This window comes from Hymenobacter sp. UYCo722 (assembly GCF_040547115.1).
GTDB lineage: Bacteria > Bacteroidota > Bacteroidia > Cytophagales > Hymenobacteraceae > Hymenobacter.
On the sequence record NZ_JBEPPC010000011.1, the window covers coordinates 1 to 56,575 of the forward strand.

Annotated in this window: 49 protein-coding genes (1 of these 49 cut by a window edge); 22 read left to right on the forward strand and 27 right to left on the reverse strand. The window is 63.5% G+C overall.

Going from position 1 to position 56,575, the window contains the following annotated elements:
• Positions 1-124: 124 nt before the first annotated feature.
• The 3 genes from metX (at position 125) to ABIB44_RS19185 (ending at position 4,427) form a co-directional block, all read left to right on the forward strand.
• On the forward strand, positions 125-1,153 hold the full coding sequence (metX, locus tag ABIB44_RS19175; protein ID WP_354586293.1) for a homoserine O-acetyltransferase MetX: 1,029 nt from the start codon (positions 125-127) through the stop codon (positions 1,151-1,153).
• A 75-nt stretch (positions 1,154-1,228) separates the two neighbouring features.
• Positions 1,229-2,503, forward strand: a complete 1,275-nt coding sequence (locus ABIB44_RS19180; RefSeq protein ID WP_354586294.1) for a homoserine dehydrogenase — start codon at positions 1,229-1,231, stop codon at positions 2,501-2,503.
• A 202-nt stretch (positions 2,504-2,705) separates the two neighbouring features.
• Complete coding sequence (locus ABIB44_RS19185) at positions 2,706-4,427, forward strand: FG-GAP-like repeat-containing protein (RefSeq protein ID WP_354586295.1); 1,722 nt, start codon at positions 2,706-2,708, stop codon at positions 4,425-4,427.
• Positions 4,428-4,507: 80 nt separating this feature from the next.
• On the opposite strand, the gene ABIB44_RS19190 is transcribed toward ABIB44_RS19185, so the two are convergent.
• Together ABIB44_RS19190 and ABIB44_RS19195 are read right to left on the reverse strand one after the other, a co-directional pair.
• Positions 4,508-5,740 (reverse strand): alpha/beta hydrolase fold domain-containing protein, encoded by a 1,233-nt coding sequence (locus tag ABIB44_RS19190; RefSeq protein WP_354586296.1) that lies wholly within the window; start codon positions 5,738-5,740, stop codon positions 4,508-4,510.
• 124 nt (positions 5,741-5,864) lie between these two features.
• Entirely contained in the window at positions 5,865-8,834 is a 2,970-nt protein-coding gene (locus ABIB44_RS19195) for a DUF8693 domain-containing protein (RefSeq protein WP_354586297.1), read from the reverse strand.
• 134 nt (positions 8,835-8,968) lie between these two features.
• Here ABIB44_RS19195 and ABIB44_RS19200 point away from each other — a divergent pair, with 134 nt between their 5' ends.
• Together ABIB44_RS19200 and rfbA are read left to right on the forward strand one after the other, a co-directional pair.
• On the forward strand, positions 8,969-9,871 hold the full coding sequence (locus ABIB44_RS19200; protein ID WP_354586298.1) for a S66 peptidase family protein: 903 nt from the start codon (positions 8,969-8,971) through the stop codon (positions 9,869-9,871).
• An 88-nt stretch (positions 9,872-9,959) separates the two neighbouring features.
• Positions 9,960-10,838 (forward strand): glucose-1-phosphate thymidylyltransferase RfbA, encoded by an 879-nt coding sequence (gene rfbA / locus ABIB44_RS19205; RefSeq protein ID WP_354586299.1) that lies wholly within the window; start codon positions 9,960-9,962, stop codon positions 10,836-10,838.
• A 97-nt stretch (positions 10,839-10,935) separates the two neighbouring features.
• Here rfbA and ABIB44_RS19210 read toward each other — a convergent pair whose 3' ends face one another.
• Positions 10,936-12,594, reverse strand: a complete 1,659-nt coding sequence (locus ABIB44_RS19210) for an NAD(P)/FAD-dependent oxidoreductase (RefSeq protein WP_354586300.1) — start codon at positions 12,592-12,594, stop codon at positions 10,936-10,938.
• Positions 12,595-12,686: 92 nt separating this feature from the next.
• Positions 12,687-14,084, reverse strand: coding sequence for a sensor histidine kinase (locus ABIB44_RS19215; protein WP_354586301.1), 1,398 nt, complete (start codon positions 14,082-14,084; stop codon positions 12,687-12,689).
• Between the two features lie 88 nt (positions 14,085-14,172).
• Between ABIB44_RS19215 and ABIB44_RS19220 the strand changes: the two genes are divergently transcribed.
• The 4 genes from ABIB44_RS19220 (at position 14,173) to ABIB44_RS19235 (ending at position 19,543) form a co-directional block, all read left to right on the forward strand.
• A complete protein-coding gene (locus tag ABIB44_RS19220) occupies positions 14,173-14,880 on the forward strand; it encodes a hypothetical protein (protein ID WP_354586302.1) in 708 nt (235 codons plus the stop codon).
• Between the two features lie 86 nt (positions 14,881-14,966).
• The gene (gene radA / locus ABIB44_RS19225; RefSeq protein WP_354586303.1) at positions 14,967-16,364 is read left to right on the forward strand and encodes a DNA repair protein RadA; all 1,398 of its coding nucleotides are present in this window, start codon (positions 14,967-14,969) and stop codon (positions 16,362-16,364) included.
• Positions 16,365-16,592: 228 nt separating this feature from the next.
• On the forward strand, positions 16,593-18,359 hold the full coding sequence (locus ABIB44_RS19230; RefSeq protein WP_354586304.1) for a TlpA family protein disulfide reductase: 1,767 nt from the start codon (positions 16,593-16,595) through the stop codon (positions 18,357-18,359).
• A 161-nt stretch (positions 18,360-18,520) separates the two neighbouring features.
• A complete protein-coding gene (locus tag ABIB44_RS19235) occupies positions 18,521-19,543 on the forward strand; it encodes an SPASM domain-containing protein (RefSeq protein WP_354586305.1) in 1,023 nt (340 codons plus the stop codon).
• 51 nt (positions 19,544-19,594) lie between these two features.
• On the opposite strand, the gene ABIB44_RS19240 is transcribed toward ABIB44_RS19235, so the two are convergent.
• From ABIB44_RS19240 to ABIB44_RS19275, 8 genes are all read right to left on the reverse strand, one after another.
• Positions 19,595-20,860 (reverse strand): O-antigen ligase family protein, encoded by a 1,266-nt coding sequence (locus tag ABIB44_RS19240; RefSeq protein WP_354586306.1) that lies wholly within the window; start codon positions 20,858-20,860, stop codon positions 19,595-19,597.
• Between the two features lie 13 nt (positions 20,861-20,873).
• A complete protein-coding gene (locus tag ABIB44_RS19245) occupies positions 20,874-21,734 on the reverse strand; it encodes a class I SAM-dependent methyltransferase (protein WP_354586307.1) in 861 nt (286 codons plus the stop codon).
• A 121-nt stretch (positions 21,735-21,855) separates the two neighbouring features.
• On the reverse strand, positions 21,856-22,197 hold the full coding sequence (locus tag ABIB44_RS19250) for a hypothetical protein (protein ID WP_354586308.1): 342 nt from the start codon (positions 22,195-22,197) through the stop codon (positions 21,856-21,858).
• 133 nt (positions 22,198-22,330) lie between these two features.
• Complete coding sequence (locus ABIB44_RS19255; protein WP_354586309.1) at positions 22,331-22,543, reverse strand: hypothetical protein; 213 nt, start codon at positions 22,541-22,543, stop codon at positions 22,331-22,333.
• A gap of 59 nt (positions 22,544-22,602) precedes the next feature.
• Complete coding sequence (locus ABIB44_RS19260; protein WP_354586310.1) at positions 22,603-23,406, reverse strand: inositol monophosphatase family protein; 804 nt, start codon at positions 23,404-23,406, stop codon at positions 22,603-22,605.
• 131 nt (positions 23,407-23,537) lie between these two features.
• Positions 23,538-25,286 carry an apolipoprotein N-acyltransferase gene (lnt, locus tag ABIB44_RS19265; protein WP_354586311.1) on the reverse strand — a complete coding sequence of 583 codons (1,749 nt, stop codon included), beginning with the start codon at positions 25,284-25,286 and terminating at the stop codon, positions 23,538-23,540.
• Positions 25,228-26,001 (reverse strand): 16S rRNA (cytidine(1402)-2'-O)-methyltransferase, encoded by a 774-nt coding sequence (rsmI, locus tag ABIB44_RS19270; RefSeq protein ID WP_354586312.1) that lies wholly within the window; start codon positions 25,999-26,001, stop codon positions 25,228-25,230. Before rsmI ends, lnt begins: the two co-directional genes overlap by 59 nt.
• Positions 26,002-26,075: 74 nt before the next feature.
• Positions 26,076-26,318 carry a 4a-hydroxytetrahydrobiopterin dehydratase gene (locus ABIB44_RS19275; protein WP_354586313.1) on the reverse strand — a complete coding sequence of 81 codons (243 nt, stop codon included), beginning with the start codon at positions 26,316-26,318 and terminating at the stop codon, positions 26,076-26,078.
• Between the two features lie 93 nt (positions 26,319-26,411).
• Here ABIB44_RS19275 and ABIB44_RS19280 point away from each other — a divergent pair, with 93 nt between their 5' ends.
• The 4 genes from ABIB44_RS19280 (at position 26,412) to ABIB44_RS19295 (ending at position 31,052) form a co-directional block, all read left to right on the forward strand.
• Positions 26,412-26,942 carry a hypothetical protein gene (locus ABIB44_RS19280; protein ID WP_354586314.1) on the forward strand — a complete coding sequence of 177 codons (531 nt, stop codon included), beginning with the start codon at positions 26,412-26,414 and terminating at the stop codon, positions 26,940-26,942.
• A gap of 48 nt (positions 26,943-26,990) precedes the next feature.
• On the forward strand, positions 26,991-27,209 hold the full coding sequence (locus tag ABIB44_RS19285) for a hypothetical protein (RefSeq protein ID WP_354586315.1): 219 nt from the start codon (positions 26,991-26,993) through the stop codon (positions 27,207-27,209).
• A gap of 106 nt (positions 27,210-27,315) precedes the next feature.
• Entirely contained in the window at positions 27,316-28,014 is a 699-nt protein-coding gene (locus ABIB44_RS19290; RefSeq protein ID WP_354586316.1) for a metallophosphoesterase family protein, read from the forward strand.
• 509 nt (positions 28,015-28,523) lie between these two features.
• Positions 28,524-31,052 carry an autotransporter outer membrane beta-barrel domain-containing protein gene (locus ABIB44_RS19295; protein WP_354586317.1) on the forward strand — a complete coding sequence of 843 codons (2,529 nt, stop codon included), beginning with the start codon at positions 28,524-28,526 and terminating at the stop codon, positions 31,050-31,052.
• Positions 31,053-31,368: 316 nt separating this feature from the next.
• Here the strand turns inward: ABIB44_RS19295 and ABIB44_RS19300 are convergent, their stop codons facing one another.
• The 4 genes from ABIB44_RS19300 to ABIB44_RS19315 form a co-directional block, all read right to left on the reverse strand.
• Entirely contained in the window at positions 31,369-31,938 is a 570-nt protein-coding gene (locus tag ABIB44_RS19300; protein WP_354586318.1) for a DUF3575 domain-containing protein, read from the reverse strand.
• A gap of 60 nt (positions 31,939-31,998) precedes the next feature.
• Complete coding sequence (locus tag ABIB44_RS19305; RefSeq protein WP_354586319.1) at positions 31,999-32,619, reverse strand: DUF3575 domain-containing protein; 621 nt, start codon at positions 32,617-32,619, stop codon at positions 31,999-32,001.
• Positions 32,620-32,800: 181 nt separating this feature from the next.
• On the reverse strand, positions 32,801-33,880 hold the full coding sequence (gene rlmN, locus ABIB44_RS19310) for a dual-specificity RNA methyltransferase RlmN (RefSeq protein ID WP_354586320.1): 1,080 nt from the start codon (positions 33,878-33,880) through the stop codon (positions 32,801-32,803).
• A gap of 627 nt (positions 33,881-34,507) precedes the next feature.
• Positions 34,508-34,948, reverse strand: coding sequence for a thioesterase family protein (locus ABIB44_RS19315; RefSeq protein WP_354586321.1), 441 nt, complete (start codon positions 34,946-34,948; stop codon positions 34,508-34,510).
• 21 nt (positions 34,949-34,969) lie between these two features.
• Between ABIB44_RS19315 and mnmC2 the strand changes: the two genes are divergently transcribed.
• From mnmC2 to ABIB44_RS19330, 3 genes are all read left to right on the forward strand, one after another.
• Entirely contained in the window at positions 34,970-35,740 is a 771-nt protein-coding gene (mnmC2, locus tag ABIB44_RS19320; protein ID WP_354586322.1) for a tRNA (5-methylaminomethyl-2-thiouridine)(34)-methyltransferase MnmC2, read from the forward strand.
• A gap of 82 nt (positions 35,741-35,822) precedes the next feature.
• Positions 35,823-37,109: a DUF2157 domain-containing protein gene (locus ABIB44_RS19325; protein ID WP_354586323.1), complete on the forward strand. Its 1,287-nt coding sequence runs from the start codon at positions 35,823-35,825 to the stop codon at positions 37,107-37,109.
• Positions 37,110-37,130: 21 nt separating this feature from the next.
• A complete protein-coding gene (locus ABIB44_RS19330) occupies positions 37,131-37,691 on the forward strand; it encodes a GDYXXLXY domain-containing protein (protein ID WP_354586324.1) in 561 nt (186 codons plus the stop codon).
• A gap of 54 nt (positions 37,692-37,745) precedes the next feature.
• Here ABIB44_RS19330 and ABIB44_RS19335 read toward each other — a convergent pair whose 3' ends face one another.
• The 3 genes from ABIB44_RS19335 to ABIB44_RS19345 form a co-directional block, all read right to left on the reverse strand.
• Complete coding sequence (locus tag ABIB44_RS19335; RefSeq protein WP_354586325.1) at positions 37,746-38,582, reverse strand: energy transducer TonB; 837 nt, start codon at positions 38,580-38,582, stop codon at positions 37,746-37,748.
• A 3-nt stretch (positions 38,583-38,585) separates the two neighbouring features.
• The gene (locus ABIB44_RS19340; protein WP_354586326.1) at positions 38,586-39,107 is read right to left on the reverse strand and encodes an ExbD/TolR family protein; all 522 of its coding nucleotides are present in this window, start codon (positions 39,105-39,107) and stop codon (positions 38,586-38,588) included.
• Between the two features lie 137 nt (positions 39,108-39,244).
• Positions 39,245-39,832, reverse strand: coding sequence for a 5-formyltetrahydrofolate cyclo-ligase (locus tag ABIB44_RS19345; RefSeq protein WP_354586327.1), 588 nt, complete (start codon positions 39,830-39,832; stop codon positions 39,245-39,247).
• Between the two features lie 223 nt (positions 39,833-40,055).
• Between ABIB44_RS19345 and ABIB44_RS19350 the strand changes: the two genes are divergently transcribed.
• Entirely contained in the window at positions 40,056-42,923 is a 2,868-nt protein-coding gene (locus tag ABIB44_RS19350; RefSeq protein ID WP_354586328.1) for a PAS domain-containing hybrid sensor histidine kinase/response regulator, read from the forward strand.
• 9 nt (positions 42,924-42,932) lie between these two features.
• Here the strand turns inward: ABIB44_RS19350 and ABIB44_RS19355 are convergent, their stop codons facing one another.
• From ABIB44_RS19355 to pheS, 6 genes are all read right to left on the reverse strand, one after another.
• Complete coding sequence (locus tag ABIB44_RS19355; RefSeq protein ID WP_354586329.1) at positions 42,933-43,796, reverse strand: carboxypeptidase-like regulatory domain-containing protein; 864 nt, start codon at positions 43,794-43,796, stop codon at positions 42,933-42,935.
• Between the two features lie 81 nt (positions 43,797-43,877).
• Entirely contained in the window at positions 43,878-45,473 is a 1,596-nt protein-coding gene (bshC, locus tag ABIB44_RS19360) for a bacillithiol biosynthesis cysteine-adding enzyme BshC (protein ID WP_354586330.1), read from the reverse strand.
• Positions 45,474-45,565: 92 nt separating this feature from the next.
• Positions 45,566-46,384: a 2OG-Fe(II) oxygenase family protein gene (locus ABIB44_RS19365; RefSeq protein ID WP_354586331.1), complete on the reverse strand. Its 819-nt coding sequence runs from the start codon at positions 46,382-46,384 to the stop codon at positions 45,566-45,568.
• Positions 46,385-46,491: 107 nt separating this feature from the next.
• On the reverse strand, positions 46,492-47,805 hold the full coding sequence (gene rimO / locus ABIB44_RS19370; RefSeq protein WP_354586332.1) for a 30S ribosomal protein S12 methylthiotransferase RimO: 1,314 nt from the start codon (positions 47,803-47,805) through the stop codon (positions 46,492-46,494).
• 58 nt (positions 47,806-47,863) lie between these two features.
• Complete coding sequence (locus tag ABIB44_RS19375) at positions 47,864-48,487, reverse strand: Uma2 family endonuclease (protein WP_354586333.1); 624 nt, start codon at positions 48,485-48,487, stop codon at positions 47,864-47,866.
• Between the two features lie 45 nt (positions 48,488-48,532).
• Entirely contained in the window at positions 48,533-49,639 is a 1,107-nt protein-coding gene (gene pheS, locus ABIB44_RS19380; RefSeq protein WP_354586389.1) for a phenylalanine--tRNA ligase subunit alpha, read from the reverse strand.
• A gap of 106 nt (positions 49,640-49,745) precedes the next feature.
• Between pheS and ABIB44_RS19385 the strand changes: the two genes are divergently transcribed.
• The 4 genes from ABIB44_RS19385 to ABIB44_RS19400 all read left to right on the forward strand — a co-directional run bounded on the left by ABIB44_RS19385 (position 49,746) and on the right by ABIB44_RS19400 (position 52,065).
• Positions 49,746-50,369 carry a hypothetical protein gene (locus ABIB44_RS19385; protein WP_354586334.1) on the forward strand — a complete coding sequence of 208 codons (624 nt, stop codon included), beginning with the start codon at positions 49,746-49,748 and terminating at the stop codon, positions 50,367-50,369.
• Positions 50,370-50,602: 233 nt separating this feature from the next.
• Positions 50,603-50,953, forward strand: a complete 351-nt coding sequence (locus tag ABIB44_RS19390) for a hypothetical protein (protein WP_354586335.1) — start codon at positions 50,603-50,605, stop codon at positions 50,951-50,953.
• A 146-nt stretch (positions 50,954-51,099) separates the two neighbouring features.
• Positions 51,100-51,522 (forward strand): hypothetical protein, encoded by a 423-nt coding sequence (locus ABIB44_RS19395; RefSeq protein WP_354586336.1) that lies wholly within the window; start codon positions 51,100-51,102, stop codon positions 51,520-51,522.
• 165 nt (positions 51,523-51,687) lie between these two features.
• On the forward strand, positions 51,688-52,065 hold the full coding sequence (locus tag ABIB44_RS19400) for a hypothetical protein (RefSeq protein WP_354586337.1): 378 nt from the start codon (positions 51,688-51,690) through the stop codon (positions 52,063-52,065).
• A 106-nt stretch (positions 52,066-52,171) separates the two neighbouring features.
• Here ABIB44_RS19400 and ABIB44_RS19405 read toward each other — a convergent pair whose 3' ends face one another.
• Both ABIB44_RS19405 and ABIB44_RS19410 read right to left on the reverse strand, forming a co-directional pair.
• Complete coding sequence (locus ABIB44_RS19405) at positions 52,172-53,431, reverse strand: M16 family metallopeptidase (protein WP_354586338.1); 1,260 nt, start codon at positions 53,429-53,431, stop codon at positions 52,172-52,174.
• A gap of 92 nt (positions 53,432-53,523) precedes the next feature.
• Complete coding sequence (locus ABIB44_RS19410) at positions 53,524-56,166, reverse strand: TonB-dependent receptor plug domain-containing protein (protein ID WP_354586339.1); 2,643 nt, start codon at positions 56,164-56,166, stop codon at positions 53,524-53,526.
• 171 nt (positions 56,167-56,337) lie between these two features.
• Here ABIB44_RS19410 and ABIB44_RS19415 point away from each other — a divergent pair, with 171 nt between their 5' ends.
• Positions 56,338-56,575, forward strand: the 5' end (the start) of a protein-coding gene (locus ABIB44_RS19415) for a Riean_0653 family protein (RefSeq protein WP_354586340.1). 335 nt of this gene lie beyond the right edge of the window; 238 of the gene's 573 nt are visible here — the first part of the coding sequence; it begins with the start codon at positions 56,338-56,340; the stop codon falls past the right edge of the window.

Below are 56,575 nucleotides of genomic sequence, written 5' to 3' on the forward strand. Positions count from 1 at the left end.
TCTCCCCTCCCGCGCGGGGGGGCGCCCCCCCCCCCCGCCCCCCCCCGCCCCCCCCCCCCCCCCCCCCCCCCCCCCCCCCCCCCCCCCCCCCCCCACCTCCGCGAGAAACAACGACAGAACAAGTATGAAAGACCATCTTTTTCACCTCCCCGAACTGGCCTTGGAAAGTGGCGAAACCCTGGCCGGGGCGCACGTAGCCTACCAGACCTGGGGCCAGCTCAACGAAGACCGCGACAACGTGGTGTGGGTGTGCCACGCCCTCACGGCCAACGCCGACGTGCTGGCCTGGTGGCCGGGCCTGGTGGGCCCGGGCTGCTACTACGACCCCGCCGAGTGGTTTATCGTGTGTGCCAACGTGCTGGGCTCGTGCTACGGCAGCACGGGGCCGCTCGATGCCGACCCGGCTACCGGGCAGGCCCGCTTCCAGCATTTCCCGCTGCTCACTATTCGCGACCTGGTGACGGCCCATGAGGCGCTGCGCGAGGAGCTGGGAATCATGGACATCAACACGCTGATTGGCGGTTCGCTGGGCGGGCAGCAGGCGCTGGAGTGGGCCGTGCTGCGGCCCGATTTGTTCGACCACCTGATTGTGATTGCCACCAACGCCCGGCACTCGGCCTGGGGCATTGCCTTCAACGAAGCCCAGCGGCTGGCCATCGAGGCCGACCCGACTTACGCTGACGGCCAGCCCGGTGGGGGCGACGACGGCCTGCGCGCCGCCCGCGCCATTGCCCTGCTCAGCTACCGCAGCTACGCGGCCTACGCCGAAACCCAGACCGACCCCACCGACGATGAACTGCTGCGCGAGTACCGCGCCAGCACTTACCAGCGCTACCAGGGCAATAAGCTGGTGTCGCGCTTCGATGCCTACAGCTACGTTTCCTTGAGCCGCAGCATGGACTCGCATAATCTCGGCCGCAACCGGGGTGGAGTGCCAGCGGCGCTGGCCCGCATCGGGGCGCGCACGCTGGTGCTGGGCATTACTTCCGACGTGCTGTTCCCGCTGAACGAGCAGCGCGAGCTGGCGGCGCACATTCCCGGGGCGATGTACGCCGAGCTGGACTCGCGCTACGGACACGACGGATTTTTGCTGGAAACGGCCGCCATTACGCACTTTCTGGAGCGGTTCTACGCGCCCACGTTCGTGCATTAAATCAACTGATAATTAATAGAACGTCATGCTTCGGCTGCGCTCAGCATGACGTTCTGCTTCACGATAACGAACCGAATGGATTCTGACAAACACCCCCTGCGCATCGGCCTCATTGGCTTTGGCTGCGTGGGACAGGGCTTTTACGACATCCTGCAGCAGCAGCCCCACTTGGGTTTGGTTACCGCGCGCATTGCGGTGAAAAACCCGGTCAAGCCCCGTTCGCTGCCCGCCGAGCACTTCACTTACCACGCCGACGAACTGCTGGCCGACCCCGGGCTCGACGTACTGGTCGAAGTTATCGACGACGCGGCCGAGGCGTTCCGGCTGGTGAGCACGGCCCTGCGCCAGGGTCGGCGCGTGGTAACGGCCAACAAGGCCATGCTGGCCCGCCATCTGCCCGAGCTGGTGCAGCTGGAGCAGCAGCACGGCGGCACGCTGCTGTATGAAGCGGCCGTGTGCGGCAGCATCCCGGTCATCCGGACGCTCGATGCCTACTTCAGCCACGAGCCGCTGCGGGCGGTGCGGGGCATCTTCAACGGCTCGTCCAACTACGTGCTCACGCGCATGAGCGAGGAGGGCTCGGACTATGGCCCGGCGCTGGCCGAGGCTCAGGCCAGGGGCTTCGCCGAAACCGACCCTTCGCTCGACATGGGCGCATTCGACCCGCGCTCGAAGGCGGTGATACTGGCAGCCCACGCCTATGGCATTTTCCTGAACCCCAACGAAGTGCTGAACCTGGGTATTGAGGCCGTGAGCGCCGCCGATATGGCCTACGCGGCGGCGCGGGGCCAGAAAATTAAAGTGGTGGCCAGCCTGCAGCGCCTGGCTGATGGCCACGTGACGGCGCTGGTCACGCCGCAGTTGCTGGGGCCGGAGTCGCCGCTGTTCACCGTCGAGCACGAGTTCAACGGGGTGTTGATTGAGGGCGAGTACGCCGGCCCGCAGTTCCTGCGTGGGCGTGGCGCGGGCGGGCACCCCACCGGCTCGGCGGTGCTGGCCGACGTGCTGGCGTTGCGGCGCGGCCTGCGCTACGGCTACGCCAAACGCGCCACCGCGCCCGCCGTGCCGCCCACCGCCGAGCTGACCCTGGACGTGTACCTGCGCCACGCCGATGCCGGCACCCTACGCGAGGTGCTGGCGTGGCTGGAACTACCCACCGAAGCGCAGGACTCCGACGATGCGGGCAGCTACGCCACCGGCACGGTGCCGCTGCCGCGCCTGCTGCAATGGCGCGATGAATTACGGGCCAACAACGTGTTTGTGGCCCGGCGCGGGGAGGTGCGGGCAGGGGAGGTGGCGGGGGCCACTGATTACCACCACTACCCGGTTGCTGAAGTGGTTAATATGTAGCGGCACGACCCTTCGCGTCTTGGCGTAGGTGTCGTTCGCATTCCGTTAGGCGGTCGTGCAACGCGGAGAAGCGAGCGGGCGCTCCGCTACAGGTGGTGCCGGCGGCGGCGGCCAGGCGTTGGCCGGGGTGTAGCTTTATTGCTATCTCGCCCGCTGCCGGTGAGGTGGAGTCCCCTGCTCCGCTCTTTTCATTGTTGCTTCTATGTTGAATCGTTACTTATTGCCCATTGGGGCAGCCAGTGGGTTGCTGCTGCTGGCCCCGGGCGGCCCGGCCCGGGGCCAGGCTCCCAGCCTCACCAGCTTCACGCCCGCCGCCAATGCCCGCGCCGTGCCCCGCACTGCCCGCGTAGCGGCCACCTTCAGCCAGCCCCTCACGGCGGGCTCGGCCGGAGCCCTCAAAATATTCAGCAGCCAGCGGGGTGGGCTGCGCGGCGGGGGAACGGCCGTCGTGGCCGGCAACACACTCACCTTTGCACCCACGGCCTACGACTTCCGGCCCGGCGAAACCGTGCAGTACACCGTGACGAGGGCGGCGGCCAGCAGTACGGGCGCACTAGCCACCCCGAAGGTGGGGCAATTCACGGCGGCCGTGGGTGGCACCGGGCGCGGCACGTTTGCCAATGCTCCAGATGTGGCGGTAGCCGGAGGCCCCGCCGCCGCCGCCCTGGGCGACGTGGACGGCGATGGCGACCCCGACCTGGTGACGGCCAACGCGGCAAGCGGCTTGGTGGGGGTGGCTTTGAACACCGGCACTGGTACCTTCCGCTTCAGCCACAACGTGGCCGTGTCGGGCAGCCCCCTCAGCGTGGCGCTGGGAGACCTCGACGGCGACGGTGACCTCGACCTGCTGGCACCCGACTACAACAACGGCATCGGCACGAGTGTGAGCGTGCGGTTGAACGACGGCACCGGCGTGTTTAGCGGCAGCCAGAATGTGAGCGTGGGGCTGGCACCCGGCGACGTAGCCCTGGGCGACGTGGACGGTGACGGCGACCTGGACCTGGTGACGGCCAACCGCGGCTTTATCTTCATGGGCAGCGTGAGCGTGCGGCTGAACAACGGCAGCGGCACCTTCGGCGGCAGCCAGGACCTGACCCTGAACGGCAACGCCGCCCGCGTGGCCCTGGCCGACCTGGACAACGACGGCGACCTGGACGTGCTGGCCAGCAACCCCAACGTGAGCACAGTGAGTGTGCTGTTAAACAACGGTGCCGGCCTCTTTGGCAGCAGCCCGGACGTGGGCGTGGGCGTAGCCGCTTGGGCACTGGCCACCGGCGACGTAGACGGCGACGGCGATGTCGACTTTGCGGTGGGCAGCTTGATGAGCACCGGCGTTCGCATCTACTTCAATAACGGCAGCGGCCTGTTCAACGCGAGCCTGGGCCTGACCGTGGGCTTCTTTCCCGCCGAGCTGGTGCTGGGCGACTTAGACGCCGACGGCGACCCCGACCTGCTGGTGGCCTACGACGACAACAGCACGACCAGCTTCGTGCGCGTGTTTCTGAACGATGGCCTGGGCGCTTTTAGCAGCGGCCCGCAGGTAAGCGGCGCGTTGCGTTCCTTTCGAACCGTGCTGGCCGACGTGGACGGCGACAGCGACCTCGACCTGTTGCTGCCCAGCGCGGGGGGCAACGTCGTGAGCATTCGCCTGAACGGCGGCACCGGCCCGTTGGCTACGGCCCCCGGCCGCGCTACCCTCGCCGCGCCCGCCATGCTGGCCGCCTACCCCAATCCCGCCACCGGCCGGGTAACGCTGGCCTTGCCGCCCGCCGCTACCCGCGCCGAACTACTTGATGCCCTGGGCCGGGTGGCGCGCACCGTGCCCGCCCAGGCCGGCACCGCCACGCTGGACATGGCCGGCCTGGCCCCGGGCCTCTACATGGTGCGAGCTGCCGGGCAGGCCCTGCGCCTGACGGTAGAATAAACCGGCCGCTACGCTTGCAGCACGCAAAAGGGCAGGCCAATGGCGTGCCCTTTTGCGTCGGAAACGATTAGGCCCAAACCCTACCGAAACTCAACGCGCACCGGCGGCTGGCCGGGCACCGTGAGCAGGTACAAGCCAGCGGGCAGGCTCCCGCGCGGCACCGCCAGCGCGCGGGTGGTGGGGCTGAACGTGGCCACCAGGCGGCCGGTGGCATCGCGCAGTTGCACCTGGGCGGGCAGGGGCCAGGCCTCGGGCAGCAGCAGGCGCAGCTGGTCGTCGGCCGGATTGGGGTAGGCCAGGGCCCGGGCGGCCGGCGGGGTATTGCCCGCCCGGGCGGCCAGCACCGTACCCGCCTGCCCCAGGCTGGGCCGCAAAAAGTCGCGGATGGCCCGGAAGGTGGTGTCGGCGTAGGCCGCGTTGCTCTCGAAGGGGATGTGGCCGGCCCGCGACAGCCGCACCAGCGTATTGCGGATGCCCAAGGCCGTGGCGCGCGGATTCAGGCGGCCGCTGCCATACACGTACTTGGGCGGCAGCAGCGAGCCCACCCGGCCCTGGAAGTAGGGCACGGTGGCATCGGCGGTGCCGTGCACGCTGAGTAGCGGCGCGTTGCCGGCCTCGATGAGGCTGGGGTTTTCGGTGGCCCCGCTCAGGTTGAGGACAGCCAGCACCGCGCTGGGATAGCCGGGGTTGCCACTGTTGCCCTCGATGCCGCCCAATGCGGCCAGGCCCACGTAAGCGGGCACCTCACTGGCCTTGTCGAGGTAGCCGATTTCCAAGGCCATGAAAGCCCCGGCCGATGAGCCGCCCGCCACGATGTAGGCCGGGTTCACCTTATACATATTGGTGGTGGCCGCGTCTTTCCGGAAGTAGCGCACTGCGGCGCGTAAGTCCTGCATGCCACGCACAGCGGCCTGGGCCACGCCCACAGTATCGGCCGCTGGCAGTGGGAAGCCCGTAATCTGAAAGCCCAGCCGGTACTCAATGCTGGCCGTGACGTACCCCAGCCGCGCCATTCGCGTGCAGATGTTCACCATGTAGGCATCGGTACGCGAGCCGGCCAGAAACCCGCCCTGATGGGCGAAGATGATGACTGGCCGGCGCGCCAGCACATCGCCGGTGGGCTGATAGATATCCATCAGCAGCGTCTGTGTAGTGCCAGTGTAGGTGACGGCCGAGCCATACACCACGTCCGGCGTCACGGTCACGTTGGCGAAGATGGGCCGGTAGTAGCGGCCGCCGGTGGTATCAATCTGGGCCTGCGCAACTGAGCCCACACCGAAGAGCAGCAGTAGCAGGAGCAAGGTGGTTCTCATCGTCAGCAGAAGTAAGTTTCAGGGGTAGTGTAGGTAGGAGCGGGGCTTATCCCCGCCCGTCATTGTATGGTATGCTGATTACGAATTGGTTGGCGAGAATGATGTAGAGCCGCGACCCCACGACCTACTGCACCACTACCCGCCGCACCACCGCCGTGCCGCCCACGGCGAGGTGCAGCTGGTACACGCCCGGAGCCAGTCCGCGCACGTCGAAGTCGGTCATTAGCGGCTGGCCGGCCGGAACCGCCAACTGCCGCTGGCGCACCACCTGCCCCAGTGCGTTGCTGAGGCGGGCTATTACCATGGTCGCGCCCGTAGCCGGCATTACCAGCCGGAAACTGCCCACCGCCGGATTCGGGTAGAGTTGCACCTGCTCGGCCAGTGCCTGCGCGCTGGTGGCGGCGGTAACGGTGCCGGGCCGCAGCTCCAGCGCAAAACGGCCCGGGGCCGTGGTGCCGGCCAGCGCGAAGGCGTAGCGCGTGCCTGGAGCCAGGACCGTGCGGGTGCCGGCCAGCGCATCGGTCAGGGTGATTGCGGTGCCGGGAGCGAAGTTCAGCAAGTCGGCGGCGGCCAGGTTGTAGCGGCCGGGCTGGGGCACAGCTACGGCCAGTGGCACCACGGTGGTGGTCGTCAGCAGCGGCAGGCCATTGATGGCCAGGTCTTGGCCGACGGCCGTGCTGGCCAGGTTCAGGCCGCTGGGGTTGGCTAGTTTGTGGGCGTCGTAGCGGGCATCGGGGCCGGCGGTGGCCCCGGCTTCGAGATAGATAAAGGCTTCATCAGTAGTTGTCGGCGTGGCTTCGGAGGCCAGCGTGAGGCGCAGGCGGGCGCGTGGGTCGGCGGCCGGCCGTTGCACGGTGGCAGCGTTGGCGGCGGCAAAATCAGTAATGCGCGCCGCCGTGGGAAAGGTGAGCGTGACGGGCGAAGCGCCCGGCGAGCGCACGAAGAAGCCCTGCCCCAACGGAATGGTGCTACCCGGCGCGCCGCCCACGCCGTTCACGTAGCTGCGGTAGTTGCCACCGTATTGGCTGCGGCTCACGAAGATGTACATGGCACCATCCATGCCGGCAGGCACGGGCACGGCATCCCAGTTCAGGGCCGAGGCGAAAGGGTTGCCCAGCAGGTGCCAGCCGCCATCGGTCGAAACTGCGCCCGGCAGCGTGGTGCTGAAAGCCGCGTTGTTGCTTGTGAGCGTGCCACTGAAGCTCAGCGTCTGGCCGCCGCTCAGGTTCACAGTGTAGCCGCGGCCCGGGGCCAATTGCGTGGCCAAGCTGGTGGGGGCTTCGTAGCCGCGGTCGAATGGGGCGTAGGCATTGGCTCGTACTACCCGGCTCTGGTCGTAGAAGAAGATATTGGGGAAAGGTGTGGTCGTGCCCGGTGTGGCCGAGTTGTTATAGGTCATGGCCTGGCTGATTTCGGGCGCGAAGCTGCCCCCGCTGGCCGTGTTGTTCAGCCCGCCCACGGTAGCGCCGGTTACGGGCGCGGCCAAGTGGCGGTAGCCCAGGCCGGGGTTCAAGCTCGGGTCGAGGTAGCGTTCTACCGTCAGGGCCGCCGTGAGGATACCTGAACCCAGCGTAGCCAGGGCCGTTCCGCTGGCGTCGGAAAGCAGCGTCAGTCCCAGGTTATTATTGAGGGTGCCGCTGGTGGGCAGCAGGCGCTGGCTGATGCCCAGGCGGCGCGCCAGGGTGAGGACGCTGCCGGTTGGCAGGGCCACCTCCAACTCGCGCACGGTCCCCGGCAGGCCTGTGCCGCTGGCCTGGTCGCCGGTGCCCGCGTAGGCATATGCCGCCCCCGGGCTGAAGCTGCGGCTGCCGGTGTTGCGAATTGCGCCCGTAGCCCCACTGGCGCTGATGCCCGCCGGGTCGCAGATGCGCAGCGAAGCGCCGGCTTGCAGGTCGAAATTGCCCGGCCCGTCCACCACGAAGCAGCTGGTGCTCAGGCTGCCGGCTGGCTGGCCGCTCAGGCTTTTGATAACCAGCGTGCCATATACGGTGATGTTGCCGGCCAGCGTAGCCGTGCCGCTGTTGATGGTGATGTCCTGGTAGTTGCCGCCGGGCACGGTGGTGTTGGTATTAATAACCAGGCTGGGGAACACCGGGGCCACAAAAGGGGCCAGTAGCGGCCGCAGAAAAGCCCGGATGTCGCGGTAAGTGGTATCGGCGTAGGCCGCCGAGCTGGGGCTGCCGGTGTTGCTGCTCTGCACCGGGTACTGCGGAATGTGGGGGGCTTTGCTGAAGCGGCGCAGCACGTTGAGCACGCCCACGCTGCTGGCGTAGGGGTTCAGCACGCCGCTGCCCATTACGTACTTGGGTGGCAGGCCCGCGCCCACCCGGCCCTTGAAGTAGGGCACCACGGCATCGGAAGTGCCGTGCGCGCTGTAGAGCGGCGCGTTGCCAGCCTCGATTATGCTGGGTGGGTTGGTGGCCCCGCTCAGGTTGAGCACCGCCAGGGGGAAGCTGTTGTAGCCGGGGTTGCCGCTGTTGCCTTCGATGCCGCCCAGGGCGGCTAGGTTCACGTCGGCGGTTACTTCGCTGGCCTTGTCGAGGTAGCCCACCTCGATGGCCATGAAGGCACCGGCCGATGCTCCGCCCACCACGATGCGGCTGGGGCTGACGCGGTAGGCATTGGCGGTGGCGGCGTCTTTCCGGAAGAAGCGCACGGCCGCCCGCAGGTCCTGCATGCCCTGAATGGCCGCCCGGCTCACCCCGGTCGTGTCGGTGGTGTTAATCACCAGGAAGGGGTTGAGGCGGTAGTCGATGCTGGCCGTAACGTAGCCCAGCTTGGCAAACTGCGTGCACACAGCCACCATGTACGACTCGGTGCGCGAGCCCGTGACGAAGCCGCCCTGGTGGGCGAAGATGATGACCGGGCGCTCGGCCGTGGCATCGCCGGTGGGCTGGTAAATGTCCATCAGCAGCGCCTGGGGGTTGCCCAGAAAGTTCGTCGTCTGGCCGTACTGCACGTTGGCCGTCACGGCAACACTGGAGAATACGGGCTGGAAGTAGCGCCCGCCGGTGGTGTCGGTGGGCATTTGGGCCAAAGCCGGCCGAGCCAGGCCAAGCACCAGCAGCAACCCGAAAAGGAGTAGAGATTTCATAAGGACCGGGAAAAGAATGAGAAACCGAATGTAGGGCTTTCGCTTGACGCAGAACCGGCCGCCGGGGTTGGCCCCGTGCCCGACTGCCGCGCCGCCGTGCGTTATTTGTGACCTTTTCCCCTTTGCTTGCGCTTATGTCCGTTCAGTTTCCCGCCCCCCTGCAGACTGGCCAGCGCGTGGCGCTGGTGAGCCCGGCCCGTAAAATATCGGCCGCTGAGCTGGCCCCCGCCATCGCCACCCTCGAAAGCTGGGGCCTCGAAGTAGTGCTGGGCGAAAGCATCGCCGGCGACCACCACCAGTTTGCCGGCGACGACGACCTGCGCCGCCGCGACTTCCAGCAGCAGCTCGACGACCCCACCATCCGGGCCATCCTGTGCGCGCGCGGCGGCTACGGCACCGCCCGCATCGTCGACGGGCTCGACTTCACAATGTTCGCGAAAAGCCCTAAATGGGTGGCTGGCTTTTCCGACGTCACGGTGCTCAACTCCCACCTGCTGGCCCGGGGCTACGCCAGCATCCACGGCGTGATGCCGGTGCTCTTTCACCAGGCCGGCGGCGAGCGGGCCCTCGAAACCCTGCGCCGCGCGCTGTTCGGCGAGCCTTTTCAGCCCATCGAAGTTGGCCCGCACCCGCTCAACCGGCCCGGCACGGCCACCGGCGAGTTGGTAGGCGGCAACCTCAGCCTGCTCCAGACCATCACCGGCACACCTTCGCAGGCCAGCTTCGCGGGGCGCATCCTCTTCCTCGAAGACCTTGACGAATACCTCTACCACGTCGACCGCATGCTGCTGCACCTGCACCGCAGCGGGCAGCTGGCGGGCCTGGCCGGGCTGGTGGTAGGCCACTTCTCCGACATGCGCGACAATGCCATTCCGTTTGGCTCAAAGGCTTATGAGATAATCGACCGCTACGCCCGGATGTATGATTTCCCGGTGGCCTACGGCTTTCCCACCGGCCACGAGGCCGACAACCTGGCGCTGGTGGTAGGCCAGCCGGTCACTTTCGTAGTAAGCGCCGCCGGCGCACGATTGGCTTAGCAGTGGCCAGGCTGCTAAGCGCGGCCATTCCCGACCCCGGCCCAGGCCGTAGCTTTGTGCAAGTTATTCTGCTCTTTATTGCGATTTCATGAAAGGAATTATTCTCGCCGGCGGCTCCGGCACCCGCCTGCACCCGCTCACGCTGGCCGTTTCGAAGCAGCTGATGCCCGTTTATGACAAGCCGATGATTTATTATCCGCTGTCGATTCTGCTCTCGGCTGGCATTCGGGAAGTGCTGATTATCACCACGCCCCACGACCAGGAGCAGTTCAAAAAGCTGCTCGGCGACGGCAAAAGCCTGGGCTGCGATTTCCAGTACGTGGTGCAGGAAGTGCCCAATGGCCTGGCCCAAGCCTTTGTGCTGGGGGCCGATTTTATCGGTAAAGAAAAAGTGGCCCTGGTGCTCGGCGACAACATTTTCTACGGCGCGGGCCTGGAGGAGCTGCTGAAATCGAACAATAACCCCGAGGGCGGCGTGGTGTTCGCCTACCACGTGCACGACCCCGAGCGCTACGGCGTGGTGGAGTTCGACGCCGATAAAAAAGCTCTCAGCATTGAGGAAAAGCCCGCCAAGCCCAAGAGCAACTACGCCGTGCCCGGCCTGTATTTCTACGACAACGACGTGGTGGAAATCGCCAAAAACCTCGAAATGAGCCCGCGCGGCGAATACGAAATCACCGATGTGAACCGCGAGTATCTCAAGCGCGGAACCCTGAAAGTGGGCATCCTGGGCCGGGGCACCGCCTGGCTCGACACGGGCACCTTCGAAAGCCTGATGCAAGCCGGTGAGTTCGTTAAAGTTATCGAGCAGCGCCAGGGCCTAAAGGTGGGCTCCATCGAAGAAGCCGCCTACCGCCAGGGCTTCATCACCGCCGACCAGCTCCGCGCCATCGCCGCCCCGCTTCGCAAAAGTGGCTACGGTGACTATCTGATGAACCTGCCCGACCAGCTGATGCTGGAGGAATAAGTTTTCTATGGTAGGAGGGTGAGCGGGTATGGGGGTAGGAGTTGGGGAAATAACCCTGACTCCTACCCCCATACCCGCTCATCCTACTACCTTAAAACTACTCGTCCAAATACTGGTGCACGAATTTAATGGCCATGCTGCCCTCGCCCACGGCCGAGGCCACGCGGGCCATGGCCCCGGCGCGGCTGTCGCCGGCCGCGAAAATGCCGGGGGCGCAGGTTTCGAGCAGGTAGGGCTCGCGGTCCTTTTTCCAGATTTCGGGGTAGCGCGGGTCGGCTACCAGGTCGCGGCCCGTTAGCAGGAAGCCTTTGGCGTCGCAGGCCACCAAGTCGCGAATCCATTCGGTGCTGGGCTTGGCCCCGATGAACACGAACAGGGCGCGGGCCGGGCGTTGCTCCACGGCACCGTTCACGTCCAGCATCACGGCTTCGAGGTGGTCCTGGCCGCACACTTCTTTGATTTGCGAGAAGGGGAGGATTTCGATATTGTCCGTAGTACGAATCTGCTCAATAAGGTAGGCCGACATGCTGGCCGCGAGGTTGGCCCCGCGAATGACGATGAACACCCGCCGGGCGTAGGTAGCCAGGTACATGGCTGCCTGCCCGGCCGAGTTGCCGCCGCCCACGATGTACACGTCCTGCGCGTCGCAGCTGCGGGCTTCGGTGCGGGCCGCGCCGTAGTACACGCCCGCGCCGCTCAGGCGGTCCATACCCGGCACGTCGAGAGTCCGGTAGCTCACGCCGGTGGTGAGCACCACGGCGCGGGTGCTGATTTCGGTGCCGTCGCCCAGGGTGAGGACTTTGTAGCCGTCCTGCAAACACAGCTTTTTTACCTCCTGCGGGGCCAGAAACTCGGCCCCGAGGCGCACGGCCTGCGCCCAGGCACGGTGGGCCAGCTCGGCCCCGCTCAACCCGGTGGGGAAGCCCAGGTAGTTTTCGATGCGCGAGCTGGTGCCGGCCTGTCCGCCGGGCGTCATCCGCTCGATTATCAGGGTTTTGAGGCCTTCGCTGGCCCCGTACACGGCAGCAGCTAGGCCCGAGGGCCCCGCGCCCACCACCACCACGTCGTACATCTCCTGCGAGGCCTGCTGCGTAATGCCCAGCTGGCTGCCGATGGCGGCCGGGGTGGGATTGGCCAGCGCGCTGCCATCGGGGAAGATAACTACGGGTAGTTGGCTGGCCTCGTAGCCCTTGGCGGCCAGCAGCTTGCGACCCTCGGCGTTGGTTTCAAAATCGAGCCACTGGTAGCCCACCATGTAGCCGCTGAGGAAATCTTTCAGCTCGTGCGAGCGTGGCGACCACTGGAATCCTATTAGCCGCAGACCGTCGTATTTCGGCTTGTGCGCGGCTTGCCAGGCAGCGAGCAAATCGTGCAGCGTAGGATAGAGCAGCTGCTCGGGCGGGTCCCAGGGCTTCATTAAGTAATGGTCGAGCCGGGCCGAGTTGATGGCCCGCACGGCCGCCTCCGTATCGGCGTAGGCTGTGAGCAGCACGCGCTTGGCATCGGGAAAGAATTCGCGCGAGGCCGTGAGCAGTTCCACGCCCTCCAGCTCGGGCATCCGCTGGTCGGCCAGAATCAGGGCCAGCGGCTCCTCCTTCTCGTGCAGCTCCTTGATGGTCGCCAGCGCCTCGGGGCCGGAGTTCACCCGCAGAATGCGGTAGTCCTGGCTAAACTCCTGGCGTAGGTCGCGGGCAATGGCGGCCAGCACCTGGGCGTCATCATCAACGGCGAGAATAATGGGTTTCTTGGCGGCCATGAGGTTGCTTTCGTTGGATAGGGTATACTAGGGAGGAGGGTAACAAGAACGTCATGCTTCGGCTGCGCTCAGCATGACGTTCTACTCGTGTTTTAGCTGCCCATCACCGGCAGCCAGGCGCAAAACTCCGTGCGCCCGGGCCGCGACTGCACTTCCAGCCGCCCGTCGTGCTGCCGGATAATCTGCTGCGCGATATCCAGCCCCAGGCCCGAGCCGTCGCCGGCCTGCTTGGTCGTGTAGAAGGGCTCGAAGATATGCGGCAGCACGTCGGTAGGGATGCCCGAGCCGTTGTCCACCAGGAACACGCGCACGAAATCCCCTTCCCGCAGGGTTCGGAGCGTAATCTCACCGCCCTGCGCCGGCAGCGCGTCAATGGCATTGTCGAGCAGGTTGGTCCACACCTGGTTCAGGCTGCTCACCCGCCCCCGAATGCGCGGCAGGTCGGCCCTGTAGTCACGGCTGACTTTAACATTCTTCTGGCGCAGCAAAAAGCCCAGCATATTGAGCGTGCTTTCGAGGCCGGCCGTTACGTCCAGCGGCTCGAAGCCGCCAGCGCGGTCCATGTGCGAGTAGGTTTTCACGTCGGCCACCAGCTTGCTGATGCGGCCGCCGGCCTCCTGCACGTCGCGCACCAGCTGCATGGTCGTGAGCTGGCCTTCGAGCCAGGCAAAAGCGGCCGGGCGCGCCGCCGGGGGCAGCAGCGCGGCGGTGGCCGCCAGCGCTTCGGTCGTCACGCCGGCTTCCAAAAAAGCCGGGGCCAGACAGTAGCCGTCGGCCGCGCCCTGGGTTTCGAGCCAGGTGGCTAGTTCGTCTTCCGCATCGGCGCGGGCCAGGGCGGAGAGGGGCGCGGCCGGCGTGGCCACGGCCAGCCCAGTGAGGCTCCGCATAGCCTCGGGCGACGGGCAATGGCCCACCAGCTCCACAAACAGAGCCGGCTTGGCGGCTGCGCGCTTAGCCAGGGCTTCGGCGGCGCGGGCAATGGCGGCGGCGGGGTTGTTGAGTTCGTGGGCCAGCCCGGCCGAAAGCTTGCCCAAGGCGCGCAGCTTGTCGTCGCGTTCCTGGGCGCGCACCTGGTCGCGGCTGCGGTCGTTCATGATGGCCACCAGTCGCTGCACCAGTTCGGGGCTGCTGTCTTCGAGGGCCGGAAACAGGTCGCGGTGCAATAAATAGAGCACGGTTTCGCCGGCGGCCACGCCCTGGGCTTTGATTTCGCGCAGCCGTGAATAGGGCAGTACACCCGACACCTGCCCGGTTTCGACCCGGAAAATGGGGTCGCGCTGGCCGCCCTGCTGCGCGTAGAACTGAATGCCGCCGCGCAGCACAGCCGTCATAAACTCGGCGGGCGTACCGGGCTCGAAAATGGTTTCGCCGGCGGCGTAGGTGCGGCCCTCGCCGTGGGCCAGCAGCCAGGCCACGGTGTCGGCGGGCAGGCCGGCAAAAGCAGTAATGGTTGCTAGGTCGGCGGGAGTGAGGGCGGTGGTGGTGGGCATGGAGTGACAACGCGGGCTGGCCGGCATTTGTTGGATGCTGCCTTGCTACCTTGCTACCTTGCAGGCCACCTTTCCACAAGTTATTACGATGACCAGTATTTTCCTCAAATGCTCCCATCTTCTGCTGCTTGCGGGGCTGCTGGCCGGCGGCCTAGGTTCGGCCGCACACGCCCAGAAGCCCGCCCGCGTGGCTACCCGCGTCGATTCGCTGCGAGCCGCCCGCAACGCGCCCATCGTTTTCGTGCCGGTTGTTTTCACGATGGTCAGCGGCAAGCAGGTGCGGGGCTACGTCACCAGCTACGACCTGTTTATGCACGACAAAGTGCTGTGCTACGAGCTGCCGCCCAACCAGCTGCCGCCCCCGCCCGTGAAGGAAATGGCCGTCGAGCGCATCAAAACAATGGTTGTGGAAGGCCATACGCTGGATGCGCTCAGCAAAAACGGCAAGCCGCTGGGCATGCTGGCCGAAAACATGACTCCCGCCGGAGCCAGCAAAACCTACGGCTACTTCATCACGAAGGCCAACATGTATATTCCCATCCCGCTGCTAGTGGGGGCCGTATTTATCCCGGTAGGCTCGCACGATAAATACTTCTGGTTTGTGCGGCCGGCCGGGGGCGAGATTCAGGAAGTGCCCCGCTCCGACAAGGCCTTCGCCAAGCTGATGGCCGCCGCCTTCGCCGACTACCCCGCGCTGGCCGCCCGCGTGCAGCAGCAGGCCCCCGATGCCGGCTACAAAAACATGCCGCAGCTGGTGCAGGAGTACAACGCTCACGCCGCCGCCGCTGGCAAATAAACCGGCTTAAAACCGGCCGGCGGGCAACTTTTTCGGTCCGCGCCGCCTTGTAATAGCTCCCCTTTAGCTCCCGAAATCTACCCCCTATGGCCAAAGCCAGAACCGTTTATTTCTGCCAGTCCTGCGGCGCGCAATCATCGAAATGGATAGGCCGCTGCCCCGTGTGCGGCGAGTGGAACACCTACGTTGAGGAAGTCATCCAGAAGGAAACCGTGGCCACCACCACCGGCCAGTGGAAACCCGCCAGCACCGTGCCCGGCGGTGGCACCAAGAAAGCGGCCAAATCCGTTCCGCTCGGCGATATTCTGGCCGAAGACGAGCCCCGCATCCTCACGCCCGACGGCGAGTTGAACCGCGTGCTCGGTGGCGGCATCGTGCCGGGCTCCATCATCCTCATCGGCGGCGAGCCGGGCATCGGCAAGAGCACGCTGATGCTGCAAATCGCGCTCAGTATGCGCAAAATGAAGGTTTTGTACGTGAGCGGCGAGGAAAGCGAAGCCCAGATAAAGATGCGCGCCGAGCGCCTGGCCGACGGCCAGCACCCCGGCTGCTACATCCTGACGGAGACCAATACCCAGAATATCTTCCGCCAGATTGACCAGGTGCAGCCCAACCTGCTCGTCATCGACTCCATCCAGACCATGCACTCCACGCTGGTCGAGAGCGGCGCGGGCAGCGTGAGCCAGGTGCGCGAGTGCACCGCCGAGTTCCTGAAATTTGCCAAGGAAACCAGCACGCCGGTCATGCTCATCGGCCACATCACCAAGGATGGCAGCATTGCCGGCCCCAAAATCCTCGAGCACATGGTGGATACCGTGCTCCAGTTCGAGGGCGACCGGCACATGAGCTACCGCATTCTGCGCACCACCAAGAACCGCTTCGGAAATACTTCGGAGTTGGGCATTTACGAGATGCAGGGCGACGGCCTGCGCCAGGTAAGCAACCCGAGCGAAATTCTGCTTTCGCAGCGCGGCGAAAGCCTGAGCGGCATGGCCATCGGGGCCACGCTGGAGGGCAACCGGCCACTATTAGTAGAGGTGCAGGCCCTCGTGACGCCCGCCACCTACGGCACGCCGCAACGCAGCAGCACCGGCTTCGACAGCAAGCGCCTGCAAATGCTGCTGGCCGTGCTCGAAAAGCGGGCCGGCCTGCGCCTGGGCCAGCACGACGTATTCCTGAACATTGCCGGCGGTTTGCGCCTCGACGACCCCGCTCTCGACCTGGCCGTGTGCGCCGCCGTGGTGTCATCGCTGAATGACGTGCCCATCCCCGGCCACGTGTGCCTGGCCGCCGAAGTGGGCCTGAGCGGCGAAATCCGGGCCGTGACGCGCCTTGACCAACGCTTGGCCGAAGCCGAGAAGCTGGGTTTCAGGGAGATGTACGTGTCACAGTTCAACGGTAAGAGCTTGGATTTGGCCCGCTCAGGCATGAAAACCTACGCCGTGGGCCGGCTTGAGGAGGTGCTGGATGGCTTGTTTGGCTAGCGTCCTTATCGCTGGTTTAAGCCGGTGGGCGTGAGTGCGGCGCGTCCACTTGCCGGCAGCAACGTTACGGTAGGCAAAAAAAAAGTGCGGGTCTGATTTGGATTTTATAAATCAAAAGGGCGTATCTTCGGATTGCTGATAGGCTTTTACCGCGAATGTTATTAGGCCGCCTGGCATTTTTCCCCTTCGTAATATTGTTGGCCCCGCCAAACGCTTGTATACCGCGCCATGACCGCATCATTAACCACCTACGTTCATCGAGTGCTGGTGGCGGCACTAGTGGCCGCGCCCGTGCTGAGCCATGGCCAGCAGAAGCCTCACGCCAAGCATAGGGTGCCAGTTGCTACGGCTCCCAAGCCGGTTTCTAGGCCGGCTGCGGCAACGCCGGCCGCAACTGCACTGCCTGCTGCCAATTCCGCCGCGGCCGTTGCGCCGGTCGCTCCTCCGGCAGCTCCGGTTAAAACGGCAGCGGCCTCTGCTGCCAGACCAATGGCCAAGCCCGCGCCAGCTCCTGAGCCGACCGGCAAAGCCATTTTGTTTGGCCGTATTAGCGGCTCAACAACCGACTCGGTGGCTGTGTCGCTGCGCGAGAATCCGCTCGACCCCAAGGATAAGCTGATTCGGGTGCCAGTGAACGATAAGGGGGAATTTAAGCTCTCGATTCCGCTGTACGGGCCCACCAAGGCCGATTTGGTATATGGCGATGACGTGGCTCCGCTGTTTCTCGATGCGGGCACCGACCTGGATGTGCGCTTCAAGGGCAGCGACATGTCGACAACCCTGAAATTCAAGGCCAACGATGTGCCGACCGGCCTCGGAACCAAGCTGCGCAACGGCTCGAACCTGACCGAACAGCAGCGCCACCGCCAGCAGGCTGCCAACGCCAACAACTACCTCTCGGAGTTCGACGCGCAGTTCGTGGAAAACGACGGTTTCCAAGTGCTGCCTGATAACATTCAGCTCTACGAAGCGCCGTTTATCTCCTTCCTGGATTACCGTCGCAAGCATGAACTGGAGTTTCTGGACGACCACGCGGCTAAGCAGTCGTTCACCCAGGAGTTTTACAACTATGCCCACGCCGAAGTGGTGTACTCGTACGCCAACGATAAACTGACCTTTCAGGACCTGCGCGAGCAGGTAGTAAACACCGAAGGACGCCTGAAAATGGCCCCTGACTATTACAATTTCCTGCGCGAGCCCGGCCTCCTCAACGAGCCCAATGCCGCTCAGAGCGAGCTGTACCACGAGTTTCTGCTCAACTACGTGCACTTCGCCGTAGCGCAGGACAAGCACCAGCGTGCCGACCCTGATTTCTACCCCGCCTGCTATGCGCTGACCGTGAAGAAGCTCGGCGGCCCCACCCGGGCCATCATTCTGGGCCGGATTCTGCAGGAGTCGTTCCGTTTTGGGCACGTAAAACAATCGGCGGCCATGCTGGCCGATTTCCGCAACTACGACGCGCGCAACCTCTATTACCCTACGCTACTCAGCGACTTCGACCGGCACAAGGACTTTGCCATTGGCGCACCGGCTCCCGATTTCAAGCTGACCTCGGCCACCGGCGATACCATCCATCTGCACGACTTCGCGGGCAAGCTGGTGTACCTGAACTTCTGGAAGTCGACCAATGGCCTGTGCTTACGCGATTTGGCCTACGCCCAGGAGCTGATGCGCAAGTTTGAAGGCAAGAACATTGTGTTCGTGAACGTGGCGCTCGATGAAAATGAGCAGGCCTGGAAGTCGCTTGTCAACATTAAAAAGCTGCCCGGCGTGCAGGTACGCGTGCCCGGCGGCGGCCTGCGCTCGGCCACGGCCCACGCCTACGCCTTGCAGGAGGTACCCTCGTACTTCCTGGTTGGCGAGGATGGTACCTTCCTCAATACCAAGCCCAAGCGCCTGAGCAGCCGCGCAGCTGTGGACGAAATTAACCAGTCGTTCGGCAAAGCCAGCACTTATACCAGCGCCATCGAATTCGCGCCGGCTACCAAAAAATAAGCGGCAACGTTCAAAAAAAAGGTCATCCTGAGCCTAGCGAAGGACCTTATTACGCCAGAAAAGCCGTTAGAGCGATTCTAACATTGGCTGCTCTCCCGTTGTAAGGTCCTTCGCTGCGCTCAGGATGACCTATTTTTGCCCGCTGCGTTCCTCCTTATTTCATGCCGCTACCCTTCGCCGATACCCGCAACCTGCTTGCCAAAGCCACCCCCTTGCGGGTATGGAACACGTTGGAAGTGGTGGGGTCCTACATTCTGAGCAAGCTCACCGGCAAGGCCCGGCTGCGGGGCCTGCCCATGGCCCTGAGCTTTGAGCCCACCACGAGCTGCAATCTGCGCTGTCCGGAGTGCCCCAGTGGCCTGCGCTCGTTTACGCGGCCCACGGGCATGCTGCAAAGCGATTTATTTAAGCGCACCATTGATGAGGTGGCTAGTCGGCTGTGGTACCTGATTTTTTACTTTCAGGGTGAGCCTTACCTGCACCCGCAGTTTCTGGAACTGGTGAAGTACGCCTCTGATAAGGGCATCTATACCGCCACCAGCACTAATGCCCATTACCTAAGCGACGACAACGCCCGCAAAACCGTGGAAAGCGGGTTGGACCGCCTCATCATTTCGCTCGATGGCACCACACAGGAGGTGTACCAGCAGTACCGGGTGGGCGGCAAGCTGGAGAAAGTGCTCGAAGGAACCCGCAACGTGGTGAAATGGCGCAATGAGCTGAAGGCAAGTACGCCGCGCATCATCTTCCAGTTTCTGGTGGTGCGGCCCAACGAGCACCAGATTGACGATGCCAAGCAACTGGCCGAGGCGCTGGGCGTGGACGACGTGTGGTTCAAAACCGCGCAGATTTACGACCACGCGCAGGGCTCGCCGCTCATCCCGACCATCGACTATTACTCGCGCTACCAGAACAACGGCGACAACACCTGGAGCCTGAAAAACAAGCTGGTCGACCACTGCTGGAAGATGTGGCACTCCTGCGTCATCACCTGGGACGGCCTGGTGGTGCCCTGCTGCTTCGACAAAGATGCTGAATACCGTCAGGGCGACCTCAAAACCGAGACCTTTCGCCAGCTCTGGCGCGGCCCCAAGTACCAGCAGTTTCGAAGCAGCTTACTGAAAGGACGCGACCAGATTGAGATGTGCCGCAACTGCTCGGAGGGCACCAAGGTGTGGGGGTGAAAATCAGTTATCAGTGAACAGTGAACAGTGTCGTTTTAAATTGCTCACTGTTCATTGTTCACTGTTCACTGATAATTGTTCCGCTCGTTCCTTTGCTACTATTAGGAAGCCATAACCGAAAATAAACAGGTTGAGACCGATTTGCAGGCTCAGCATGTCGGCCGTGAGCATGACGGTGGCTTGCACGACGATGAAGAACAGGACGGCGGGGTTGCGCCGGGTAGCCGGGTGCAACAACGGCCCGAACAGTACCGCCAGCCACAACCCCAGCCCCACCACGCCGCCGCCCAGCAACGCCTCCAGGTACTGGTTGTGAACGTCGACCCAGTTGGCGGGGCGCAGGCCGAAGTCGTGCCACTGATACTGGGCCTGCATAGCGGTGTGGGTATCGGCTGGGGCTACGCCCAGCAACCAATGCTGGCCGATAATGGCCCCAGCCGTTTCGGTGGCCGCCAGCCGCTGGGCCAGGGAGTAATTGTTCATATCCTGGCCTAGGGTGTATTTCTGCACGTCCCAAACCGTGCCCTGCACCCGCTGCCGCACCGATTCGAGCGACTGGTAGGCCAGCCACGGTGCCAGGCCCAGCAGCAGCAGCAGGCCCAAGCCCAGCAGGGCGTGGCGGCGGCTAAGGAGCCAGCCCGCGTAGGCCAGCAGGCCCGCGTAGAGCACCAGCAGGCCGGTGCGGTAGGCCAGCACATGTAGCGTGAGGGCCGCCGCCGCCGCCGCCGCCAGCAGCGCCGTGCGCAATAATGGCCCCGCCAGAGTCGTGCGTCGCAACAGCAGACCCCAGAAGAAGGCCAGCGCCAGCATCACCCCAAACGGCACGTGGAAAATGCGCGTGACGGCCTGCAGGTTGTGGCCGATGCGAATGGCCGCGTTGGCCGCGGCCGGATGCAGCAGGTAGCGACCCAGTGTGGCCAACCCTACCGCCGCCGTGCCCAGCACAAACAAGCTGCCCACCGTCAGGCGCTGCCAGCGGCTGAGCGGTACCGCCAGCGTGAAGGCCAGCGGCACGGCCAGCCACGGCAGGCTGCGGAAAACCTCGTGCCGCCACACGGCCCATTGGCTGGTATACAGGCCACTCAGCAGCAGGAAAACCACCAGCGCGGCGGCGCGCAGGGCCGCGCCATTGCGGTAGTAGCGGGGCAGGTCGCGCCGCAGATGGGGGTTGGCCAGGGCGGCCACCGTGCCCACTACCGGGGCCAGCGCCACCAGCGAGCGGGCTGCCAGCAGGCCCACCACACCAGCCACGGCGGCCAGCCACAGCAGGTGCTGCGAGAGCCGGCCCGAAGTGTAGTAAGACGCGGAAGGCGGCACGGCGGGCAGTGGCTTAGGTGCGGTCGGTTGTCAGGTTGAGCTTGCCGGTGAGCGCGGCTACGGCCTCCGAGGTTTCGGCGCGCTTCTCATATTCCACGATGAGATGGCCGCCGGTGAGCACGTTCAGGCTGCCATTGAGGCGGGCCAGCTCGGCATATATTTCGGGCCGACGGGCCGAGGGCGTGCCGCGCCGCAGGCCACGCCGCCGCGCTACGCCGCCGAGCAGCCGCATCCAGGGGTAGTAGAAGGGTAGCAGAAATAGCGACGTGTAGTTGACGCGGCTGGGGTGCACCTCCGTGATGCGCAGGCCCGAAAGCGCCGCCAGCGCCCGCTGCCGCGTGAGGTTGGCGAAGAAAATGTGGCCCAGATACACGTCGTGGATGTTGTGGGCCCGGTCGGCGGCCCAGATGGAATCGACTTCGTTGGGCGGCATCAGCTTGTAGGCCTCGCTTTCGAGCAGCAGGTAGCTGAGGCGGGTGCGTAGGTTCGAGTAGTTGGGCGTGGTGATGATGGCCCGGCCGCCCGGCCGCAACACCCGGTTTAGCTCCTGAAACAGATGCAACTGGTTGGGCATGTGTTCGATGCCTTCCTGGCAAATCACCACGTCGAAGCTGGCATCGGCGAAGGGCAGCGTGTCGTTCAGGTTGGCCTTCACGCACGGAATGGCGGGGTAGCGGAAGAACTCGGGGTAGAGGTCGGAGGCCGTGACGCGGGCTCCCAACTCGTGCAGCAGCTGGGCGGTGTCGCCATTGCCGGCGGGTACGTCCAGCATGTCCTTGCCTACCCATTCGGCGGCGCGGCGGCGGAGCATGGCCGTCAGGAGGTCTTTAATATCGTTGCTGCCCGAAAAGGCCGGGGGCGAAAGGCGAATCATAAGCGGCCGGAAAAGAATCTGGAAGGAAGTATCCCCGCAAAGTAAGCGCGAAAAAAAGCGGGCTCCCAGCCACAGCGCGCAGCTGCGGACGGGAGCCCGGCCGAACCCGAAGGCGCAGTCGCTATTTCACCTGCTTGGTGAGGTTTTTCCCGAGGTCTTCGACCTGTTTCAGGAAGTCGTCGGTGTCGCCATCGGCATAGGTGCCGTAGGCTGTCGAAATGGTGCCCTTCACGCCGTCGGTGGCTTCAATGGCGTAGAGGATGGACATGTCGTCGGGGTTGCTCTCGCCTTCGAAGCGATAGAAATCCACGATGGTCACCTCGTCGGGGGTATAGGCCTTTTTCGAGTCGTGGCCAATGGTTTGCAGCCGGCCGTCCACCACGTTGAAATCCTGGGCGTATCCTTCTTTTTTGAGTCGATTCTCGACGCTTATGAGCGAGCGTTCTTCTTCTTTGTCCTGCATGGCGGTGGGGTGTTTTGGGGAGAGGAGCGAAACTGCGGGGCTACGGGCCGCAAAGCCCGCCGCCCCCGCTCCGGCTATACGGGGCGGGGGCGGGGGCGGGTTATCCTCGGGCCAGATAAATAGCCAAACGGCATTACTTAGCGGCGGCCTGGCGTTCAATCGTGCGTTGCAGCGCCTCCACGTCAATCTGTCCGCAGGCTCCACCGCAGCCTTTGGCGCAGCCGGCGGCCGTTTTGCTGAAAAACGCGCGGTAGAAAATACGCCCCACGTAAAAAGCGGCCATCACGAAGAGCGCGCTAATCAGCAGGTATTGAATTTCGACGGAAGTAATGGCCAGCAGAAGCATAGCGGAATAACTGCGGAGAAGAAAGAATAGTTTGCGCGGTAGTTAGTCGGGCCGGAGGGCTACCGCCAGAACTCGCCAATTGCCGCCTGCATCTCAGCGTGAATGAGGCGGTTGCTGGCCACTACCTCGCGCCCAAACAGCGGGTCGCCATCCACCAGAAACTGCGTAATGTGGCCGCCGGCTTCCGTCACCAGCAGCAGGCCGGCGGCTACGTCGTAGGAATTTAGGTTGAACTCGAAGAAGCCCTCGCAGCGCCCAGCCGCCACGTAAGCCAGGTCGACGGCCGCCGAGCCCAGCCGCCGCACCCCGTGGCTGCGCGTGAAAAACACCCCCAAAATCTGCAGAAAGGCATCGAGCTTGCCGAAATCGGTGTAAGGAAAGCCCGTGGCAATGAGTGCGCCGTTGAGGGTGGGCACGTCGCTGACGCGCATGGGCGCATCGTTGCAGAAAGCACCGCCGCCGCGCACCGCCCGGAAGCTCTCGTCGCGGTTCACCTCGTGCACCACGCCCACCGCCAGCTCGCGCCCATGCAGCAGCGCCACGCTGATGGCGTACACCGGCAGCCCGTGCACGAAGTTGGTGGTGCCATCGAGCGGGTCGATTATCCAGGTGAACTCGCCGGTGGCCGAATCGGGCCCGGCCGTGCCCTCCTCGGTGATGAAGCCGGCTTCGGGCAGCAGCTCGCGTAGGCCGGCCACGAGGCGGCGCTCGGTTTCCTGGTCTACGTAGCTCACTAAGTCGTGTAGGCCCTTATGCTCCACGCGGCCGCGGTCAAACGTGGCCGCTTCCTGACGGATGAATTGGGCCGTGCGGCGGCACAGGGCGGCTAGGTCGAGGGACAGTTGGGGAAAATCAGGAGTCATGGCGTTGGCTGAACGGGGTAGAGGCACAGTTTTCTTGCGTCTCGCCGTTGCTAATGTTGTTTAGTCTGCCTGGTAGCTCCGGAACGGCGCGGCTCCGGTCATTCAACGACGACGCGCAAAATATTGCGTCTCTACCCTGCTACGTCACTTTTCCGCCGCCAGCTGACCACCACGGCTGCCAGCAGCCCCAGCACCGCCAGCAACTGCGCGCCGCGGCCAATCAGCTCGCCGTAGCGGGCATAAAAGGTCACTTCCTCATTCAAATGCACCAGGGCGCGGCTGGCGGTGGGCACCCAGGCTGGCTCGCGCTGGGTGATTTCGCCTTTCTGATTGATGAAGCCGGTGAAACCGGTGTTGGCCGAGCGGGCCAGGTCGCGGCGGGTTTCGATGCAGCGCAACTGGCCGTAGCTCAGCAGCTGGCGGTAGCCGGGCGAGTCGTGCCACCACGCGTCGTTGGTGAACAAGGCCAGCAGCGTGGCCCCGTTGCCCGGGTACTGGTTCACGAAGTCGCCGTAGATGGATTCGTAGCAAATGACCGGGGCCACGCGCAGGGCCGGGGCGTTGGCCGGGGCCGGGTACACGGTGCGCTCAGCCTGGCTGCCCACGCTGCCCACCGTGCCACCCAGGTCGATGTGCGAGACGAGCGATACCAACAGGGGCGGCACTTTCTCCACCCCTGGCACCAGCCGCGACTTGTGGTAAACCACCACGCGGGCGCTGGCATCGGCGAAGTACGCGCCGGAGTTGAAGAAGTCGTAGTAGCCCAAGTCGTCGCGGTAGCGGGCCGTTTCGCTGGCAGTCTCCTTATTCGGGTACGAGCCCAGCGTGGTGATGCCCGTGAGCAGGGCCACGCCCGGGTGCCGCGTCAGCCATTCGCGAATGCGGCGGATTTTCGGATTGCTTTCCAGCGTATTTTCCCAGTAAGGCTCTTCCAGCGCCGTTTCGGGCCAAATAACCAGTCGGGTAGCTGGCGTGAGGTGCTGCTCGGAAAGCGTGAACAGGCGCGTAAGCTGCTCGTCGTAGGGAATGAATTTGGGGCCGCCCTCAAACTTCTCCACGTAGGGGTCGAAGTTGGGCTGCACGACCACCACTTCTTCCGTGGGGCCTTTCTCCTGGTAAACTGCTCCAATGAGATAGGAAAGCGCAATGGGCAAGCCAATGGCCAGAAAGGGAATTAAAAATTGAGAATTAAAAATTAAAAATGAAGCTTGGGATGCGGACGCTGTCTGGTCATCGCCATTCACCCTACTCGAATCATTCATAATTTTTAATTCATACTTTTTAATTAAAATTTTAAAAAACAGCAAATTCACCACCCACACCCACACCGAGCCGCCCAGGAAGCCCGTGTACTCGTACCACTGCACCCAGCCGGGCGCGGCCGCGAAGCCGTTGCCCAGCGTGAGCCAGGGCCAGGTGATGTCCCAATGCAGGTGCAGTTGCTCAAAAGCAATCCAGTACACCGGCAGCAGGGCGTAGCCCCAGCGGTAACCCAGCCGCTTGTGGGTCTGGCGGAAGGCCATTAGCGGCAGGCACATCAGCAGGGCGTTCAGGACCACGGCGGCGATGCCGGCGGGCAGGCTGGCGTAGCTCACCCACCAGGTAGTTAGGGCATTCCAGAGCAGCAGCATGAGGTAGGTATGCGCAAACACGCGGCCCTTGCGCGCGCCTTCCAACGTGAGGCGGCGCTCCATCAGCAGGTAGGGTACCCAGGCCACGAACAGCAGCGGGACCGTGAACGCCGTGGGCCAGGGCATCCAGCCGGCGCACAGCAGCACACCGCCCAGCACGGCCAGCGCGGCGAGGGGCAGCCCGGGCTGGCTAGTCTTCCGATTCGGATTCATCGTCGGCATCATCGGCGCGGCGGTAATATCGGTCATCGCGGCCGGGGCGGGGCTCGCGGGGGGGCGGGGCAAGGTTTCCTTCGACGACAACGACAATTTCTCCTTTAATGGTGGGCCGGGCCGCGAAGTCAGCCTCCAGGCTGGCCAGCGTGCCGGTTACGGTTTCTTCGAACAGCTTGGTGAGCTCGCGGCTAACGGACGCCGGCCGCGCCGGCCCCAGCACTTCGGCCAGCTGCCCCAGTGTCTTCACGATGCGGTGCGGCGACTCATAAAAAATCATGGTGCGGGTTTCTGCCGCCAGTTGCAGCAGGCGCGTCTGCCGCCCCTTCTTCGTCGGCAAAAAGCCTTCGAACGTAAACCGCTCGGCCCCGAAGCCCGACTTCAGCAGCGCCGGCACGAAGGCCGTGGCCCCGGGCAGGCACTCCACGCCCAGGCCCTGGGCCAGGCACTCGCGCACCAGCAAAAAGCCGGGGTCGGAGATGCCCGGCGTGCCGGCGTCGCTCACCAGGGCCATGGTTTCGCCGGCGGCCAGCCGGGCCAGCAGGCGCGGCACCTGCTGGTGCTCGTTGTGCAGGTGGTAGGAGAGGAGCGGCTTTTTAATGCCCAGATGCTGCATCAGGCGGCCGCTGGTGCGGGTATCTTCGCAAAGCACCGTACCTACCTCGCCCAGCACGCGGATGGCGCGCAGGGTGATGTCTTCCAGATTGCCAATCGGCGTGGGCACGAGGTATAGGACCGTGGGAGTGGGCATGGGGCAAAGGTAGACGCTGCGCTTAATGAGGAATTGGGAAATGACCCGCTGGCCCCGACAGGCCTCATGCCTTATCAAGCGTAGCGTTCTGCCACGGCATCAATCGCCGCTGCCAGGCGGTGGTCGCGGGCCGTTACGGTATTGCCCGCGTCGTGGGTCTGCAGGCGGAATTCAACCACGTTGTATTCGTTGCTGAGCCAAGGGTGGTGGTCGAGGCGCTCGGCCTCGGCGGCTACTTCGGTGAGGAAGGCGAAGGCCGTGCGAAAGTCGCTGAACCGGAACGTGCGGGCCAGGCTATTGTCGATGGTTGACCACATAAATTTTTCTATATTTAATGAAGAGCCGGCGGCCCGGCCCCGGCGGCCGGGCAAAACCCAAACGGCCAAACCAAAGTACACCATTCTATACACTTGCTTATTCCAAATACCTCCCGCCCCATGGCCATCGACCCGAATAACCGCCCCATCCGCGTCATCAACGACGACACGACCAACGAAGAAATGGAGGCCGGCCACCACATTCCCAACGCCGACCCGCCCAAGAACGAGGCGGCCCGCGGTGGCTTCGGCAACCGCGACGGCAAGGAAGGCTTCGGCTCCGACACGGCCGGTGGCACCACGGCCGTGGGCGTGAACGAGAACGCCGACGATATGGCCCCGCCCCGCGACAATATGCGCTCGGAAGACGAAGGCCGGCCCGACCGCGCGAACCAGGACATGCCGGCCCTCGACGACTATACCGATACCATTGTGCCCAGCGGCCGCCCCGTCGACGAGCTCGACGCGCACGACCGTCGCCCCGGCGTGGACGAGATGCTGAACCCCAACTCCCGCGTAGGCATGGGCCAAATGGAGCCCAAACCCATTAAGCCTATCACCGGCACCGACACCAACGCCGAGCTCAACGACCCCGATGCCGCTGACACGGCCATCAGCCAATAGGCTGGGGTAACTGGCCGGGCTATTTACTCATCTTCTTCCCCTACAATCATGTCTAATACGGAATCCAACCAGCAATCCAGCGAAAACAAGGGGGCCCCTACCCAGTCTGAGCAGCCTAAGGGCGCGGATGGTTTGCCCGTATCGGATAGGGACGAAGCCACCCGCCAGCGCCTCGAGCAGGAAGCCCTCGACGCCGGCGTGCAGGACCCCAACCGCAACCTCGATAAAACGGAGCTGGACAAGCCGGCTTACGGCGGCGGTCATTAGTCGCTGCTGAGGGCGGCCACTGGCCGGCCTGGCCGCAGAACCGCATCGAACGTAAAAGCACGTCATGCCCCGCATGACGTGCTTTGCTTTGTCTATCCGCCCGCCCATGAGCCGCTACGCCACTACCGACCTGCACGGCTGCCTGCATACCTTCCGGCGTTTGGTCGAAGATGAGTTGCGCCTGACCTCTGCCGATACGCTTTACCTACTGGGCGACTACGTGAACAAAGGCCCCGACAGCAAGGGTGTGCTCGACTACCTGATGCAGCTGCAAGCCACCGGCTACCAAGTGCACTGCCTGCGCGGCAACCACGACCACGCCCTGCTCGACGAAGCCCGCCACCGCCACCGCTGGGCTTGGGTGGGCCTGCCCGGCCGCCAGCCCACGCTGCGCAGCTTCGGCGTGCGGCGGGCCAGCGACATTCCCCCCTGCTACCTGGCCTGGCTCGATGCCCTGCCCTACGAAATTGAGCTGCCCGATTTTGTGCTGGTCCATGCCGGCTACAACTTCGCCCTCCCGCCCGCCGAAATGCGCCAGGATTACGTCACCATGCTCACGACCAAGAAATTCGTGTTCGACGCCTCGCGCCTCGGCGGCCGGCGGCTGCTGCACGGGCACGTACCCCGGCCGGCGGCGCAGGTACGCACCCAGGCCGCCCAACGCCCCGGCGCGCTGGGCCTCGACAGCGGCTGCGTATACCGCCACAATACGGATTTCGCCCGGCTCTCGGCCCTCAACCTCGATACCTGGGAAGTTACCCAGGTGCCCAACTGCGAGCCCGCTTATCCCATCGGCCGCCGTTGAAACCGACCCGGCTAATCCGGCTCAAATCGGTCGCTCCTTATTGCAGGTAGCGGCCGGTTTGGTGTTATGCCAAGAGCAGTTGCGGGTTTTTAATAATCACTCAGCTGAATGGTGCTAGCTGCAGGGTTTGTTTGCTTGGAAAAATTATAAAATTGTTAATTCAGAAAACATTTTTTGCCTCATATTGTGATGCTTTTGGATTGAAGCTGCACAAGGAATTTTGATTTTGTAATGATGAAAAAACAATGGTAATAAAAGTAGAAATCAATGGGATGGGCGTAATATAATGTACTGCTAATATTAATATTCTGTTGGGGATTTGTGCATGGGGTTGTGCCTGGGTAAGAGGAGGTGTTAGATTTGATAAGTTATATTTTGTCGAATTGCATCCGGGTGGAAATACATTGCCACGAGGGGTTCATGAAACTGACTGATGTAACTATTGCCGGTTGGCTCCTCTGGTAGCAGTCGGCATTTGCAGCTAATACTCCACCCTCTTTCTCCCTGTTATGAAACACATTGTCTCCCGCTCACCATTTAGTTTCACTGAGCCGCGGCATCGGGGCCGGTTGGCGCGCCGTTTGGGTGGGCTGGCCCTGCTGCTGAGCTTGGCCAGCCAGGCCCAGGCGGCCGTCATCTACACGGTGGGGGCCACTTCCGGGGCCAGCTACGCTACTATTGCGGCGGCGCTGGCCGCCGTGCCCGCCACGCTGACGCAAGCCTACGAGCTACGCCTGCTCGATGCCAGCTACACCGAAGATGTGCTGCTGACCAAAACCGGCAGCGCCACCAACACCCTCACCATTCGGCCGGCGGCCGGAGTGAGCACCGTGCTCACGGGTACCTTCACCTTTGGGGCGGGCAGCGCTTATGCTACCCTCAGCGGCAACAACGGCACGGTGGCGCGGGCCCTCACGCTGCGCCAGCCCAGCCTGACGGCCCCGGCCGTGGCTTTCACCGACGATGCCAGCCACAACGCGGTGCGCGAGACTACGGTACTGGGCTCTAACACCCTGCTCACAAGCGGCGTGGTAGTGGTGGGCGATGGCAACGTGGCCGGCAACGACTACAATACCCTCACTGAGTGCTTCGTGGGCAATGCCAATCCGGCGCAGCTACCCGCCAACCTGGTGTACGCGGCCAGCGCCAGCGGCGTGAACGACGGCTTCAGCCTCACCAACTGCGAGCTGTTCAATTTCGACCGCACGGGTGTGCTGGTCGGTGCCGGCAACGGCAACCAGTGGACTATCAGCAACAACAGCTTTTACTACAACGCCGCCGCCCTGCCCACGGCCGCCCAAACGGGTATCGACTTTCGCCCCGGGGCCCCTGCCAACGACGCCATGGTGAGCGGTAACTTCATTGGCGGGCAGGCGGCCGGCGCTACCGGCGGCACCTGGACCAACGCCGGCATTCAGAACTTCCGGGGCATTGTGATGAACTGCGGCAGCAGCACCACCAATACCAACCAGGTGATGAATAACGTGGTGCGCGAAGTAAGCCTGACCGGCGTGGGCAGCACCGCCTTCACGGCCGTGAGCGCCGCCGGCGGCCGCTCGGTGCTCACGGCCAATACCGTAACCAACGTGAGCAACACCGGCACCAGCGGCGTGAACAGCCTCGTGAGCCAGGCCACCACCATTCTCACTTCCTTCAACGTGAGCAGCGGCCAGCTGATGGTGGTGGAAAGCGGCCAGACCGTGGTGCTCGGCGACCTCGTGAACGCCGGTATTCTCAACCACACGGGCGGTGATATCCTCATCAACGGCAACTTCACCAACACCGGCACCTTTGCCCAGACGTTGGGCGACCTTGAAATCAAGGGCGACATGCTGAACAACGGCGGGCAGTTTAATTGCTCGACGGGCAAGGTGAAGCTCACCGGGGCCGGCAACCAGGTCGTGAGCGGCGGCCTGTACTTCAACCTCGAAGTAAACGGCGGCGGCGTGAAAACTTTCTCCGACGACGCCGAGGTGTACAACGGCGTGCAGATGCTGAGCGGCATCCTCAACACCGGCCCCTTCCGCATCAAGCTCGACCCGCTGGCCAACCTCGCCGAAACCGAAACCAGCTACGTGCTGGGCCGCGTGGAAGTGCGCCGCATCCCCGTGGTGGGCGTGGCCGAAACCTTTGGCGGCGTGGGCCTGCGCATGCAGCCGGCCCCCGGCTCGGTGCTGCCCGGCAGCACCCTCGTAACGCGCACCACCGGCACGGCTCCCACCGGGGCGGCCGGTGCCCGCGCTATTCTGCGCTACTTCGACATCGCGGCTACCACCAACACGGGTCTCGACATGGCCCTGACGATGGAATACTTCGCCCACGAGCTCAATGGCATCGCGCCGGCCAACCTGCGCTTCTTTAAGTCGACGGATAGCGGGGTGAACTGGCAGAACAAAGGCATCAGCAGCGCTGGCAGCGGCTACGCGGTGCTGAATAACGTAGGCGGCTTTTCGCGCTGGACCCTGGCCGACTTCACGGCCCCGCTGCCGGTGGGCCTCACCGCCTTCCGGGCCGAGCGCCAGGGCCGCAACGCCCTGCTGAGCTGGGAAACCGCTTCCGAAGAAGCCAACCGGGGCTTTGGCCTCGAAGTATCGACCGATGGCCGGGCCTATCAGCAAATCGGCTACGTGGCCGCCGAAGGGAGCGGCAGCAGCAGCAGCGCCCGCCACTACCGCTTCGTGGATGCGGCCCCCGGCAAAGCCGGCCCCCGCTACTACCGCCTGCGCCAGGACGACCGCGACGGCCGCGCCCACTACTTCGCCCCGCAGCGCCTCGACTTCGATGCCGAGGGCCTGGCGCTGGCCGCCTACCCCACGCAATTCAGCTCCGAGCTGACCGTGGCCCTCAGCGCACCCGCCGCCGCCACCGCCACCCTGCGCCTGCTCGACATGACGGGCCGCGAAGTATGGCACCAGGAGCAAGCCCTCGCGCCCGGCACTGCCCCGCTGCGCGTGCAGCCTGCCTGCGCGCCCGGCACTTACCTGCTCACGGCCACCGTGGGTGGCCAGGTGCTGCACCAGCGCGTGGTGAAAGACTGAGGCACTACGCCGTTCGGCCCGCGGCCGAATCCCTGGCTGCGCGAGTAGCCTTGTTCTTCTCTAAAACTAAAAAAAGCGCCGGCTGATGAGTCGGCGCTTTTTTTAGTTTTGAGCAGGGATAGACGGTTAACCTGGACTTTCCAGGAGTCTAGAAGAGTGGAATAAATGGCTCATGCCCCAATAAATTTTCTTCCCTGGATGCCCGCCGCTACCGTTGCTTTCGGTGCCTTATCGCTGAAGCGTACCTGCCGCGTCGAAACCATGCAGGGAGTATCTTCACCACCTTTGCAACGTGCATAGCGTTAAGACGCCGGAGCTAAAAGGCCAACCCAAAAGTTACGCCCGAGCGAATGCCGAAGCCAATACCCAGCAGAAAATTATTGTTGCTGAAATCCCGTTGGTAACCCGTATTGTCTTTGTATTTCACCGAGCCCGCACTGTACGAAGGACCGAGGAACGTGTCGAGCGAGAAGCGCTGCTTGAAAATCCATTGGTGGCCAATCAGGATGCCGCCGCCGAACGTGTTAAGAGTGGCTTCGGCTGCTTGGCTGCCGCCGCCGGAATTATCAGCATATTTTAGCTTCAGGTTTCGGTAGCGCAGGTAGGGGCCTACATAAAACCCGCGAGGCGCTTCTTTGCTGTCCGATAGATAAAACCGGTATTCCGGCGTGATGGCAAATCCGGAAAGGGTTACGTCGTCGTCAACGCTGGCACTGGTGAAAGAGGCACCCAGTTGCACGCTCTTGGAAGCGTCTAGCTTGTGCTCAAAGAAGAAGGAGCCGGTCTTGTAAATGGGGCTAAAAATATTTACTTTAACCACATTGTCCTGGGCCGAAGCCTTGCCGGCGGCCAGCATCAGGGCAATGGCGAGTAAAATGTTCTTCATGCAAAGTAGAAAAAGAGTGAAAGGTTGTTTGTCAAATGTATCGGATGTTCCCCTGGTGGCTCAAAAAGCCACGCCAAAAGTAGCCCCGCCACGAAAATCATAGCTGTTGTTATTGAGATAACCCACGAAGTCGCCTTTGCGCGGCGTATAGCCCGGCTGGTCCGATGACACACTGGCAAAGGTGTAGCCCGGTCCGGTAAAGATATCCAGCGAAAAGCGCTGCTTGAAAATCCAGTGCCGGCCCACCGTCACCCCCAGTCCAAAGGCCGTTAGGCTGGCGCTGTGGCTGGCTACCGTTGGGTTGCCGCCGTTAGGGTTATAAAAGCTTTCGCTAATGCTTTGACTTAGGTACTGAAAGCGAGCGTACGGTGCCACGTAAAAGCCTTCGAGCGCAGGATGCTTTTCGGATAGGTACAAGCGGTATTCGGGTGTAATGGCAATGCCGGAAGTGCTGCGGCTGTTGGTGTTGCTGCCGCTGCCGTAAAAGAATTCGGAATCGTCCTTGTACCCAAACGTGCCCGCCACTCCCAGCTGGAAACTGCTGGTTTCGCTTAGCTTGTGCTCGAACGACAGCGCCAAGGTATTGATAATGGGTTGAAAGATGTCGACTTTTACCGCGTTGGTTTGGGCGCGGGCGGCCCCGGCGAGGAGTAGTGCCGGGAGCAGTAAGCTTTTTTTCATGGGGAATAATGAAAATTTGAAAAGGAAAAAGTAAGCCGCACGCCGCACCCGGCCGCGCACACATGATGTCGCTGCACCGGGTAAGGTTGCACAGCCGGAACGTTCCACATTCAAATGCCCCGGCTCAACTCTTGAGCCGGGGCATTTATTGCGGGCGCTGGGGGAACAACTCCCCGCAAAGCTAAACAGCGGACTTCTCCTCCTTCACGGCCAGCTGCCCGCAGGCGGCGTCGATGTCCTTGCCGCGCGAACGGCGGATGTTGGTTTGCACGCCGCGGTCGGCCAGGTACTTGTGAAAGGCGGTGATTTTGTCGGCCTCGGCGTTTTGGTAGTCGGCGTTTTCGATGGGGTTGTACTCAATCAGGTTCACCTTGCAGGGCAGCCACTTAGCAATCTTGGAAAGGTGCTCGGCATCGTCGAGCCCGTCGTTGAAGCCATCGAACACGATGTATTCGTACGTGACTTTGCGGCCGGTTTTCTGGTGGTAGTACTGCAATGCTTCCTTCAGCGCGGCCAGGGAGTTGGCCTCGTTGATGGGCATAATTTCGTTGCGCTTGGCGTCGGTGGGGGCGTGCAGCGAGAGAGCCAGGTTGGCCTTTACGTCGTCGTCGGCCAGCTTTTTTATCATTTTGGCGATGCCGGCCGTGCTGATGGTGATGCGGCGCGGGGCCATGTTCAGGCCATCGGCTGCGGTGATGCGGCGCACACTTTCCACCACGTTGGCGTAGTTGAGCAGCGGCTCGCCCATGCCCATGTACACGATGTTGGTGAGCGGCGTGCCGTACTGGCTTTCGCACTGCTCCTTGATGCGCACCACCTGGTCGTATATCTCGGCCGCGTCGAGGTTGCGCTTGCGGTCCATGTAGCCGGTGGCGCAAAACTTACACGTGAGCGAGCAGCCCACCTGGCTCGAAATGCAGGCCGTCATGCGCGTATCGTGCGGGATGAGCACGCCCTCCACCACGTTGCCGTCGTAGAGCCGGAAGGCCGATTTGATGGTGCCGTCGTTGCTGAGCTGCTTGTTCTGCACCGTCACGCCGTTGATAACGAAATGCCGGGCGAGCAGCTCGCGGGTAGCCACCGAGATGTTGTTCATCTCCTCGAACGTGGCGGCGGTGTTCTTCCATAGCCACTCCGTTACCTGCTTGGCGCGGAAGGGCTTCTCGCCGTGCTCCACCATAAAGGCCTTGAGCTCGTCGGACGAGGTTTTGCGAATATCGCGCTTGGTAACGGTGGGGGCGAGGGGCAGTTCAAGTAACATCGGGCAAAGATACAAGCCGACAGGGCGTTGGGTTCCCGGGAATGGGCAGCGAGATAACGCTTTCCTTGTGAAAACGCTAATTCAGCCGCATTATCAGGTTTACTGCCACGCGGCGATTGGTCTGAGTGCCAGGCTGAAGGCGAGGCAGCTTCCGGCAAGCTGACACGAGAGCCTGTTCGCAGGCCGCAGGCAATTGCTGCAAGCTGCGATTAGTGCGGCCCTGCCCTCGCCCGTCGGCCCCTTTTGGCTCACCAGTATTAACTGGCAACGGCTGGTTGTTGATGCTTTTTACATCATATAAAGTTCCGCTAGGTCCTACCGTTAGGGTTACATAGATTGGAAATTCTGGCACCGCGCAGCCTGTAACACCACTTACTGCCCGAAACTCACGCAATAAGTCAGCTGCGAGGGCTTTTACCCCGCCCCCACCCGGATACACTGGCATCCGCGCTACGTAATTGTACACTTTGGTAGAATCGGCGGGCAACATTTGGCGAGTCGGCCGTACCTGGGCCTGGGCCGATGAAATAACTGTCTGCATCAAGCCGACTGTCAAAAACAGTCGGTAAATTTTTTTAATGAACAGTGTCATAGCAAAGCGATAATAGCTGTTTCGGACAAGTGAATTCACTCTGCGGACCCGGGGCCAACCTGCGCCGCCAGCTCCTCGGGCAGCAACCGCAGCTTGTGGATGTTGTAGTCGAAGCAGAGCATCCCGGTTTTGGCGCGCGCTATTTCCTTGCCGGCCTGGTTGTGCACGTGGTACACCACGTCGAACCCGTACTTGCCAGGGTCGGTGCCGGCTATCTGCACGCGCAGCACGTCGCCGTGGAAAGCCTCGCCCTTGTACTCCACGGCCACGTCGACCATGATAAGGCCGAGCTTGGTGACGACGTCGTAATCGTTGGGCACGCCGATGGAGCGCAGGAAATGCACCCGCGCCTCGTGCAGGATGCCCAGTAGGGCGTCGTTGCCCACGTGCCCGCCGTAGTTGAGGTCGGTGATGCGCACCGGGATTTCGGTGGCGAAGGAGAAGGTATCGGGCAGGGCTACTTTTACGCGGGCCATGGTTTCAGTTAGCAGTGAGCAATGAACAGTGAGCAAATCTTAGGGGAGCCAAAGGTAGAAGTGCGAATGACGGCCGACGGCTCGGCCACGCTTTTCGTACCGGCCCTCGACGAGCATTACCACTCGCAGCACGGGGCGCGGCAGGAATCGGTGCACGTCTACATCCGGCACGGGCTGCTGCCGCTGCTGCCGGCCGCCGCCGAAACGGACCAGCCGCTGCGCATCCTCGAAATTGGCCTCGGCACCGGCCTCAACGCCCTGCTGACGCTCGAAGCCGCCCAGGCCGCTGGGGCTACCGTCGAGTACGACGGCCTCGAAACCTTCCCGCTGCCGCCCGCCGTGGTGGCCACCCTGCAGCCCGAATGGACCGAGCGCGGCACCCCCATCAAAGAGCTGTTTGCCGCGTTGCACGCCGCGCCCTGGGATATGCCGGTGGCGCTGCTGCCCGGCTTCGGGCTGTGCAAGCGGCACCAGTTCCTCCAGGCGGCGCTGCTGCCGGCTGGCTGCTACCACCTCATCTACTTCGATGCTTTCGCTCCCGAAAAGCAGCCCGAGCTGTGGACGGCAGCCGTGTTTGCCCAGCTCTACGCCGCCGCCGCGCCCGGCGCGGTGCTGGTGAGCTACTGCGCCCAGGGCCAGTTCCGGCGCAACCTGCGGGCCGCTGGCTGGCTGACGGAAAGGCTGCCCGGGCCCCCCGGCAAGCGCGAGATGACGCGAGCGCTGAAGGTCGGAAAAGTTGGCAATGAGAACGTCATGCTGAGCGAAGCCGAAGCATCTTTACTGCGTCAGTAATCCATTAATTGAAATTACTATTGTGGTAGCGATGCTTCGGCTTCGCTCAGCATGACGTTCTATGCTTTATTCCGTCTAACCCTTGTCTCGCAGATTTCTCGATACCGAAAGCCCCGGCTGGGTCAGCGATGGCCTCATTAGCGAAACGCAGCGGCAGCGGCTGCTGGCCCGCTACCCGCAACAAGCGCCCGCCCTGGGCCTACTCCCCATTCTGGGCAGCGTGCTGGTGGGCCTGAGCGGGCTGAGCGTGGTGGCCGCCAACTGGCAGGGCCTGCCCACGGCCCTGCGGCTGGCGCTGCTGCTGGCCAGCCTGGTGGGCAGCTACGGCGCGGGGGCCTACTTCCTGCGGCGCGGCAACCCCGATTTGGGCCACGGCCTCATTGGGCTGGGCCTGCTGCTGTTCGGGGCCAGCATCATCCTCACCAGTCAGCTCTTTCAGCTGGTGGGCTACGATGCCAGCGGCCTGCTGGCCTGGGTGGTGGCCGGCGTGGGCCTGAGCTACGTGTACGGCTCGCGGCTGCTGGTGCTGCTCACGGTCCTCATCGGGTCGGCGGTGCAAACGTACTGCGTCGAGTCGCTGGGCATCTTCAGCTACGCGACGGCCTGGCTGGTGGCGGGCGGGCTGGGCTACTACTGGTGGCGGCGGCCCGACGTGGTGGGCAGCTACGTGCTGGCCGCCGGCCTGCTCTGGCAGGCGGGCCTGCTCATCATCGTGCTCCACGCCAAAATCACCTGGTTTTTTGTGCCGGCCATGGGCATTTACGCGGCCGGCGACTGGCAGCCCAACCGCCTGGGCGGGCGCGCTTTGCAGGTGCCGCCGCTGGTAGCGGCTTACCTGTTCATGTTCGGGCTGGCCATTTTTGGCGAAGCCGATGCCTACGCCAACGTGCTGCGGCCGCCACTGCTGCCCTACCTGGGGGCGCTGGCGGCAGTGCTGGCCGTGTCGGTGGCCGGCAAGCGGGTGCGGGGCCGCCTCGGCAGCCTGCCCGACTGGCTGCTGCTGCTGCCGGGCTTCTACCTTTCGGGGGGGCTGTCGCTGGCTGTGGCCACGCTGGTGGTGCTGTATGCCCACGCGGGCTCGGTGCTGGCCCGCGCCAACCGCGACCACGACCCCGACCAGCTCACCATCGGCGCGGTGCTGTTTGTGGGTGCTACTGCCGTGGCCTACTTCAAGCTCACCTGGGGCTTTATGGATAAGTCGCTGTTTTTCCTGCTGGGCGGCGTGCTGCTGCTGGCCCTGAGTTGGTACCTGCGCCGCCGCAACGCCCAGGTGCTGGCCACCGCCGGCGTGCCGGTAGCGCAGCAAGCCGGCACGCCGCCCATCGCTACCGCCGATTCCGAAGCCCCGGCACCAACTCAACCCTCGTAACTCACCATTCAATTCTGCTGAATGACTGACCTGCTCTCCTGGTTCTCAAACCCGGCCCGTCGCCGGCCGCTGCTGCGGGCGCTGGTGGCGGCGCAGGTGCTCTATGTGCTGGGCGTGGCCGGCGCGGGCTACGCCACCACGGCTCTGGGCCAAAAGGTAGTGCTGGCCACCACGCCCATCGACCCGCGCGATTTGCTCTACGGCGACTTCGTACGCCTGCGCTACGCCATCAGCGAAAGCCCGCTGAGCCGCTGGCACGACGGAACCGCTCCCAAGCGCCGCCAGTCGGTTTTCGTGCTACTGGCCACCGGCCCCGACAGCCTCAGCACGGCCGTGGGCGTGTATCCGCAGGCCCCGAAGCCCAGCGTGGGCCAGGCCGTGCTGCGCGGCTGGGTGACCGACGTGTACCCGGCCTCCTTCAACCTGCGCTTCAACCTCGAGCGCTACTATGTGCCCGAAGGCAGCGGCCTGCGCCTCGAAAAAGCCGGCCGCCTGCACCCGCTGCGGGTACGCGTCAGCATCGCGCCCTGGGGCCAGGCCCGCATCACGGGCGTGGCGGCCGAGCCCACCAGAGCCAATTAAAAGAGCCCTGCCGGACGCATCCGGCAGGGCTCTTTGCTACCGCGGCAGCGGATGCTATTGAATCTTGTACGTCACGGGTACTGTGAACGAAACGCTCACCTCACGGCCGTTTTGCTTGCCGGGAATAAAGCGGGGCAGCGTTTTAATGGCCCGAATAGTCTCCTCGTCGATACCATAATCCAGGCCTTTCACGATTTGCACATCGATTACTTCACCCTTGGGGTCAACGGTGAAGCTCACAAACACCTTCCCTTCAATCTGGTTGCTCAGCGCTCTGGCCGGGTAGCGCACGGCCTTTTGGATGGCCTTCACGATGGCTGGCTGGCCGCCTCCGCCGGGCAGCTCGGGCATCTGTTCCACCCAAACAAATTTGGTGTTGACAACCTCGGGCACCACTTCATCTTTTTTGCCCACGGGCAGGTCGTTCGGAATAGCTGCTACGGCGTTGGGGTCGCCGACTTCGGTGCGCACGCCCGGTTGCGTGGTCAGCAGCTTGTCGCGGTCGGGCACCTCGTCGGCGGGGTCCACTTTATCGTCTTTGGCCACCACGGGCACCACGTCTTTCAGCGTGGGCTGCGGCTGCGGCGAGGCGGGCGGCGGCGTGGCAGCGGCTGGCGGCGTGGGCGGCGTAAGCGGCACGTCGTTCGGGTGGTAGTCGAACGGCGTGGCTGGGGTAAAGGCCGGCACCACGGTAACGACTTTTTCTCGCAGCAGCTGCGCTACGAGCGGAAATACCAGCAGCAGGGCGCACACGGCCGTGGCGATAACCAGCGCGCGCGACATGTGGCGCTGGTAGAGGGCGCGAAGCTCGTAGGCCCCGTAGTGGCGGTTGCGACCATCGAACACGATGTCGTCGAGGCTGGCCGTGGCCAGCTGGGCATTGGTCATCATACGCTAGTTGTTTTTGAGGAGGTTCAGGTCTTCCTGCGTGATTTTCACGAGGGCGTATTTGGGTTGCCGGCTGATATTCATCTCATCCAGCATGTTCACCATGTCCTGGTATTTCGATTCGGCCGTGGGCTTGATGAGCACAACCAGCCCGGCCGTGCGGCGCTGCCGCTCCCGAATAGCCTGCCGGATGCCATCGGCCGCAAACGTGGTGGCGTGCAGCTCGGGCCGGGCTGCTGCCGGGCCCGGGGCGTTGAGGCCGGCGAAATAGTACACCCGGTGGCCGGCTCCCAGCACGATGGTCATCGCCTGCGATTCGCGCACCTTGGTCGGACCCTCTATTTTAGGTCGCACCGGCATGTTCAGCTCCATGGTGTAGGGCCGGGCGAAGGTGGTGGTGAGCATGAAAAAGGTGAGCAGCAGAAACGCCAGGTCCACCATGGGCGTCATATCGATGCGCGTCGACAGCTGCTTCGCTCGTCGTTTGCCGGGCTTGCCGCCGGCGGCTTGCTGTTGGATTTCGGCCACGGGTTCAGTCGGTTAGAAGGAGAGATTTACCCAGCCAACGCTTAGCCTGAAGCCCTTATTGTGAGGTTTTTATGAAAATATATTTCAATTTATGCCGCATACTAAACCGCCCGCCCCATCGTTCCTTTCGGATGCTTTCAGAAGCGCCGCACGCCACCCGGGGTGAGGCAGGCCGTGAGCGGCACGTCGGTGGGCAGCACGTCGGCAATGCGCCCGTGGGGGGCTTCATCCAGCACATTTAATCCGATGAACGGCGTGCCCGGCCGGCACTGGGCCAGAAACCGGTCGTAGTAGCCGCCGCCATAGCCCACGCGCTGCCCCGTTTCATCCACGGCCAGCAGCGGTACCAGCACGGCATCGAAGGCCATTGGCAGCACTTCCGTGGCTGGGTCGGCCGCAGGTTCGGGAATGCCCCAGCGGTTTTCGAACAGCTGCGTGGCAGGGCTCAGGGCGAAGTTTCTCAGCGAAATACCATCGGCCTGCACCACGGGTACGGCCAGTTGCACGGCCGGAAAATCGGTCCAGATGCGCCGGATGATGGGCCAGGTGTCGGGCTCGTTGCGCCGGGCCAGCGGCAGAAACAGGTGCAGCCAGCGCCACTCGCCCACCGGAAAATGCCGGAATAGCTGCTCGCACAGCTGCTGGCTGCGCTGGGCTACCTCCGCCGCGGCCAGGGCCCGGCGGCGGGCGAGGGCGGCAGGGCGCAGGGTGGCTTTGGTGGACATCAGGGACTGGTTGGCAGGCCGAAAATACGGCATATGGGCCGCCGCCGTCCGGCCCGGCAGGCGCACCATTGGTGGGCCCAGGGTAGCCGTTGGCTAGCTTTTGGGGGCAAACACCGCAACGCATCGCGCAGGCAGCGTAAATTGCCAGACAGTTGCCGTGGGCCAGGGCCCTTATGGCCGGGCTTCGCCACCTTCATTTTCCGCGTTTCAGCTATTTTTACCCGTGCCTATTTCCGCTGCCAGCCTTATTTCCGCCAACGGGGTGCCTGAAATCGACCCGGCAGTGCAGGCTCGCCTCGACGAGCTGGAACGGGAGCTGGCCCAGGCGCGCGCCAACGAAACGGCCGCCCTCGACCGCCTGCAACGCCTGATGGCGCTAACCGCCAACCGGCTGGCCGAGCCGGCGCGCGACGCGCAGCGGGCTTTCTACGAAACCATTCTCGACGAGCTGCCCGTGGAAGTGGTGGTCCTCGACGAGCAGTTCCGCTACATCTACTCCAACCCCCAGGCCGTGCCCGACCCCGCGCACCGCGCCTGGCTGATTGGCCACACGGTGATAGAATTCTGCGAGCGCTACGGTTTCCCGATGGAGCTGGCCGAGCAGCGGTCGCGCATGTTCGAGCAGGCCCTGCGTAGCTCCGAGTCGATGGTGTGGGATGACTGCACGCCCTTCCCCGAGGGGGCCCGCTACCACCAGCGCCACTTCAAGCTGCTGGCCCAGGTGGGAGCCGGCGCGCCCTTCATGCTCGGCTACGGCCTCGACGTGACGGCCCGCGTGGAAGCCGAAGCCCGCAGCCAGCGCAGCGAGGCCGCCCAGCGCGAGCAGCAGGAGTTTATGCAGCAGGTGCTCGACACCAACCCCAGCGCCATTTACGTGCGCGATGCCGAGGGCCGGTTCGTGTTCAGCAACCGCGCCATGACCCAGCTGGCCGGTACCGGAAATGCCCCCCGGCGCGCGGCCGACGAAGCCGCCCGCGAGGCCGCCCGCTACGCCGCCGGCGACGACCTCGTGCTGGCCACCGGCCAGGAAATCACTTCCGAAGACCGCCTGCCGCTGAGCACCGGCGAAATGCGCTGGTTCCACTCGGTGAAGCGGCCGCTGCTGCGCCCCGACGGCAGCGTGCACGTGCTGGGCGTGAGCACCGACATCAGCGACCTCAAGCAGGCGCAGGATACGCTGGCCCGCAGCGAGAAGCAGTACCGCGACCTGATGCACTACGCCCAGGCCCTGATTTGTACCTACGACCTGGCCGGCACCCTGCTCTCGGTGAACCCCGCCCTGGCCACCCTGCTGGGCCACCCCGCCCCCGACCTGGTCGGCCAGTCCATGGCCACTTACCTGCTGGCCGAAGACCAGGCCGGCTTCGCCGATTTCTTGGCGCGCATGGATGCCCGGGGTGAGGCCCAGGGCGTGCTGCGGGTGCTGCGGGCACTGCCGCGCGGCAGCTTCGAACTGCGCCACCTGCTGTATCACACCTTCGTGATGCGCGAGCCGGGCCAGCAACCCTACATCATCTCGCATTCGCACGACATCACCGACCGCGTGCTGGCCGAGCGCGAAAGCCAGCGCGCCCGCGACGAAGCCGAAGCCTCGGCCCGGGCCCGCGAAAACTTCCTGGCCAACATGAGCCACGAAATTCGCACGCCCATGAACGGCGTGCTGGGCATGACGGCTCAGCTGGCCAAAACCCGCCTCGATGCCCGCCAGCAGGAGCTGGTGCGCGTCATCAGCTCGTCGGGCCGCCACTTGCTGGCCGTGCTGAACGACGTGCTCGACATGGCCAAAATTTCGGCCGGGAAGCTCGAACTCGAGGCCGCCACCTTTAATCTCAGTGACTCTATCTCCGAAGCCCTGGCCCCGCTGGAGGCCCAGGCCCGCGAAAAGGGGCTCGATTTTCAGCGGCAGGCCCTGCGCGACGTTTACCCCCAGCCCTGGGTGGTGGGCGACGCGCACCGCCTCAACCAGGTGCTGCTGAACCTGGTGAGCAATGCCATCAAGTTTACGGCCGCCGGCCGCGTGTTGGTGAGCAGCTCGCTGCTGGACGAAACGGCCAGCACCCTCAGCGTGCGGTTCTGCGTGGCCGATACCGGGCCGGGCATCGAGGCCAATAAGCAGGCGCTCATCTTCGAAAGCTTTACGCAGGCCAATGCCGACACTTCCCGGCATCACGGCGGTACCGGCTTGGGTCTGAGCATTTCGCGGGCGCTGGTGGCGCAAATGGGCGGGCAGCTGCGCCTGGCCAGCACGCTGGGCCAGGGCAGCAGCTTCGACTTCGAGTTGACTTTTCCGAAAGCGACCGCGCCCGCCTTGGCCGATGCCAACGATGCCGCCTACAACACCGGCCGCCTGGTGGGCGCGCGGGTGCTGCTCATCGAAGACAATGAAATAAACCGCACCGTGGCCCGCATGATGCTGGAGCCCTGGGGCGTAGAGCTGGAAGAAGCTGAAAATGGCTTGATTGCCCTGGCTCGCCTGACGGAAGCCGACTTCGACCTGGTGCTCACCGATATTCAGATGCCCGGCCTGAGCGGCCTCGACGTAACGCGCCGCCTTCGCGAAATGCCGGGTGCGCGCCGGGCGGCCACGCCCATCATCGCCCTCACGGCCAATGCTTTTCGAAGCGATATTGAGCGCTACCTCGCTGCCGGCGTCAACGCCTGTCTCACCAAGCCCTACGATGAGGCTACCCTCTACCAGACCATGGAGGCCCTGCTGCCGCCCCAGCCATGCGTCGCGCCGGCCTACAACCTGACTCCGCTGCGCGAGATGGCCAAGGGCCGCGAGGCTTTTGTGCACAAAATCGTGCGCTCGTTTCTCACGAACATGCCCCGGAGCCTGGGCCAGCTAAAAGCCGCTGGAGCCGCCGCCAACTGGCCCGAAGTGGGCCGCCTGGCCCACCACATCAAGCCCAACCTGCACACGCTGGGTATCTGCGACGTGGGGCCAGCGCTGGAAGTGCTCGTGCGCCTGCACAGCGACGAGCCCACCGCCGCACCCGAAGCGCCCGCCGCGCTGCGCCAAGCCCTGGCCCAGCTGGTGGCCGGCGTGGAGCGCGCCCTGGCCGGCCTCAGCGCCGAGCTGACGGAGTAACGCTACAGCCTAGTCGTTCACCGTTACGTAGAAGCTGAGTCGGGGCTGCATACCGGCCATCAGGGCTCCAATCGAAGCCCTTTTCCAGGGTGCCTGGCTAGTGTGGCGATAATAGATTTCGTTGTGGAAATAACCCAAGGAAGCGGAAAAGGCAAATTCAGCCCCGTGTGATGCCGGGTTGTCCCATTTCAGCAACTCGATTGCCAGAAAAAAATCCTCGTTTAGCACCAGCTGGTCGGCGCTTAAGTCGACGGTGATGGGGCCGCGAGCAATCGGACTGGTCACAATGACATCACGTGGCAAAAGCTTTACTTCGGTCGGCAACCCATCAGACCCCAGTCGATAAATATTTACCCGCAAAGTAACCTGCCCCGGCGAGCTTCGCGCAACGTTGAATACGGCATTTACGATACGGGTAGGCTGCCGGCTGAGCTTGATGACCGTACCTACCTGCCCACCTAGGCTATTGGCGGCAAATGTGTTGGTGGCCATCTCAGCATTGCCAGTATTGCCCAGTGTGTGCGTGCGGCGGGATAGTGACCTGCCCTTCACCTGGACTTCGGCCAGCAAAACGGCTTCCGGCACAAGCGCGACGTTAGGCTGAGCGGCTAGCTCGGCCAGCGTGAGGTTGCGCGGCGCGTAGCCCAGGCTGGAAATACGCACGTTTTCAGCCGCCAGTGATTTTTGAAAAGCCAGCGTGTAAGTGCCCTGCTCGTCGGCCACGGTGCCTAATGCCTTGCCCACCACGCCAATGTTCACGTAGGGCAGCGCCGCGTGGGTACGGCTATCGGTAATGCGGCCGGTGATGGGTTGGGCCACCGCCGAGGCAATGAGGAGCAAGAGCAGCAGCGGGGTTAGGTAGAAATATTTCACGCGGAAAGGCAGGTAGAGACGCGGGCAAAGATGCCGGCTGCCTGACTAATGCGCAAACTTGCCCGGAAGTTGCCCGGAGCTTTACTCCTCCTCCAGCACCGTGAACGCCAGCGCCAGCGGCTCAAAGGCCTCAACTAACTCCTGAATAAAACTGGGATTGTTAATCAGAATGCTAAGCACGTTTTCACTGCGCTCCTGCAGGCCACCACCGGGGAAAAGCTTGTCCTTAAGAGCAGCCAGCTGAGTGTAAGCGGTTTCGTGCTTAGTTTCGGCCGCTTTGCTAAGGCGCTTTTCAAGGCCGGCGAGGCCAGCGGCGGCTTTCTGGGCTTCAGCGGCCACGGTTTTCACGAGCGTCGGGTCGAGGCGCTGGGCCACGTCCTGCACTTGCTGGAAGGCGGCGGCCAGGGCGGCCTGCTGCTCTTTCAAACTCACTTCTTCCTGGCCCAAGGCCGCGCCCACCTGCTTTTTCAGCTCGGGCAGCGGGTGGAAAATCTCGTGCGCCGTCAGTCCCAGCTTTTTAAGCTTGCCGCCGTTGGCGCGGCTGATGTACTCGGCCGAATTGCGCGGCAGCACGATGGGAAAAGGTACTCCAAAGGCCGCAAACACGTCCTTCAGCTGGAACCAGTAGGCTACCTCGGCCCCGCCGCCGATGTAGACCAGATTCGGCAGCAGCATTTCCTGGTACACCGGCCGTAGCACCACGTTGGGGCTGAACTGCTCGGGGTGCGCCTGGGCCAGGGCCAGTAACTCGGCCTGGCTGTGGCACTTGGCGGTGTTGCGGATGGTTACTTCCACGCAGTCGGCCCCGCTGGCATCGGGCTCCAGGCGCTCGCGCTTGCCTTCGTCGGTAATAAAAAACAGGTTGATAGGCCGCGAGTACACCTGCGGCTTATAGCCGGCGGCCGTGAGGCGGCCGTTGGTGGCCTGCACGGCCGCGTTCGACGCTTGCTCGCCGATTTCCTTGGTCAGCAACGGCACCAGGGCCTGCTTCAGGGCCGGGCGGTCGGCATCCAGCGTCACCAGTCCGAACTCGCCGAATAGGGCATCAGCTAGCTTGCGGGTGGCTTCGGCCAGGTTTTTCGATTCGGAATAGGCTTCGTGAAAAGCGGCCGGCACTTCGGGCGGCAGCTGGCTCAGCAGCTGCTCACTCAGGCCATCCAAAGCAAGCCGGCCTACCGGGCCACCGGTACCGGCCGCGTCCCAGGCGTAGGTTTTGCCGAAGAGCGAGAAGTGGTTGATTTCGGCGAAATCATGGTCCTCCGTGGCCATCCAGTACACTGGCACGAAATCGTGCTGCGGATAAGCAGCCTTCAATTCCCGACTCAGCTTAATGGCCGACACGATTTTGTAGATGAAGTACAACGGCCCCGTGAGCAGGTTGAGCTGGTGCCCGGTCGTGACGGTGAAGGTGGTGGGCTCGGCCAGCAGCAGCAAGTTGGCTTCGATGGCGGGCGCAGGAGCGGGGCCGTATTGCTCCCGCACGGCCGTGACCAGGCGCTGCCGGGCCTCGGGCGAAAAAGAAGCTTGCTTTTCTTCGATTTGGGCGGCGAAGTTTTCGAGCGCCGGAAAGCGGTTGTAAAACGGGGCCAGGGCCGGGTTTTGGGCAATGTAATCGGTCAGCAGGCCCGAAAAAGCGCCGGTTTCGGCGTAGGGCAGCGTGGTACAACGAGTGGGCATGGGGGGAGTACGAGCAAGGCCGAGTTCGGTATGAACCCTAGCCAATGGCAAAAGTCCGCACAAAACCCGGCCCCGGCCGAAAAAGTTAATTGTCAGGCTCCGTTGGCCGCCCAGAACCGCATTTCGAGCGAGAGGCGCGTTTCGTCCTCGTTCAGGTTCACGGCCCCGCCGTGCAGCAGGTAAGGGGAGAAGAGCAGCACCTCTTCGGGCCCTGGGTTGGGGCGCAGCAGATGCAGCGGCTGCACCGAATCGACGACGGCCGGCACGCTGTACTGCGTGCCGTTGTACACGGCCCCGGCGTGGGTGCGGGTGGTTTGGTCCTCGGCCCACCAGTGCGAGCCGGGCAGCAGCGCCAACGATGAATCGGCGGTGCTGCCGGCCAGTGGGAAGTAGATGTTGATGCCGTTGCGCAGCCGGTCGAGCCACACATCGCGGTGCAGTGGGTTGTTGTCGGAACGCCGGGGCCGCACGATGCGCAGGTGAAACTGCGCCCGGTCAATAACAGGGTTGTGCGCGGTGACCAACCGGCCGCAGAGCGCCGATACCCGGGCCTCGAGCGTGGCTACCGGCAGGGGCAGGGCGGCCAGCGGGTAGCTGCCGGTTTGCTGCACCACGGCCAGGTGGCGGGCCTCGTCGTCGCCAATCAGCCGGTGATAATCCGTCACGGGCCAGTCGGTGGGGATGTCTAGCCCCGCGCCGCGCACAGCCGTACGCATCAGCTCGATGAGGCCCGAACGCAGCGTAGCGTTTTCGGCTGGTGTCAACCAGGGCGCTACCGTGTAGCCGGCTGCCGCCCAGGACTGCCCGGCCGTGAGGTCGGTGTCGGCCGCCAGCAGAATTTCGGCCGCGCCGGGACCGGCGGGGCCTTCCACGCGGTACTCAATATCCTGCTGGTTGAGGCGGGCTTTCATGCGTGAGAGAGCTGTTAGAGACGCCTATTGGCATCTCATCGGTGAACAGAATCGGTTGAACGGCGCGGAAAAGGAGACGCGTACTCGCGTCTCTACAACGTTCAGGATTAAACCAAGTGGCCGTAGAGGTCGAAATCCGAAGCCGAATCAATCTTCACGTTCGCAAAGTCGCCGAGGCGTACGAAGGTGTCCTTCTCCACGGCTACCAGCACTTCATTGTCTACTTCGGGCGAGTCGAACTCGGTGCGGCCCACGAAATGGCCACTCTCCTTGCGGTCGAACAGCACCTTGTAGGTCTGGCCCACGCGGGCTTCGTTCAGCTCCATCGAAATGCCCTGCTGCAGCTCCATAATGGCATCGGCGCGCTCCTGTTTCAGCTCAGCCGGCACGTCGTCCACCAACGTGTGCGAGTGCGTGTTTTCCTCGTGCGAGTAGGTGAAGATGCCCAGCCGCTCAAACCGCGTCTGCTCCACAAAATCATACATTTCCTGGAAGTCCTGCTCCGTTTCGCCGGGGTGGCCGGCAATGAGTGTGGTGCGCAGGGCAATGCCCGGTACGCGCTGCCGAATGGTGTCGACCAGCTCCATCGTGCGGCGCTTGGTGATGCCCCGGCGCATGCTTTTCAGCATGGCATCGGAGCCGTGCTGCAGGGGCATGTCGAGGTATTTGCAGATGTTTTCGCGCTCGGCCATCACGTCCAGCGCATCGAGCGGAAACTGCGAAGGGTAGGCGTATTGCAGGCGAATCCAGTCGATGCCGTTCACGTCGGACAGGTTGCGGAGTAGGTCGGCCAGCTTGCGCTCACCGTAGGCTTCCAGGCCGTAATAGGTCAGGTCCTGGGCGATGAGAATCAGCTCCTTGGTGCCCATGCTGGCCAGACGCTTAGCCTCTTTCACCAGGTCCTCCATCTTGCGGTCCACGTGCTTGCCGCGCATCAGCGGGATGGCACAGAACGAGCAGGGGCGGTTGCAGCCCTCCGCAATTTTGAAGTAGGCGTAGTGCTTGGGCGTGGTAATGAGGCGCTCGCCGATGAGCTCATGCTTGTAGTCGGCGTTCAGCACCTTCAGCATCTGGGGCAGCTCCAGGGTGCCGAAATAGGCATCAACCTGCGGAATTTCCACTTCCAACTCATCCTTGTAGCGCTGCGAGAGGCAGCCCGTCACGTAGAGCTTGTCGAGGCGGCCGGCCTCCTTCTCATCCGCGTAGCGCAGAATGGTGTCGATGCTTTCCTGCTTGGCATTGTCAATAAAGCCGCAGGTGTTGATGATGACGATGTTGGCGTCGGACTTCTCGGCCTCGTGGGTCACGTCGAAGTCGTTGGCCACGAGCTGGCCCATCAGCACTTCGCTGTCCACGATGTTCTTCGAGCAGCCGAGGGTGATGACGTTTACTTTATTGGTGGTCTGATTTCTAACTTTCACAATCGCTGATTTTCGCTGATTAACCGTGATTTCACGGATTATTCGCGGACGGAAATATTTATTTTATAGTAGTGAGTGCCAGGGTAAAGCCGGGTAGTACGTCCTCACCGCTCAAGGTGTCAGCGAAGGTTTTAGCCACGCTCACCGAGCCATCGGCGCGAAAGGCGCGGGCGGTTTCGGTCTTGGGGTCGATGAGCCAGGCCAGGCGGCAGCCGTTGGCAATGTATTCTTCCATTTTAACGACCACCTCCGTCAGCATATCCGATGGGCTCACCAGTTCCACCACAAAATCGGGGCACAACGGCGGAAATTTCTCCTGCTCCCCGGCCGTCAGCGCTTGCCAAGCCTCGTTGCGCACCCACGCCGCATCAGGCGAGCGCACCGCGCCATTGGGCAGGCGAAACCCGGTGGAGGAATCGAATACAAAGCCCAAGCGGCTCTGTCGATTCCAAATAGTCAGGTCGGTCACTATTTCGCTGTTAAGGCGGCCCGTGGTTCCTCCGGTCATGGTTACAAACTCAATGGTGCCATCGGCGCGGCGCTCAAATTTCTGCTCGCGGTTCTGCTGGCAGAAAGCGTAAAATGCATCCTCGTCAAGGTGCTGGAAATACTCGGCCAGCGTTTGACGCGAAGCCGGAGCAGCTTCCAGGACGGGCGGCGGAACGGGGTGCATAACAGTCATGGCGTTGACAACAAAGGCCTGATTACAAATGATTCACCGGCTGCCCTACAGCGCCTCAAACTGCCGCAAAAACCGCATGTCGTTCTCCGTGAACAAGCGCAGGTCCTTAATCTGGTACTTGAGCATGGCAATGCGCTCGATGCCCATGCCCCAGGCGTAGCCGGAGTATTTCTCGGGGTCAATTTTAGCGTTTTCGAGCACGGCGGGGTCCACCATACCGCAGCCGCCAATCTCCACCCAACCCGAGTATTTGCAGATGTTGCAGCCCGCGCCCTTGCAAATCAGGCACGTAATGTCAATTTCAGCGCTGGGCTCGGTAAAGGGGAAGAAGCTGGGGCGGAAGCGAATGTTGATGTCGGCTCCGAACAGCTCCTGCACAAAATAATACACCGTTTGCTTCAGGTCAGCGAAGCTCACGCCTTCGTCAATAAAGATGCCTTCCACCTGATGGAACATCATGTGGGCGCGGGCCGAAATGGCCTCGTTGCGGAATACCCGGCCCGGCATCACGCGCCGGATGGGCAGGGGCTCGGTTTCCATCACGCGTACCTGTACGGTGCTGGTGTGGGTTCTCAAGAGGTTGTGAGGGTGGGAGGGTAGGGGGGTAAGAGGGCTTTGATTATCCTCAGTCCCTTGCTCCAACTCCTGCCCTCCTGCTTCCACACTTTCCTGCCCTTTGATAAAAAAGGTGTCCTGCATGTCGCGCGCCGGGTGGTTTTCGGGGAAGTTGAGGGCGGTGAAGTTGTGCCAGTCATCCTCAATTTCCGGTCCTTCGGCCACCGCGAAGCCAATGCGGCCGAAGATGCGCAGCATTTCTTCGCGCACCAGGCTCAGGGGGTGGCGGGTGCCCAGGGCATTGGGCACGGGCGGCAGGGTATAGTCGAAATCGGGGTTGGCGGGGGTATTATCGGCGGCCGCTTCGGCGGTCTGCTGGGCTTCGTCGAAGCGGGCCTGAGCCTGTTGCTTGAGGGCGTTAAGTTGCTGGCCTACGGCACGTTTCTCGTCGGCAGGCACGGCCTTGAGCTGGTCGAACAAATCGGCCAGGCGGCCTTTACGGCCGAGGTAGGCGATGCGGAACGCATCGAGGTGAGCGGCGTTGCTAAGGTCGGCGGTTGTAATTTCGGCCGTCAGCGCGGCAATGGAGTCCTGCATCTGCATCATATCCCGCAAAGTTACGGCAAGGCTCGCGCCGGGCCGAACGTTTCAAGCCTGCTTTCAGTTAGCTCTCCGAAACCCCTATATTCTTTAGATAATCGCCATGAAACGCGCTCTATTCTTTCTATTCTTCGCTGCTGGCCTCGCCAACTCCGCCGCCGCCCAAAGTGGCTGGGATAATTCTGGCTGGGATGCTCCCAAAAAAGCCCCGGCTAAGAAATCAACCAAAAGCACTTCGGCCAAGGCTACCGGCCAGCAGGCTGCCAATAACGGCGGCGCGGCCGAAATGCCCGCTCCTGCCGCAGCACCAGCCGCTATGGCGGCCCCGGAGGCGGCGGCCACAACCCCCGGCGGCTTTGGCGGCGGCGGTAGTGGCAATACCCCCAGCAGCATTGGCATGTCGGTAGCGCCGGGTGCGCCGATTGTAATGCGAGGTGGCCGCAGCGTGATGGCCGACGATGCTGCCGCCACCCGCGAGCGCCGCATGAACCGCAAAGTGCGCCGCGACAAGCCCTGGCCTCCGCGCCCAACCGAAGCCGTAACCATGGCTCCCGCTCCGGTGGCTGCTCCTGCTCCCGCCCCAATGGCCGATGCGGCCAGTGGTAGCGCAACTCAGGCCGCTGGCGGTGCCCAGGCTCCGGCCGCTTCGCTGAAAGCATCGGCACCAACTAAAATGGCGCCCAAGGCAGCACCTAAGAAAAAAGCCCCCGAGCCCCTGGGCTGGTAGCCCAATGCTGTCAGCAGTGTGGCTGCAGCAGTTTTAATGCTGCATGGTAACGTGCCTGTAGGCTGGCCCGCTTCCTTCTGGGGAGCGGGTTTCTTTTTGGGGTAGGAGTGGTAATAGGAGCGGGAATACCCTACCCGGGTCCGGGTTTCGCGTATAGGTAGTACCTCAGCCATTTGAGGTGCTGCTAAGCGCCTGGGCTGGTATTTCCTCTGTCCACCTCTATTATTTTTCTTATGTTTCGCACCCTGTTTTCCTGCCTGCTATTGCTGGCTTTCACCACCGGAGCCTCGGCCCAGACTACGCCCGCGCCCGCCACTACCCGCCACGCTACGCAGCAAAAAACCACCCATCGCACCACCAGCACGCCTCGCCGTGCCACTGTGCGCAAAACCAGCACCAGGGAAGTGGGGCTTCGCAAGGATGCCGCTAATTACACGCCCGCCCCGGCTACGAGTAAGGTGCAGAGTGTGTATGCTGCCCCGGGCCAGCCCGTCCACATTAAGGATGGTGTTACGGCCGACTATGATGGCAACATGCCCAGCCGTGCCAAAAAGAAAGCTTCCACTACGCTCACCCCGCGCTAGACTTGCGCCGTAGCGCGGAATAATGCGCTAGGTGGAATTGGGCCGTTGGCGTTGGCGAGCGGATGGAAAACTGAAGTTGGCACGCTTTTCGAATTGCACCTTTCAGCAACCGAAAATAAACGTCTTACTTCTTATTCGCTTCAGCCATGTTCCGCACCATTTTTACCCTCGCCCTGTCGATGTTCCTGTTGGCTGAAGCCAGCGCCCAGACCACGCCAGCCACCACCAAAAAGGCTTCGGCCAAAGCCACCGCCCGCACCACGCGCCGCGCCGCCAAGAAGGCCCGCAAGGTGGCTATCAAGTCGGCTCCGGTGGCACCTGCCCTCAACGATGGCTGGCCTGCCATTGAGGAAACCCAAACGGCTGTGGCTTCGACTACCACCGCGGCCAACAACGGCTGGGGAGCCGCTACTGCCGGTAGCAGCAACCGCGGCGAAATCGACAATGCCAACGTGTATGCTTCGCCCGGCATGCCCGTGCACATCCGCACCAGCAACGGCATGGTGCCCTACAGCGTGCGCCCGCCCCGCAAGTCGGCCGCTACCACCCAGACCACACTCGGCAACTAATTCAACGGCTGCGCCTCCGCTTTGCGAGGGCGCAGCTTGTTTTTTGGCAGCTTCCATCAGCAGCTCAAACCCCTCGTGGGCAGTGGTGCGTATGATGGAAGCTGCCGCGTTTATAGCTCGGTTGAGCCGCCTGGTTTCACTCGTCACTTCTTTATTTGTTTTCTCATGTTCCGCTCTCTTCTCGCTTCGCTCCTGCTGATAGCTGCCGTGGCCGGCAGTGCCGATGCCCAGACCCGCCCGCGCAAAAAAGCCGTGCCGTACTCGACGCGCGGCCCGCGCAAGGCACCGCGCGCCGCCAACATCAATCCGCACACCGGCAAGCCCTACGGGGCCGGCGTACCCGAGGATATTAAGAACGGCTCGGCTTCTTACCTGGCCCCGAGCATGATTATGCGCAAGCAGGTGGGCTACCAGGGCAACGGGGGTTACAACGATAACCGCACCCCGCGCCCGCGCTACACCAAGCCCGCCAACAGCAGCCTGAACCGCGACAACGCCGTGCCAATGGCCCCGGGCAAGACCAAAATCAAAGCCAAGCGCTAGGCTGGCGCAAAAGCAAGTACCCCGGATTTGCAATTCGGCCCGCCTGAACGATTTTGTTCAGGCGGGCCGAATTGCAAATCCGGGGTACTTGCTTTTGCGGGAGTGCTTATGCTGCTACTTCGGCGGCGACGGGCGTGGCCTGGTAGTAAAGGGTGCTGCAGTTTTCGGGGCGCAGCACCAGCTCGGCGGCGGCGCGCACGTCGGCCACGGTCACGGCCTGGATGCGGCGGCTTTCGTCGTTCACCAGGTTAGCATCGCCCTGCAGCTTGCTATAGGCTAGGTTTAGGGCGCGGTTCAGCAAGTCGATTTCGCCGAAAACCAGGCTGCTTTCGGCTTGGTTTTTTACTTTGTTCAGCTCCTGCGCATCCACGTCCTGGGTTCGGAATTCGGCTACCACGGCCTCCACGGCCGCATCGGCGGCTTCCAGGGTCACGCCCTCGTTCAGCTTGCCGCTGATGACGAGCAGGCCGGGGTCGAGCGAGCCGGTGAGGGAGGCGGAGATGTTGTTGAATAATGCCTGCTCCTTCACCAGCCGCTGGTGCAGGCGGGCCGACTTGCCCCGGCCCAGCACGTCGCTCAGCAGGTCGACGGCGTGGTAGCGGTCGTCGGCCCGGGCGGGCATGTGGTAGGTTTTGTAGAGGGCGCTCAGCGGCACGGGCGCGGTGGCGGTGAGGTGGCGGGGCTCGGTTTGGGCCGGCTCGGCGGGCAGGTGGCGTTGGTAGGCCGGGCCGCCGGCAATGGGCCCGAACCACTTCTCGGCCAGGCGGCGCACTTCGGCCTCGCTCACGGCCCCGGCTACTACCAGCACGGCATTCTGGGGGGCGTAATGCTTGCGGAAAAAGCCGCGCACGTCGTCCATCACGGCGTTTTCGATGTGCGCAATCTCCTTGCCAATGGTGTTCCACTGGTAGGGGTGGGTGCGGTAGGCGAGGGGCTTGAGCTGCAGCCAGACGTCGCCGTAGGGCTGGTTGAGGTAGCTCTGCTTGAACTCCTCGACCACCACCTTGCGCTGCACTTCGAGGCCGTTTTCGGAAAAAGCCAGGTTGAGCATACGGTCCGATTCGAGCCAGAAGCCGGTTTCGAGGTTGGCGGCCGGCAGCGAGAGGTAGTAGTTGGTGACGTCGGACGAGGTGAAGGCATTGTTTTCACCGCCCACGCGCTGCAAGGGCTCATCGTAGCTTGGAATATTGACCGAGCCGGAGAACATGAGGTGCTCAAACAGGTGGGCGAAGCCGGTGTGGGTGGCTTCTTCATCGCGCGAGCCCACGTCGTACATCACGTTCAGCACGGCCATGGGCGTGCTGAAATCTTCGTGAACGATGCAGCGCAGGCCGTTGGCGAGGGTAAACTCGGTGAAGTGAATCATAAGCGAAAATCGGAATAGGGTAAAGGTACGGGCCGGCCGGGGCTGGGTAACCGCCAGCCGGGCCCCGGGGTTTCCGGCCGGCCGGCTCCCGGCTACAGCGTGGCCCGCACGCCCAGGCTGACGGTGCGCGCCACGGGATAAGCGCCCTGGTCGAGGCCGGCCTGGCGCGGGTCGTCTTCGGCGGCGCTCACGTTGGGGTCGAAGCCGCGGTAGGCCGAGATTACCAGTAAGTTGGTACCGCTCAAAAACACGGAAACCGCGTGCGGAGCCTTGCGCCACACCTCGGCCGTGAGCACCACACTGCTCAAGCGCACGTGGTTGCCCGATTGCAGGGTATAGTTGGAAACCGTATTGCTAATGTTGTTAACCTGGGACCCGGCCCGGGGCACGTCGGTATTGGTGTGCGTTGGGGTCCAGCGGTCGCGCACGCGGGTGGTGGCGTTGAAGCCGCCGCGCGGCACGTCCAGCAGCAGCAGGTTGTTGTCAAACACGTCGTAGCCAAACATGCCGTCAAGCTGTAGCTGCAAATCGAGCTTGCCGTAGGTGAGCTGTTGGACGAAGCCAAGCAGCTGGCGCGGAATGCCTGCGCTCAGTATCTGCGGCGAGGGCAGGTTGCCATTGGGCGAATCGAAAAGCGGGTTGCCGGCCGCATTGAGGCCCCGGTAGCGGTAGCCGTAAAACGAGCCCAGCGGCTGGCCCGAGGTGTAGGCAAAGTTACGGCCCGGCACGTAGAATTTTATCCCGTTATCGGTGGGCTGGTCGTAGTGGTTGCGGTTGAAGGCGGCCGTGAGCCCGGAGCTGCCGTGCAGGCGGCCCGCCTGCCAAGTGCCGGCCAAGCTCAGCTCCAGCCCCCGATTGCGCACGTACACCGGCGGTAGCTGCTGCCCAGGATAACCCAGTTTAGCCCGGGTGTCGCGCTGGTAAACCGAAGCACTGAATGACAGCTGGTCGTGAGCCAGCCCCAGGCGCAGGCCGGCATCGGCCTGGGTGGTTAGCTCATCTAAGGGGAAGAAAAAAGGGGATGAGCTTGGCCCGCCCAGAAAGCCCAGGCCGTGGGCGCCGGCGTAGTTGCCACGATTGCTGGTCTGGCCCCCGCCCACCCAGGCATCTAGCGTGCTCACCGGGCCGCGGTCTTTCAGCCAGGCTTCCTGAGCAGCGTGCCAGGTGGCTTCGGCTGCTGGCAGCCACTGCTGCTTTTCCGGCCCGATGGCCTGCGCCGACTTATCAGCCCGCAAGCTGCCCTGCAGGGCATATCGGCCGGCGTAGGTGTAGCTGGCCAGCAACTGGTAGCTGAACAGGTTGTAAGTCGAGCTGAACATGCTGCCCGCCGTCCGGCCGGGGGGCAGCGCGAACGGCGGTACGGGCACGGTGCGCTCCAGAAACGACTGGGACTGCTGGTTGCGCCAGCCAGTAGCTTCCAGGCTCGCGGCTAGCACGTGGCGCTCGGCCAGGGTGCGGCGGTAGCGCAGGGCGGGGTTCAGGGTAAGCTGCTGATGCGAAGCGCCGCGCACGCCGGTTTCGAAGCCGTCGATGCGGGCGTAGTAGTTGGTGGGGCCCTGGTAGTCGCGGGCCAGCAGCGAGTCGCGCTCGAAGGCGGCGCGCAGGGCGAGGGTGAGGCCGGTGGCTATTTCGTAGGCCAGCTCGGCGTGGGCCAGCAGGCGGCGGTTGTACGGGGTGCTCAGGTTCTGGTTGGCCACCTGCACCGGGTTGGGTGCGCCGTAGTCGGTGGCGTAGTCGCCGTTGGCCTCGTACACCGGCACGGTGGGCAGCAGGCGCAGCGCCAGCGGCAGGAGGCTGGCCGTGGGCCGATGCTCGGCTATCTGGCTATAGCTCAGGCCGGCGCTCAGGCGCAGGTGCTGGCCCACGGTCTGGTCGAGGTTTAGGCGCAGGCCGTAGCGCTGCAGGTCGGTGCTGCGCACGATGCCTTGCTGGTTGAGGTAGTCGAGGCCGGCGTAGTAGCGCGTGCCGTGGGCGGTGCCGCCGCTCAGGGCCAGGTGGTGCTCCTGCATGGCCGCTATGCGCAGCACCTCGGCCTGCCAGTCGGTACCGGCCCCGAAGCCGGCGATTTCGGCCGGCGTGTACTCGGGGGCGTAGCCGTTGTTGCGGGCGGCTTCGTTGGTGAGCTCGGCAGCTTCGCGGGCCCCCAGCAGCGAGTAGCGGTGGCGGGCCGTTTGCACACCGCCCGAAGCCGTGTACTGCACGCGCAGCGGCTGGCTCGCTGCGCCCCGCCGGGTGGTGATGCGGATAACCCCGTTCTGGCCCAGAAAACCGTATTGGCCGGTGTCGAACGCCCCTTTCAGAACTTCGATTTTCTCCACGTCCTCGGGCGCAATGCTCAGCAGCGGGTTGGTGCTGGCATCGGGGTTGATGGGCGGCGGATTGAAGCGGGCCAGCTCGCTAAAAGTGTTGAAGCGGTACTGAAACACCGGGACGCCGTCGACGATGTACAGCGGCTGCACGTGGCTGTCGATACTGGCCGCCCCGCGAATGCGCACCACCGCGCCCGCACCCGGCGCGCCGGAGTAGGGCGTGTACTGCACGCCCGCCGTCCGGCTGAGCAGGGGCTGAATGGTGGTTAGTCCTCTGCTGCTGGCAGTGAGAACCGTAACATAGCTTGGGTCACGGATGGTTATTGAACGAGCGGGAAGGCTGTCGGCGGCTAGTGTATCGGCCTGTTGCGCCTGCGCGGCGGTCGTTAGCAGCAGCAGGTAGCCAATGGGTAAGAATCGAACCATAAAGGAAAAGGAATGGAAAAGCGGGTGCGAAGATAGATGCCCCGGCCAGCCGGATTGCACATTGCCCGCCGGGAGCTGGTCCCGGCCAACCCGGTTGGCTGAAGCCCCCGGAATTCAGCCTCAACCCATTACCTTTCGGGTCCATCCATTCCTTTCCCCGCGCTGCCTCCCATGCCCAAACGCCTACTCCTGCTGCTGCCGCTCCTTGGCCTGCTGGCCAGCTGCGAAGACGCCACCGCCGACCTGTACCCAACCCTGCCGCCGGTGCACCTGCCCGCCGCCAGCCAGCTGGGTGCCAACACCTTCGGCTGCCTCGTGAACGGCCAGCCCTGGGAGGCCAGCAACTCCCGCACCCTCGACGGCCGCGTGCTCACGCCCACCGCGCACTACCAGCACGGCGAGCTGCGCC

Excerpts from the sequence above, each read along its gene's own strand:
- metX (WP_354586293.1), top strand. The coding sequence starts at position 125 with ATGAAAGACCATCTTTTTCACCTCCCCGAACTGGCCTTGGAAAGTGGC.
- ABIB44_RS19180 (WP_354586294.1), top strand. The coding sequence starts at position 1,229 with ATGGATTCTGACAAACACCCCCTGCGCATCGGCCTCATTGGCTTTGGC.
- ABIB44_RS19185 (WP_354586295.1), top strand. The coding sequence starts at position 2,706 with ATGTTGAATCGTTACTTATTGCCCATTGGGGCAGCCAGTGGGTTGCTG.
- ABIB44_RS19190 (WP_354586296.1), bottom strand. The coding sequence starts at position 5,740 with ATGAGAACCACCTTGCTCCTGCTACTGCTGCTCTTCGGTGTGGGCTCA.
- ABIB44_RS19195 (WP_354586297.1), bottom strand. The coding sequence starts at position 8,834 with ATGAAATCTCTACTCCTTTTCGGGTTGCTGCTGGTGCTTGGCCTGGCT.
- ABIB44_RS19200 (WP_354586298.1), top strand. The coding sequence starts at position 8,969 with ATGTCCGTTCAGTTTCCCGCCCCCCTGCAGACTGGCCAGCGCGTGGCG.
- rfbA (WP_354586299.1), top strand. The coding sequence starts at position 9,960 with ATGAAAGGAATTATTCTCGCCGGCGGCTCCGGCACCCGCCTGCACCCG.
- ABIB44_RS19210 (WP_354586300.1), bottom strand. The coding sequence starts at position 12,594 with ATGGCCGCCAAGAAACCCATTATTCTCGCCGTTGATGATGACGCCCAG.
- ABIB44_RS19215 (WP_354586301.1), bottom strand. The coding sequence starts at position 14,084 with ATGCCCACCACCACCGCCCTCACTCCCGCCGACCTAGCAACCATTACT.
- ABIB44_RS19220 (WP_354586302.1), top strand. The coding sequence starts at position 14,173 with ATGACCAGTATTTTCCTCAAATGCTCCCATCTTCTGCTGCTTGCGGGG.
- radA (WP_354586303.1), top strand. The coding sequence starts at position 14,967 with ATGGCCAAAGCCAGAACCGTTTATTTCTGCCAGTCCTGCGGCGCGCAA.
- ABIB44_RS19230 (WP_354586304.1), top strand. The coding sequence starts at position 16,593 with ATGACCGCATCATTAACCACCTACGTTCATCGAGTGCTGGTGGCGGCA.
- ABIB44_RS19235 (WP_354586305.1), top strand. The coding sequence starts at position 18,521 with ATGCCGCTACCCTTCGCCGATACCCGCAACCTGCTTGCCAAAGCCACC.
- ABIB44_RS19245 (WP_354586307.1), bottom strand. The coding sequence starts at position 21,734 with ATGATTCGCCTTTCGCCCCCGGCCTTTTCGGGCAGCAACGATATTAAA.
- ABIB44_RS19250 (WP_354586308.1), bottom strand. The coding sequence starts at position 22,197 with ATGCAGGACAAAGAAGAAGAACGCTCGCTCATAAGCGTCGAGAATCGA.
- ABIB44_RS19255 (WP_354586309.1), bottom strand. The coding sequence starts at position 22,543 with ATGCTTCTGCTGGCCATTACTTCCGTCGAAATTCAATACCTGCTGATT.
- ABIB44_RS19260 (WP_354586310.1), bottom strand. The coding sequence starts at position 23,406 with ATGACTCCTGATTTTCCCCAACTGTCCCTCGACCTAGCCGCCCTGTGC.
- lnt (WP_354586311.1), bottom strand. The coding sequence starts at position 25,286 with ATGACCGATATTACCGCCGCGCCGATGATGCCGACGATGAATCCGAAT.
- rsmI (WP_354586312.1), bottom strand. The coding sequence starts at position 26,001 with ATGCCCACTCCCACGGTCCTATACCTCGTGCCCACGCCGATTGGCAAT.
- ABIB44_RS19275 (WP_354586313.1), bottom strand. The coding sequence starts at position 26,318 with ATGTGGTCAACCATCGACAATAGCCTGGCCCGCACGTTCCGGTTCAGC.
- ABIB44_RS19285 (WP_354586315.1), top strand. The coding sequence starts at position 26,991 with ATGTCTAATACGGAATCCAACCAGCAATCCAGCGAAAACAAGGGGGCC.
- ABIB44_RS19290 (WP_354586316.1), top strand. The coding sequence starts at position 27,316 with ATGAGCCGCTACGCCACTACCGACCTGCACGGCTGCCTGCATACCTTC.
- ABIB44_RS19295 (WP_354586317.1), top strand. The coding sequence starts at position 28,524 with ATGAAACACATTGTCTCCCGCTCACCATTTAGTTTCACTGAGCCGCGG.
- ABIB44_RS19300 (WP_354586318.1), bottom strand. The coding sequence starts at position 31,938 with ATGAAGAACATTTTACTCGCCATTGCCCTGATGCTGGCCGCCGGCAAG.
- ABIB44_RS19305 (WP_354586319.1), bottom strand. The coding sequence starts at position 32,619 with ATGAAAAAAAGCTTACTGCTCCCGGCACTACTCCTCGCCGGGGCCGCC.
- rlmN (WP_354586320.1), bottom strand. The coding sequence starts at position 33,880 with ATGTTACTTGAACTGCCCCTCGCCCCCACCGTTACCAAGCGCGATATT.
- ABIB44_RS19315 (WP_354586321.1), bottom strand. The coding sequence starts at position 34,948 with ATGGCCCGCGTAAAAGTAGCCCTGCCCGATACCTTCTCCTTCGCCACC.
- mnmC2 (WP_354586322.1), top strand. The coding sequence starts at position 34,970 with ATGAACAGTGAGCAAATCTTAGGGGAGCCAAAGGTAGAAGTGCGAATG.
- ABIB44_RS19330 (WP_354586324.1), top strand. The coding sequence starts at position 37,131 with ATGACTGACCTGCTCTCCTGGTTCTCAAACCCGGCCCGTCGCCGGCCG.
- ABIB44_RS19335 (WP_354586325.1), bottom strand. The coding sequence starts at position 38,582 with ATGATGACCAATGCCCAGCTGGCCACGGCCAGCCTCGACGACATCGTG.
- ABIB44_RS19345 (WP_354586327.1), bottom strand. The coding sequence starts at position 39,832 with ATGTCCACCAAAGCCACCCTGCGCCCTGCCGCCCTCGCCCGCCGCCGG.
- bshC (WP_354586330.1), bottom strand. The coding sequence starts at position 45,473 with ATGCCCACTCGTTGTACCACGCTGCCCTACGCCGAAACCGGCGCTTTT.
- ABIB44_RS19365 (WP_354586331.1), bottom strand. The coding sequence starts at position 46,384 with ATGAAAGCCCGCCTCAACCAGCAGGATATTGAGTACCGCGTGGAAGGC.
- ABIB44_RS19375 (WP_354586333.1), bottom strand. The coding sequence starts at position 48,487 with ATGACTGTTATGCACCCCGTTCCGCCGCCCGTCCTGGAAGCTGCTCCG.
- pheS (WP_354586389.1), bottom strand. The coding sequence starts at position 49,639 with ATGCAGGACTCCATTGCCGCGCTGACGGCCGAAATTACAACCGCCGAC.
- ABIB44_RS19385 (WP_354586334.1), top strand. The coding sequence starts at position 49,746 with ATGAAACGCGCTCTATTCTTTCTATTCTTCGCTGCTGGCCTCGCCAAC.
- ABIB44_RS19390 (WP_354586335.1), top strand. The coding sequence starts at position 50,603 with ATGTTTCGCACCCTGTTTTCCTGCCTGCTATTGCTGGCTTTCACCACC.
- ABIB44_RS19395 (WP_354586336.1), top strand. The coding sequence starts at position 51,100 with ATGTTCCGCACCATTTTTACCCTCGCCCTGTCGATGTTCCTGTTGGCT.
- ABIB44_RS19400 (WP_354586337.1), top strand. The coding sequence starts at position 51,688 with ATGTTCCGCTCTCTTCTCGCTTCGCTCCTGCTGATAGCTGCCGTGGCC.
- ABIB44_RS19405 (WP_354586338.1), bottom strand. The coding sequence starts at position 53,431 with ATGATTCACTTCACCGAGTTTACCCTCGCCAACGGCCTGCGCTGCATC.
- ABIB44_RS19410 (WP_354586339.1), bottom strand. The coding sequence starts at position 56,166 with ATGGTTCGATTCTTACCCATTGGCTACCTGCTGCTGCTAACGACCGCC.